44 protein-coding genes and 2 pseudogenes (2 of these 46 cut by a window edge) are annotated in these 57,671 nt (G+C 42.2%); 20 read left to right on the plus strand and 26 right to left on the minus strand.

The features are described from left to right. Nucleotides 1-1,742: the 3' portion of a YbaL family putative K(+) efflux transporter gene (ybaL, locus tag PR675_RS05245; protein WP_004922404.1), read on the plus strand. 1 nt of this gene lie to the left of the window's left edge; the window shows 1,742 of its 1,743 coding nt (coding positions 2-1,743); the start codon is cut by the window's left edge — 2 of its three bases fall inside, at nt 1-2; the stop codon is at nt 1,740-1,742. Nucleotides 1,743-2,121: 379 nt separating this feature from the next. On the opposite strand, the gene PR675_RS05250 is transcribed toward ybaL, so the two are convergent. The 9 genes from PR675_RS05250 to apt form a co-directional block, all read right to left on the minus strand. Further along, nucleotides 2,122-3,435 (minus strand): inosine/guanosine kinase, encoded by a 1,314-nt coding sequence (locus tag PR675_RS05250; protein ID WP_004922409.1) that lies wholly within the window; start codon nt 3,433-3,435, stop codon nt 2,122-2,124. Nucleotides 3,436-3,536: 101 nt separating this feature from the next. Next, the gene (gene wzz(fepE) / locus PR675_RS05255; protein ID WP_004922411.1) at nt 3,537-4,655 is read right to left on the minus strand and encodes an LPS O-antigen length regulator Wzz(fepE); all 1,119 of its coding nucleotides are present in this window, start codon (nt 4,653-4,655) and stop codon (nt 3,537-3,539) included. Between the two features lie 118 nt (nt 4,656-4,773). After that, a complete protein-coding gene (gene hemH, locus PR675_RS05260) occupies nt 4,774-5,745 on the minus strand; it encodes a ferrochelatase (RefSeq protein ID WP_004922414.1) in 972 nt (323 codons plus the stop codon). A gap of 128 nt (nt 5,746-5,873) precedes the next feature. Next, a complete protein-coding gene (gene adk, locus PR675_RS05265; protein ID WP_014656554.1) occupies nt 5,874-6,518 on the minus strand; it encodes an adenylate kinase in 645 nt (214 codons plus the stop codon). A gap of 192 nt (nt 6,519-6,710) precedes the next feature. After that, a complete protein-coding gene (gene htpG / locus PR675_RS05270) occupies nt 6,711-8,585 on the minus strand; it encodes a molecular chaperone HtpG (protein WP_004922423.1) in 1,875 nt (624 codons plus the stop codon). Nucleotides 8,586-8,853: 268 nt separating this feature from the next. Further along, nucleotides 8,854-9,453, minus strand: a complete 600-nt coding sequence (recR, locus tag PR675_RS05275; protein ID WP_004922431.1) for a recombination mediator RecR — start codon at nt 9,451-9,453, stop codon at nt 8,854-8,856. Further along, nucleotides 9,453-9,782, minus strand: a complete 330-nt coding sequence (locus PR675_RS05280; protein ID WP_004922433.1) for a YbaB/EbfC family nucleoid-associated protein — start codon at nt 9,780-9,782, stop codon at nt 9,453-9,455. The genes recR and PR675_RS05280 overlap by 1 nt, the downstream gene beginning before the upstream one ends. Before the next feature lie 49 nt (nt 9,783-9,831). Continuing rightward, nucleotides 9,832-11,763 carry a DNA polymerase III subunit gamma/tau gene (gene dnaX, locus PR675_RS05285; RefSeq protein WP_014656556.1) on the minus strand — a complete coding sequence of 644 codons (1,932 nt, stop codon included), beginning with the start codon at nt 11,761-11,763 and terminating at the stop codon, nt 9,832-9,834. 108 nt (nt 11,764-11,871) lie between these two features. Continuing rightward, the gene (gene apt, locus PR675_RS05290; RefSeq protein ID WP_004922439.1) at nt 11,872-12,423 is read right to left on the minus strand and encodes an adenine phosphoribosyltransferase; all 552 of its coding nucleotides are present in this window, start codon (nt 12,421-12,423) and stop codon (nt 11,872-11,874) included. A 146-nt stretch (nt 12,424-12,569) separates the two neighbouring features. Here apt and priC point away from each other — a divergent pair, with 146 nt between their 5' ends. After that, the gene (gene priC / locus PR675_RS05295; protein ID WP_053110366.1) at nt 12,570-13,118 is read left to right on the plus strand and encodes a primosomal replication protein PriC; all 549 of its coding nucleotides are present in this window, start codon (nt 12,570-12,572) and stop codon (nt 13,116-13,118) included. Nucleotides 13,119-13,201: 83 nt separating this feature from the next. Here priC and PR675_RS05300 read toward each other — a convergent pair whose 3' ends face one another. Continuing rightward, nucleotides 13,202-14,170: an FUSC family protein gene (locus PR675_RS05300; RefSeq protein ID WP_060560838.1), complete on the minus strand. Its 969-nt coding sequence runs from the start codon at nt 14,168-14,170 to the stop codon at nt 13,202-13,204. Nucleotides 14,171-14,568: 398 nt separating this feature from the next. On the opposite strand from PR675_RS05300, the gene PR675_RS05305 reads away from it, so the two are divergent. Further along, nucleotides 14,569-14,739: a DUF2496 domain-containing protein gene (locus PR675_RS05305; protein WP_014656559.1), complete on the plus strand. Its 171-nt coding sequence runs from the start codon at nt 14,569-14,571 to the stop codon at nt 14,737-14,739. Between the two features lie 6 nt (nt 14,740-14,745). Here PR675_RS05305 and mscK read toward each other — a convergent pair whose 3' ends face one another. The 3 genes from mscK to acrR form a co-directional block, all read right to left on the minus strand. Continuing rightward, entirely contained in the window at nt 14,746-18,123 is a 3,378-nt protein-coding gene (gene mscK / locus PR675_RS05310; protein ID WP_230089042.1) for a mechanosensitive channel MscK, read from the minus strand. 80 nt (nt 18,124-18,203) lie between these two features. Continuing rightward, the gene (locus PR675_RS05315) at nt 18,204-18,557 is read right to left on the minus strand and encodes a DsrE/DsrF/TusD sulfur relay family protein (RefSeq protein ID WP_004922455.1); all 354 of its coding nucleotides are present in this window, start codon (nt 18,555-18,557) and stop codon (nt 18,204-18,206) included. Between the two features lie 14 nt (nt 18,558-18,571). Then, entirely contained in the window at nt 18,572-19,222 is a 651-nt protein-coding gene (gene acrR, locus PR675_RS05320) for a multidrug efflux transporter transcriptional repressor AcrR (RefSeq protein WP_060560836.1), read from the minus strand. A 133-nt stretch (nt 19,223-19,355) separates the two neighbouring features. Here acrR and PR675_RS05325 point away from each other — a divergent pair, with 133 nt between their 5' ends. The 3 genes from PR675_RS05325 (at nt 19,356) to PR675_RS05335 (ending at nt 25,064) form a co-directional block, all read left to right on the plus strand. Continuing rightward, the gene (locus PR675_RS05325) at nt 19,356-20,543 is read left to right on the plus strand and encodes an efflux RND transporter periplasmic adaptor subunit (RefSeq protein WP_004922461.1); all 1,188 of its coding nucleotides are present in this window, start codon (nt 19,356-19,358) and stop codon (nt 20,541-20,543) included. A gap of 15 nt (nt 20,544-20,558) precedes the next feature. Further along, the gene (locus PR675_RS05330; protein WP_004922465.1) at nt 20,559-23,720 is read left to right on the plus strand and encodes an efflux RND transporter permease subunit; all 3,162 of its coding nucleotides are present in this window, start codon (nt 20,559-20,561) and stop codon (nt 23,718-23,720) included. 414 nt (nt 23,721-24,134) lie between these two features. Beyond that, nucleotides 24,135-25,064 (plus strand): two-partner secretion domain-containing protein, encoded by a 930-nt coding sequence (locus PR675_RS05335; RefSeq protein ID WP_004922472.1) that lies wholly within the window; start codon nt 24,135-24,137, stop codon nt 25,062-25,064. A gap of 129 nt (nt 25,065-25,193) precedes the next feature. Here the strand turns inward: PR675_RS05335 and PR675_RS05340 are convergent, their stop codons facing one another. The 8 genes and pseudogenes from PR675_RS05340 to dgt form a co-directional block, all read right to left on the minus strand. Continuing rightward, nucleotides 25,194-26,579, minus strand: coding sequence for a DASS family sodium-coupled anion symporter (locus PR675_RS05340; RefSeq protein ID WP_004922475.1), 1,386 nt, complete (start codon nt 26,577-26,579; stop codon nt 25,194-25,196). A gap of 319 nt (nt 26,580-26,898) precedes the next feature. Continuing rightward, nucleotides 26,899-28,200, minus strand: coding sequence for a phosphopyruvate hydratase (gene eno, locus PR675_RS05345; protein WP_004922479.1), 1,302 nt, complete (start codon nt 28,198-28,200; stop codon nt 26,899-26,901). A gap of 63 nt (nt 28,201-28,263) precedes the next feature. Beyond that, nucleotides 28,264-29,901, minus strand: coding sequence for a glutamine hydrolyzing CTP synthase (pyrG, locus tag PR675_RS05350; protein ID WP_004922482.1), 1,638 nt, complete (start codon nt 29,899-29,901; stop codon nt 28,264-28,266). 608 nt (nt 29,902-30,509) lie between these two features. After that, a pseudogene (locus tag PR675_RS05355) lies at nt 30,510-30,824 on the minus strand (ATP-binding cassette domain-containing protein); the annotation flags it as partial. A 38-nt stretch (nt 30,825-30,862) separates the two neighbouring features. Continuing rightward, entirely contained in the window at nt 30,863-31,657 is a 795-nt protein-coding gene (mazG, locus tag PR675_RS05360; protein WP_060560834.1) for a nucleoside triphosphate pyrophosphohydrolase, read from the minus strand. Nucleotides 31,658-31,740: 83 nt separating this feature from the next. Continuing rightward, entirely contained in the window at nt 31,741-33,978 is a 2,238-nt protein-coding gene (relA, locus tag PR675_RS05365; RefSeq protein WP_004922493.1) for a GTP diphosphokinase, read from the minus strand. 16 nt (nt 33,979-33,994) lie between these two features. Then, complete coding sequence (gene rlmD / locus PR675_RS05370; RefSeq protein WP_014656565.1) at nt 33,995-35,326, minus strand: 23S rRNA (uracil(1939)-C(5))-methyltransferase RlmD; 1,332 nt, start codon at nt 35,324-35,326, stop codon at nt 33,995-33,997. A gap of 323 nt (nt 35,327-35,649) precedes the next feature. Further along, entirely contained in the window at nt 35,650-37,173 is a 1,524-nt protein-coding gene (gene dgt / locus PR675_RS05375) for a dGTPase (RefSeq protein ID WP_060560833.1), read from the minus strand. 122 nt (nt 37,174-37,295) lie between these two features. Between dgt and mtnN the strand changes: the two genes are divergently transcribed. Together mtnN and btuF are read left to right on the plus strand one after the other, a co-directional pair. Continuing rightward, nucleotides 37,296-37,988, plus strand: coding sequence for a 5'-methylthioadenosine/S-adenosylhomocysteine nucleosidase (mtnN, locus tag PR675_RS05380; RefSeq protein ID WP_004922501.1), 693 nt, complete (start codon nt 37,296-37,298; stop codon nt 37,986-37,988). Between the two features lie 78 nt (nt 37,989-38,066). Then, nucleotides 38,067-38,894 carry a vitamin B12 ABC transporter substrate-binding protein BtuF gene (gene btuF, locus PR675_RS05385; protein WP_004922504.1) on the plus strand — a complete coding sequence of 276 codons (828 nt, stop codon included), beginning with the start codon at nt 38,067-38,069 and terminating at the stop codon, nt 38,892-38,894. 40 nt (nt 38,895-38,934) lie between these two features. Here btuF and erpA read toward each other — a convergent pair whose 3' ends face one another. After that, the gene (gene erpA / locus PR675_RS05390) at nt 38,935-39,279 is read right to left on the minus strand and encodes an iron-sulfur cluster insertion protein ErpA (protein WP_004922507.1); all 345 of its coding nucleotides are present in this window, start codon (nt 39,277-39,279) and stop codon (nt 38,935-38,937) included. Between the two features lie 334 nt (nt 39,280-39,613). On the opposite strand from erpA, the gene hemL reads away from it, so the two are divergent. Both hemL and PR675_RS05400 read left to right on the plus strand, forming a co-directional pair. Continuing rightward, nucleotides 39,614-40,903, plus strand: a complete 1,290-nt coding sequence (gene hemL / locus PR675_RS05395; RefSeq protein ID WP_060560832.1) for a glutamate-1-semialdehyde 2,1-aminomutase — start codon at nt 39,614-39,616, stop codon at nt 40,901-40,903. Between the two features lie 79 nt (nt 40,904-40,982). Beyond that, nucleotides 40,983-41,105, plus strand: a pseudogene (locus PR675_RS05400) (NadS family protein); the annotation flags it as partial. Nucleotides 41,106-41,235: 130 nt separating this feature from the next. Here PR675_RS05400 and mrcB read toward each other — a convergent pair. Further along, nucleotides 41,236-43,752: a bifunctional glycosyl transferase/transpeptidase gene (mrcB, locus tag PR675_RS05405; protein ID WP_036941313.1), complete on the minus strand. Its 2,517-nt coding sequence runs from the start codon at nt 43,750-43,752 to the stop codon at nt 41,236-41,238. Between the two features lie 730 nt (nt 43,753-44,482). Continuing rightward, on the minus strand, nt 44,483-46,975 hold the full coding sequence (gene hrpB / locus PR675_RS05410) for an ATP-dependent helicase HrpB (RefSeq protein ID WP_060560831.1): 2,493 nt from the start codon (nt 46,973-46,975) through the stop codon (nt 44,483-44,485). Between the two features lie 59 nt (nt 46,976-47,034). Here hrpB and sfsA point away from each other — a divergent pair, with 59 nt between their 5' ends. From sfsA to PR675_RS05460, 10 genes are all read left to right on the plus strand, one after another. Next, entirely contained in the window at nt 47,035-47,745 is a 711-nt protein-coding gene (gene sfsA, locus PR675_RS05415; protein ID WP_004922520.1) for a DNA/RNA nuclease SfsA, read from the plus strand. Nucleotides 47,746-47,943: 198 nt separating this feature from the next. Further along, a complete protein-coding gene (gene dksA / locus PR675_RS05420) occupies nt 47,944-48,399 on the plus strand; it encodes an RNA polymerase-binding protein DksA (protein WP_004922522.1) in 456 nt (151 codons plus the stop codon). Nucleotides 48,400-48,460: 61 nt separating this feature from the next. Then, nucleotides 48,461-49,351 (plus strand): tRNA glutamyl-Q(34) synthetase GluQRS, encoded by an 891-nt coding sequence (gene gluQRS / locus PR675_RS05425; RefSeq protein WP_004922525.1) that lies wholly within the window; start codon nt 48,461-48,463, stop codon nt 49,349-49,351. Nucleotides 49,352-49,436: 85 nt separating this feature from the next. Next, nucleotides 49,437-51,008, plus strand: a complete 1,572-nt coding sequence (gene pcnB, locus PR675_RS05430; protein ID WP_004922527.1) for a polynucleotide adenylyltransferase PcnB — start codon at nt 49,437-49,439, stop codon at nt 51,006-51,008. Nucleotide 51,009: 1 nt separating this feature from the next. Further along, a complete protein-coding gene (gene folK, locus PR675_RS05435; RefSeq protein ID WP_004922531.1) occupies nt 51,010-51,501 on the plus strand; it encodes a 2-amino-4-hydroxy-6-hydroxymethyldihydropteridine diphosphokinase in 492 nt (163 codons plus the stop codon). Nucleotides 51,502-51,560: 59 nt separating this feature from the next. Next, complete coding sequence (gene panB / locus PR675_RS05440) at nt 51,561-52,352, plus strand: 3-methyl-2-oxobutanoate hydroxymethyltransferase (protein ID WP_014656572.1); 792 nt, start codon at nt 51,561-51,563, stop codon at nt 52,350-52,352. Between the two features lie 33 nt (nt 52,353-52,385). Beyond that, nucleotides 52,386-53,249, plus strand: coding sequence for a pantoate--beta-alanine ligase (gene panC / locus PR675_RS05445; RefSeq protein WP_060560830.1), 864 nt, complete (start codon nt 52,386-52,388; stop codon nt 53,247-53,249). A gap of 48 nt (nt 53,250-53,297) precedes the next feature. Then, nucleotides 53,298-53,678 (plus strand): aspartate 1-decarboxylase, encoded by a 381-nt coding sequence (panD, locus tag PR675_RS05450; protein ID WP_060560829.1) that lies wholly within the window; start codon nt 53,298-53,300, stop codon nt 53,676-53,678. 243 nt (nt 53,679-53,921) lie between these two features. Further along, complete coding sequence (locus tag PR675_RS05455; RefSeq protein ID WP_060560828.1) at nt 53,922-55,136, plus strand: hypothetical protein; 1,215 nt, start codon at nt 53,922-53,924, stop codon at nt 55,134-55,136. 58 nt (nt 55,137-55,194) lie between these two features. Then, the gene (locus PR675_RS05460; protein ID WP_060560827.1) at nt 55,195-56,409 is read left to right on the plus strand and encodes a hypothetical protein; all 1,215 of its coding nucleotides are present in this window, start codon (nt 55,195-55,197) and stop codon (nt 56,407-56,409) included. A gap of 141 nt (nt 56,410-56,550) precedes the next feature. Here PR675_RS05460 and PR675_RS05465 read toward each other — a convergent pair whose 3' ends face one another. Continuing rightward, nucleotides 56,551-57,594, minus strand: a complete 1,044-nt coding sequence (locus tag PR675_RS05465; protein ID WP_014656575.1) for a fimbrial protein — start codon at nt 57,592-57,594, stop codon at nt 56,551-56,553. Nucleotides 57,595-57,608: 14 nt separating this feature from the next. Beyond that, nucleotides 57,609-57,671 carry the end of a fimbria/pilus outer membrane usher protein gene (locus PR675_RS05470; protein ID WP_060560826.1) on the minus strand. It continues 2,433 nt past the right edge of the window, so 63 of the gene's 2,496 nt are visible here — the last part of the coding sequence; its start codon lies beyond the right edge, outside the window; the stop codon is at nt 57,609-57,611.

Below are 57,671 nucleotides of genomic sequence, written 5' to 3' on the forward strand. Positions count from 1 at the left end.
TGGAGCATTCTACGCCCTTAATCACAACCATTGTTGGTGGTCTCGCCCTTGCATATTTGTTAGGTATGATCGCTCAGCGATTAAAAATTTCCCCTCTAGTGGGGTATCTTGCGGCTGGAGTCTTGGCCGGTCCTTTTACACCTGGTTTTGTTGCCGATACAACACTTGCACCTGAACTCGCTGAGATAGGTGTTATCCTACTGATGTTTGGCGTTGGGTTACACTTTTCGCTTAAAGATCTTATGGCGGTTAAAACCATCGCCATTCCCGGTGCTATTGCACAAATTGCGGTTGCTACACTGTTAGGTTTAGGCCTTTCCACCCTTTTTGGTTGGGGAACCTTTTCAGGGATTGTTTTCGGCCTCTGTTTATCCACAGCCAGTACCGTAGTGTTACTTCGCGCCTTAGAAGAGCGGCAACTGATTGACAGCCAACGCGGTAAAATTGCTATCGGCTGGTTGATTGTTGAAGATCTGGCAATGGTATTAACACTGGTACTACTGCCAGCCGCCGCCGCGATTATGAATTCAGAGCAAGCCAGCTTAAGTGAGTTACTCATCGGTCTTGCATGGACAATAGGTAAAGTTGTCGCCTTCATTATCCTCATGATAGTGATTGGCCGCAGAGTCATACCTTGGATTTTATCGCGCACCGCATCCACCGGCTCTCGTGAACTGTTTACATTGGCTGTATTGGCACTTGCATTAGGTATCGCCTATGCGGCTGTCGCCTTATTTGATGCCTCCTTCGCTCTTGGCGCGTTCTTTGCTGGTATGGTATTAAATGAGTCAGAACTAAGCCACCGTGCAGCACAAGACACATTACCGCTCAGAGATGCGTTTGCTGTTCTATTCTTTGTGTCTGTTGGTATGCTATTTGACCCTGTGGTCATTATTGATCACCCATTAGGTGTGATTGCTGTTCTCGCTATTATCATTGTGGGTAAATCCGCCGCAGCGTTGGTGCTTGTGCGTTTATTTGGTCACTCGCGGCGAACCGCATTAACCATCTCTGTCAGCCTTGCCCAAATCGGTGAGTTTGCCTTTATTTTAGCGGGGATGGGAATGGCGCTTGGCGTGATGGATAAAGAGGCGCAAAACCTTGTGTTAGCCGGTGCCATTGTCTCTATTATGCTTAACCCAGTGCTGTTCAGCTTATTGGATAAGTACTTAGAGAAGACCGAAACCGCCGAAGAGCAGTTACTCGAAGAGACTTTGGAAGAAGAAACTCAAATTCCTGTCGATATTTGTGGCCATGCAATTATCGTTGGTTACGGTCGTGTAGGAACTATGCTGGCAGATAAACTGCGTAGACGTGATATCCCATTAGTCGTGGTTGAAGATACTCGCGCTAAATTTGAGGAGCTAGCAGAAAACGGGTTCAGTGCTATTTTAGGTAACGGTGCTAATAGAGATATCATCAGCCTTGCTCGTATTGAGTGTGCAAAAACGCTGCTTCTTACCATTCCAAATGGTTATGAAGCAGGTGAAATCGTCGCGCATGCTAAAGAGCTAAACCCAGATATCACAGTAATTGTTCGCGCGCACTACGATGATGAAGTCAGCTTTATTAAAGAGCGTGGTGCTGAGCATATTATTATTGGTGAACATGAAATTGCTAAAGCGATGGCAACTTTTATGTGTAATGATGTCACTGAATATGGTTGCTCAATGGATGATGACCCTTCTCCCACAGCCGGTGAAGGTAAAAGTCTAGATGAATATCTAAAACCCTCTCATTAAAACACGTTTAAGGGAAGCTTCGGCTTCCCTTTGTTTATCTGGTAATTCTATTGTGTTAATCCCTGTATCAGGGATGCAGCTTACTCTTTTCAATCATGACTGGTTTACTGAGAGAGCGTGAACTGTTCGCCCCCGCCTAATATGCGATTTTTCACTATTAAAAATTCTAAAATAGAATAATTAATAATAAATAGATTCACATTTTCTCCACTTTTTAGCATAGATAAGTCGTTATACTCATCCCCGCCTAAACCATTATTGATGATATTTTTTGTGTCCTCTTCCCCCACGATGTGGGGGAATTTTTTTCTGGCATTGAGGTAAAAAAATACCCCACTGTTTTGCTCAAACAATGAGGCATTATGCAAAGGCTTGCGTATTAACGCTCCCAATAGGACTCTTCTAAGCTGTCTTCTTTTTCAGGTAGGCCACGCGTTAAACGCGGCGAATGTTGAGTCAAGACTTGATAGCTCACGCGGTTTGCATATTTGCACACTTGAGCAAGCGAAGAGTAAGTTAGATATTGGCGAGTATGCTTACTGGAATTAGGCACATTGAAGCGATGATAGGAGTTTGCGGTGATATCGTGTAGCAATGCGGATAACGCGCCATCTCCTGCACCATTAGTATTCATGATCTTTTCAGGTCCCCCCATATAAGGCTCAATATGAGAGTATATGCGCATAGGAACTTCACAATCTTGCTGGCGCATTGCGCGGCTAAATTCATAGAGGTTAAATTCAGGAATAGCGCCCGGTAATAATGGGTGTTGGGTGGTGCGTTTAAATGCTTCTTCCGTATAACCTGCCATATATAGCCCTGATGGCCCCGCCGTACACAGCACAAGATCGACCCAATTTAGAGCCATATCCGAAGCTAACAACGGGTCATTACACCCTGTTAGCTCTAGCGCCTCATCTTCATTCATCGCGACAACAGAGACATGCTCAGCCAGAAAATCACGCCAAAACTGAGGGTCTTGCGCTATCACGAACTTAGTACCGAGTGTTAGTACAACGGGAACATTATGCTTTTTAGCATAGCTAATCGCCTGCATCGTGGCTTCTGGCATGGTTTCACCGGGCTTGCAACGAACCAAATAAGCGGTCAAAACTAACGCCGAAGCGCCAGCAATAATCTCTTCTGGGATACTTTCAGGGCGTAGACGATTCATATGCCCTGGGCTAATCGCGAAGGTTCTCTCACCGTTTTCAGCAATAAGGGTAAAGCAGCGACCAATTGGCCCATCGACCCCTTGTAAATAGTTGAGATCCATGCGGCTCGATGTATGGCATAAATAGCGATAAGAGTAGCTTCCAATTTGAATGTTATTGCACATCGTTCCCAATAACACCGAGCGATCATCCGCCAGCACGGAGTAGTTATGCAGCGTATTCCCGATGGTTCCCCCGGCATACTCATGTGTGATTAATGCGTTACTGGTTAGCTCTTTATATAAAGCCTCTGCAACATCATCTTCAATCACTAAAGAGTGACCTTTACTGAGTTGATAGCGTTCAATGAATGCATCGTCGACTTTAGCTTCAATATCGACCAGTGTTTGATCGATACCAACAATATAAGATTGGCAGTTTTCGCCATCATCTAAACGCTCTTTAATAGGCTGTAACAGCGGATCTCTGAGGCTAACAGGAAAGTAGTGCTTTGATTTACGTTGACCGGGGAATTTCATAATGGATAAATTAGAGAGTATACATGGCACTATTCTAGCACGATAAATGCAAACCAGCACCTTAGACAAAGGCGCTGGCTTACATCAATAACACCTTTTAGTTAGCTATTATTCTTGTGATAGTCGCGATATAGCTCGCGCGACAGTACATAAGCACAACTCAGAATAAAGCCTAAAATAGCGCTCAGCATGATAATCAATACTGATTTAGGTGAATCTTTTTGAGTGGGTAGATCCGGCGCTAACATAAATTTAGCAGGGATAAAGTCAAGGGTATCAATATCAAGCTCTGATAGATTTTTAATGTAATGTTGGCGAATTTGTAGGTCTTCATTCAACAGAGCGATATCACGGTTTTGTAATTCAATCGCTAACTTCTTCTCAAGAGCTTCCGTACCTAATGCAATAGGGTAATCGGGGTCATCACTAATGATTGCCGAATCACTAACAATGGGCTTGCGCACACCCGCTGCTTTTGCAATATCAATAGCACGTTTTAACCTTTCAACTTTTACATCATATTCAGAACGGATCTTTGTCACTTCTTGCTTAAAAGTTTCATTAGCATAGACCAATTGCTGTGCAATCGCATTTTGAATATCTTTCTTAAACTGCTCTCTGACCTTAGTTGCCGTATAGCGAACATAACCAGACAGTAAGTCTTGGGCCTCAGAAGGTGTTGGCGCCACAAAAGTCAGTATGATGTCGCTAGAGGTACTGTTTTTCTCTTTTGACTGGTCCTTAAGGCCGATATTATTCGAAATAATAGTATTGACTAGCCGCTGCTGCTCATTTTCTTTATCTGTAGAATTCACTTGCTCTGACAACTTTTTGAAGTAATTGGTACTCCGAACATAAGCTTCTTGGTTAACTTTCGAACGATACTGGTCAATAAAGGCATTAAAGATCTGCTGTGCCGATAAATCAATCTTAACATCGAGCACACTCAACTGTGCGCTCAATGTATTGATATCTTTAATTTCCTCAGAAGAAGGTGGGATGACAACAGCCGTACTGCTCCACTTTTGAGGCAACTGAAATACCACAAATATACTGATAAGCGTGATAACAACAGTAATAACGATAATAAGAAGCTTATTCCTTAATAAAACAGCGAATAAAGCCATCAAATCGATTTCATCGCTTTGCTGTGAGTTAAATGGTGAGACTTGCTTTCCTTTTGCGGTTTTGCCATCCGGTGACTCTCTATCAGTGCTCATATCAGTTCCAATAAAATACAAATATTAACAATAAATTAACTTTTTATATTAACTAGTATAGTGAATTTTGATACTTATGATATATCGATTAACGCCATATTTAATATCAATTACAACTTTAGATTGTATTTATTGTACTAGTAATAAGTAATTTAAATAAGTTAATACTATCATCATTATCATTCAACGCAGGGATATAATGATACGATTCTCCGCCCTGACTTTTGAAAAAGTGTTGATTTTGCTCACTAATTTCTTCTAGTGTCTCTAAGCAATCCGCTGAAAATCCGGGGCAAATAACTTGTACTGACTTTACACCTTGTGAGGGTAATTGCTTCATCGTTTCATCAGTATAAGGGGTTAACCACGGCTCTCTCCCAAACCGAGATTGATAGGTCATCAATACTCTCTCTGCTGGGAAATTCAAGGCTTCTTTGACTAAACGTGTCGTTGCTTCACACTCTTGAGGGTAAATATCCCCAGTGTCTGCATAGCGTTTAGGAATACCGTGAAATGACAGTATTAATCGATCAGGCTCCCCGTGCTGCTCAAAACTTTGCTCTATGGAATTGACCAACCCTTGAATGTAGGCAGGATGCGTCGCATAGCTACGAATAAAATGTAAGGACGGTATCGTGCGCATTTGGCGGAAAATTGCCGAGATCCCATCATAAACTGCGGCGGTGGTTGAACAAGAGTATTGTGGATATAACGGTAGCACAATCAACTCTGTCACACCTTGGCTCATTAATGAATCAATTGCACTTTTCAATGATGGTGAACCATAGCTCATCCCAACTTCCATTGGGATATCAGGAAAACAAGCTGATAGCTTTGCTTTCTGACGTAGCGTGTAAGCAAGTAAGGGTGACCCCTCTTCTGTCCAAATCGATTGATAGAGTTTAGCCACTTTTGGTGAGCGAAATGGCAAGACAATACCGTATAAAATAGGCTTCCAAATCGCACGTGAAACATCAATCACTCGTACATCGCTTAAAAACTCTGCAAGGTAACGTTTCACTGCTGGGGTTGTTGGGGAATCAGGGGTTCCTAAGTTAACCAATAAAATGCCGTATTGACTTTTTGACATGGTAATTACTCCTTAATGATAATTATTCCCAACTTTATATCACAAAATATTGTCTTTTATTGTTTTCTAATGCTTGAAAAGCAAAGGCAGCGATAATCGCTGCCTTTGTTGATAACTATTGTTGAATATTAGCCAAGGATCTTCGCTAATTCTTCACTCACTTCAGTGACCTTGCGTGTACCATCGATTTTGAAGTATTTGGTGTTACCCGCATCAGCTTCTTTTTGATAGTAAGCAACCAAAGGTGCTGTTAAGTCATGGTATTCAACCAGACGCTTACGCACGGTGTCTTCTTGGTCATCTTTACGGATAGTCAGCTCTTCACCAGTGACATCATCTTTGTTTTCAACTTTAGGTGGGTTAAATGTCACATGATAAACACGACCCGATGGCGCATGCACACGGCGACCAATAATACGTTCAACAATGATTTCATCAGGCACATCGAATTCTAATACGAAATCGACATTAATGCCTGCTTCTTTCATCGCGTCTGCTTGAGGAATGGTACGTGGGAACCCATCCAACAAGAAACCATTGCGGCAGTCATCTTGTTTGATACGCTCTTTAACCAATGCAATCACTAACTCATCAGTCACTAATTTACCATTGTCCATTAGCTCTTTTGCTTTTAAACCTAGCTCACTACCTGCTTTAACTGCTGCACGTAACATATCGCCAGTTGAAATTTGTGGGATACCAAATTTCTCCATAATAAATTGAGCTTGAGTGCCCTTACCGGCGCCTGGAGCACCGAGCAAAATAATACGCATTGCGTAAACCCCTTGCTATTTAGTTTTTTATAATTTGAAAAGAAAACAAGATACCATACCATTAGCATGCCGCTTTACTCAAGAAGACACGTAAACGTTTTCGCATTTAACTTCTTTCGCAAAAGAAAAAAACCACGCTAAAGCGCCCGCTAAAACGTGGTTTTTGCTCAAAAACGAAAATCAATTATCTCATTATTTCATTAATAATTCATTGATTTTGCGGATAAATAAGTTTGGATCTTCTAAGGTACCGCGTTCAGCGAATAGCGCTTGATCAAGTAACACATTAACCCAATCTGCAAACAGCGCTTCATCCGTTATTTCAGATGCTTTTTTAACCAATGGGTGTGAAGGGTTCAGTTCAAAGTTGTATTTAACTTCTGGCGCTGTTTGACCCGCTGCAGCAAAGAGTTTCGCCATTTGAGTACTCATTTCATCCGCATTGGTCGTGACAATCGCTGGGGTATCCGTTAAACGATGCGTTAACTTAACCTCTTTGACGCGATCACCCAGCAACGTTTTTACTCGCTCAACAAATGGCTCTAACTGTTTATCAGCTTCTTCTTGCTCAGCTTTGTTTTCATCCGCCAGCTTATCTAGTGACTCATCAGCCTTACTAACAGATTGGAACTGTTTGCCATCAAACTCTGACAGATAGTTCATCATCCATTCGTCGATACGATCAGAAAGTAGCAATACTTCAATGCCTTTCTTACGGAATAGCTCTAAATGTGGGCTGCTCTTCGCGGCAGCATAGCTATCAGCAGTGATGTAATAAATTTTTTCCTGACCTTCAACCATGCGAGCAACATACTCTTCCAAAGACACATTTTGCACGCTGCTATCGTTATGGGTTGATGCAAAACGTAACAGTTTAGCGATAGCTTCACTGTTACTCATATCCTCAGCAGGCCCTTCTTTCATCACTAAACCGAACTGTTGCCAGAAAGATTGGTATTTTTCTGCGTCGTTTTTCGCCAATTTTTCTAACATTTGCAGAACACGTTTAGTGAGTGCACTACGTAGGCTACGAGTCAATGCGCTGTCTTGTAAAATTTCACGCGACACGTTGAGTGGTAGGTCGTTTGAATCCAATACACCGCGGACAAAACGTAAATAGTTTGGCATAAATTGTTCTGCATCATCCATAATAAAGACGCGCTGAACATACAATTTCAAACCATGGCGTTGCTCACGATTCCACAAATCAAACGGGGCTTGTGAAGGGATATACAGTAAACTTGTGTACTCTTGTTTACCTTCAACACGGTTATGAGACCAAGTCAGTGGGTCTGCATAGTCATGAGAGATATGCTTATAAAACTCGGTATATTCCTCATCGGAAATTTCAGACTTATTACGCGTCCACAGTGCTTTTGCTTGGTTAATTTTTTCCCAAGTGATAGTGCCATCTTCTTCGTTCTTAACTTCAATCTCAACAGGCAATGCAATATGGTCAGAGTATTTGCTGATTACCGAGCGCAAGCGCCAGCTATCTAAAAATTCTTTCTCATCTTCGCGTAAATGAAGGGTTATTTCCGTACCACGATCGGCTTTTTCGATATCAGCGATAGTGTATTCGCCTTCACCTGCTGATTCCCAAAATACCCCTTGATCTGCTGCTGCACCAGCCGCACGGCTGCGGACGGTCACTTTATCAGCCACAATAAATGCAGAATAGAAACCAACACCGAATTGACCAATCATTTGGCTATCTTTCGCTTGGTCGCTTCCCAGAGATTCTAAAAAGGCTTTTGTTCCTGATTTAGCGATAGTCCCTAAGTTCTCAATCACTTCATCACGGCTCATACCGATACCGTTATCGCTAATTGTTAGGGTGCCATCTTCTTTGTTCGCGCTGATACGAACACGTAACTCACCATCATTTTCATACAACTCAGGCTTTGAAAGTGCACGAAAACGTAATTTATCTGCCGCATCAGATGCGTTTGAAATAAGTTCACGCAAAAAGATTTCTTTGTTTGAGTAAAGAGAGTGGATCATTAACTGGAGAAGTTGCTTAACTTCGGATTGGAACCCACGAGTTTCTTGTCCTTTCATACTCATTAATGCCTCTTATATCATCAATCTAATGGGATAATTTTGACTTATCGATGGAGTTTAATTGGGGGCAAAAAATAGGAATTCAACTCATTAAGGTAAAAAATGCATTACGGCAATAAAGATAACAGCTAACGAAAAGCGAAAAAAGAATGGCGAAACGCGGGAAGTTGCGAGCTACAGCGGGCCGTAAGCGTACGCACTCCAAGTCGCATACCTAAGTATGTGACTCAGATAGTTAGGAAGCCTGTAAAGCTGTAGCTTGGAGTAAAAATTAGAGGCGCTGACGACCCGCAAGTGAATGCGATAGCGTTGTGCCGTCAACCATTTCTAATTCACCACCGACAGGTACGCCATGCGCAATGCGGCTTGCAGCCACCCCATATTGGGCACACATTTGTGCAATATAGTTTGCCGTCGCTTCACCTTCTACAGTTGGGTTTGTCGCAAGTATCACTTCGATAATGGTTTCAGAAGACAACCTTTCTTCTAGCCTATCAAGCCCAATATCCATCGGCCCAATACCATCAAGGGGTGATAAATGCCCCATCAGTACAAAGTAGCGCCCAGAAAATTGCCCTGTCTGCTCAACAGCATAGATATCTGCTGGACTTTCGACCACACAGATCAACCCGTTTTGTTGGCGACGTGGATTTTCACAAATATTGCACACCTCTTGTTCTGTAAAGGTGCGGCAATCGCGACAATGACCAATTTCAGACATGGCTCGAGTGAGCGACTGCGCAAGGCGCATGCCGCCACTACGGTCACGCTGAAGCAGATGAAATGCCATACGCTGCGCTGACTTTGGTCCTACCCCAGGGAGACAGCGCAAGGCTTCCATCAATGACTCAAGAAGCGGACTTGTTTGCATTAGAACGGCATCTTAAAGCCTGGTGGCAATTGCATTCCACTGGAAACACTTGCCATTTTTTCTTTTTGCGTTTCTTCGATACGGCGAGCCGCATCATTAAATGCTGCCGCAATTAAGTCTTCTAGCATCTCTTTGTCATCTTCAAGAAGACTCGGATCGATTTCAACACGGCGGCAGTTATGTGAACCATTGATGGTAACTTTGACTAGGCCGGCACCAGATTCGCCTGTTGCTTCTAGATTGGCGATTTCTTCCTGAACTTTCTGCATTTTTTCTTGCATTTGTTGGGCTTGTTTCATCAAATTGCCCAAACCACCTTTACCAAACATAGTTATCTCTCACTACTGAGGCTACAGCTTACTAACAGAGACTGTAGCGTTAAACGGGGCGAATACTCTCTTCATCTAGCTGCGCATCAAACATTGAGCGTAGCTTTTGAATCGTTTTATCCGCAATAATTGACTGACGGGCTTGCGCCAGTTTCTCTTCATAAATCGCCTGTCGCCATTCAAGTGGCGTTTTTACTGCCGTATTATCATCTTGAACGATTTTCAGTTCAACAGGTTGACCATAATGTTGGCTCAATGCACTTTGTAACGCTTCATGCGCTGAAGGCTTATTCAAATGACGCTGTGCTGAGCGTAAATGAAGTACAATGTGCGAGCTGTCTATTTTCTCTATATATGAATTCAAAGCTAATTGTTCAACCAGCTTAGGAATATTTAATTGTGCGATCTCGGCAGACCAGCTATCACGCGCCCGACCTTCTTCAGTAATTTTCGCGGCTAATTCCGGGGTTTTCTCATATTCCAACGCTTCTTTTATTTCTGTTGGTGTTGTAACCGCCTCTTTGGTATTAGCCTCTTCAGACTGTGGACGCCACTGATAAGGTTTTGGTTTCGCCGCTTTTTTTACGTCAGATGCGCGGCTAGCCATATTTTGTTGGTGCTGGCTAGTGACGGCGGCCAGCCTCTCAAGTGCTGACATCGCCGGCTTAGCCTTTTCAGGCGCGGCCGGTTTATTCTTTTTTGCGTCAGGTCCCTCATTTTGAGAGGAGTGTAACGCTTCCTTTGCTTTTAGTAGCTGCAATGTCGGGCTATTTTCCGATATTGCAGCATTTGCTGTTGCCGCTGTTGGCTTAGGCGGTACAGAACGAGCAGGCTCTATCGCTGTCGGTGCTGGTGCAGCCACTACCGTGGGTGTCACTGGCTCCTCAATAATGCTTTTGGGATGGAATGCCAGTGCACGTAACAGCGCCATTTCAACCCCCATGCGACGCTCAGGGGCATAGGGAAGATCTCGACGACCAACAAGCAAGGTTTGATAAAAGAGTTGCAAATCAGCAGGCGAGATCATTCGGGCAATTTGCCTGAGCCGCCCCTCTGTTGATGATGGATCCGTCTCTTTAACGGCTGGTAACAGCTGGATCATGGCAATACGATGCAACAAGGAGAGGATTTCAACCAGCAAATTCTCCCAATCCGCTCCTCGGCTCGCCGCATGCTCTACCTCTGACATGACCGCAATACCGTCAGCTCGAACCAAGGCTTCAATGATAGCGAGTGGCTGCTCATCATCGAGCGTGCCGAGCATTTGACTGACAATATCTGCCGTCACTTTTCCTTGCCCCATCGCAATCGCTTGGTCCGTTAGGCTGAGGGCATCTCGCAAACTGCCATCAGCGGCGCGAGAGATCAGTTGGCGCGCTCGAGTATCGTGTTCAATATTTTCTGCAGTGAGAATATGCTCAAGTTGCTCGCTGATTTGGCTGACATCCAACGCTTTTAAGTGGAATTGCAAGCAACGTGACAAAATAGTCACTGGCAATTTTTGCGGATCTGTCGTCGCCAAAAGAAATTTGACATGTTCAGGCGGCTCTTCAAGGGTTTTTAACAACGCATTGAAGCTATGGCGCGATAGCATATGAACTTCGTCAATCAGATAAACTTTGAAGCGTCCACGTGCAGGGGCATACTGAACGTTATCCAGTAGCTCTCGCGTATCTTCCACTTTTGTTCTGGATGCCGCATCAATTTCAATCAAATCCACAAACCGCCCTTGTTCTATCTCTTGGCAATTTGTGCATTTACCACAAGGTGTCGCAGTGATCCCCGTTTCACAGTTAAGACCTTTAGCAAACAGACGAGCAATTGTCGTCTTGCCGACACCACGAGTGCCTGAAAAAAGATAGGCGTGGTGAAGCCTCTGGTGTTCCAGACCATTTGCAAGCGCGGTCAATACATGTTGTTGACCTACGACATCTGAAAATTTTTGGGGGCGCCACTTACGGGCAAGTACCTGATAGCTCATGAATTATGCAGTTTCTAAACATGGTATATAGCACCATGCTACCACAGCCTCTGCCCTTACGGCGAGACCGTGATAAAAATAGTAAGGAAAATAGTGAGGAAACGAGAATTAGTGACCTGGGAACTCGACTAAGCTAAATGAGTGGATCCCTTCTGCGGCAAGGCGCTCCTCGCCACCTAAATCAGGTAGGCTAATAATGAAGGCAGCATCAACAATTTTAGCACCGAGTTGCTTGATCATTCTTACTGTCGCTTCAATCGTTCCCCCTGTTGCCAGCAGGTCATCAATGACTAAGACGTTATCTTCAGGCTGGATACTGTCTCGATGGATTTCAAGAGTATCTGTACCATATTCCAAGTCATAGGTCATACTTAATACTTCACGGGGCAATTTCCCTTTTTTACGTACAGGAACAAAACCAACCCCTAAACGTAATGCGACTGGTGCACCAAACAGAAAACCGCGGGCTTCAGTACCTACAATTTTAGTTACCCCTTTATCTTTGTAATGGTCAACCAACAAATCGATGGTGGCCTGATAAGCAGCAGGGTTATTTAATAGTGTGGTAATATCGCGAAATAGCACCCCTTCTTTTGGGTAATTAGGGATGGTTGCAATACTTTCTTTAATTAATTGCAGTTGTTGCTCTTTAGCAGTCATAATAAGTGCCAATCAGTATAGTAAACACGAAAAGGTAGAATCTATTTAAAGTACCATAAAAATGCAATAAGGGGCTGCTTATTTGCGGCAAGTTTTATTGTTACACATCAATTTTCCATGATTTTTCACTTTTAGCGAGAACAAAAATGAAAGTACAGCCTCTTTTAGATGCGCTAAAAACGCAAATTGACGCATTGCAAGCTCGTATTGCGCCTATTGCAGATCAGGAATTTTCACACGCTCGCTTTGATACTCAGCTTTTTAGTACAAAATCAACGCATCTAGGAGATTGCCAGAAAGAGTTAGATAAGTTGTATCAGCAACTTTGTCACAGTGTGTCACTCAACCATAAAGAACAAGTTAACTTTCTGACAGAAAAAATTGCTCACCAAATTCAAGCGCTGTCTCGTGAACTATCGACACAGGGCTTACGTAAAAAGGAGAGTCATTATCAAGAAAAGAAAGAGCAAGTCGACCTATATGAGCGTTTATCCCAACATCAAGACTATGAGCGCCGTTTATTAGCAATGGTGAGTGAACGCGAATTACAGCTAAACAGTCTAACCAATCAGGCACAACGCCACCAATGCCAAAAAGATATCGCCGCATTAGCCGGCCGTTTATACCGTTGCCGACAAGCGTTGATACGAATCGAAAAAGCAATAGAACATCAAGAAAATCAATATTTAGATTAAATAAAGCGAACCATTTTTGGATGTAGCCTCATTCCATAACAGAAAACGAAGGCTACACAATTGCTTTATATTAATAATCTTGATTACTTACCTTTCATAACCAATTTAATACAGTAGCTACTTACTATCGCAAATAGACCCCCTATCAATGTTTCCATGATCCTTTCGGACAATAAGTGATAGTCAACATTATTAAAATAAATCGACATTTCAATAAGCGATAATACAAGCCCTGTGAGACAAATTGTTCCAAATACGTTATTTTTCTTTGTATTACTAATTGGAATTAAAAACGAAAAGAGAAGAATTAATGCAAAACCAATGTATGGCATTAATACTGATGCGTTAAATGCCAAGTAAAGAACAAAAACAACAATCAATGTGCCAATCACTCTATCACGAGTTAATTTAACAATATTTGTTAACTTAAGATTTAATACAAAAATAAAGGTCAAAGGCGCCCAAAAGAAGTGATCAACGTTGATTGCTCTTGATGATAAGACACAACATAATAAACCAACTGCGTAGATCAGTGACTGGCAGATCAAATGGTAAGTGACCCTATCCCTTTTTAATGAAATATACCTTTTAATTTGAAAAAAAGTAATTTTCTTCCGTTTACTGATGCTATAACAAAAGGTTAGTGTTATGAACGTCCCGATCAGTAACCCTATCACCAGACCATCAAAACTGGATTTATTCAATGTCGCCCCTATGATGAAGAAAATCATAAAGTACTTAAATGACATCTCTAAAGAGGAGTCAACATTATAAAGTTGATAGTAGAAAAAAGGTGATAAGAATAAAACAATAAAAAATAGATAGCTAAAACCTAAATAGTAGCCAAGTGCAGTTCCTACAAAAACAAACAGCGAGCATAATAATGAATAAATTATATTTTTATAACGTGTGGCTTTATTAAAAATAGTATAACCATGAAGTGTTGATAGCGAGCTCCATAACGTCGCATCAATACCTGCAATATAATAAGTAACAATAAAACTTATCACTATACAAATTGTTAAATAAAAACTTTCTGATAATTTCACCACAAAATCACCTAGTTATACCACTAATAATAACTAGCAACATTAGCACGCATATAATTCAATAACAATAAATATACTGTCATAATGTTAATAAATAAAGAAATAACAATTTTTAGATTATCAAATCAATGCAATCTATTTTCAGTCATCAATAAAAGATGAGTTGAATTAATAATTTTCCGATATATTTAACATTAGTAGTATCATTATTCGATTTAGCAATTCATATCCTCATGATAAATATGCTCAATATCTGTTCATGTTTTACAGTGAAAATCATCACCGTTATCATTAAATAATATCAACTTGCTCACATTTCGATAAAAATTTAATATCTATCAATATATAAATAGCAAAAAATTCGTATCATAATAGCCCGCTGTCAATAATAAGGAGTCAGAATGGATTCTTTAAAAGATGCCCCAAAAGAAACACAGCTTGCTGTTGATTTAATCTACTTACTTGAAACATCAGATATTGAAACTGATATTGTTCTCAAAGCCCTTGAAATTGTAAAACATGACTATTTAGTCAAACAGGCTGCCGAAGCAACCTGTTTAACCGATGACTAAACCGTGTTAATCGTTATCCCCTTTCTTTAAATTTGGGTCACGCTTAATTTCTTGGATCACTTCACCTTGGTCATTATGAAGGTGAACTTCTAGTTGGTTAAAGGCGATATTGATATCGTTTTCACGGCATAACCTGTCGATTGCACGATGTACTTCATCGCTGGTCGTTCCTCTATCACCAATTTGGCGTACATAAAAACGCAATTCATGATCTAAGGTGCTCGCCCCAAATCCTGTGAAATATACCGCTGGTGCAGGATCTGTCATCACCTTACTATTCGATGTCGCCGCATTAAGTAGCACTTGTTTCACTTTATCGAGATCAGAGCCGTATGCCACACCAAGTGCAACCGTGATCCGCGTGACAGTATCTGAAAGCGACCAGTTAATTAGGCGTTCCGTTACAAATGCTTTATTTGGGATGATCACTTCTTTGCGATCAAAATCAATTATGGTTGTTGCTCGAATACGGATCTTACTCACCGTACCTGAGTAGGTGCCGATAGTCACGGTATCGCCAATACGGATCGGGCGCTCAAATAACAAAATGATCCCGGAAACAAAGTTAGCAAAGATTTCCTGCAAACCAAAACCTAAACCAACCGTTAATGCGGCCGCTAACCATTGCAATTTGCTCCATGTGATACCTAGCATACCTAGAGAAGTTATCGCCCCGATCCCGACAATAATGTAAGTTAAAATTGTCGTGATCGCGTAGGTTGAGCCTTGACGTAATTTTAACCGTGATAATACTAAAACCTCTAATAATCCCGGCAAGTTACGAGTCATGATCCATGCCACCACAATAATCACCATAGCCAATAATAAGTTTGCTAAGGTCACCGACTGTAAGGTGTTGCTACCTTCGGCGGTCGTTGCCGTGTAATGCCATAAATCAACACTATCTAAAAATGAGAAAATAGTAATGAAATCAGACCAAATGGCATAAAAACCTAATGCAAAGATAATAAACAAGACCATTGTGGTTAAGCGCAATGATTGTTGGCTAATAAGCTCAATCGTCATTGGTGGCTCTTTAATTGGCTCGTTCTCACTCTCCTCTTGGTTTTGTGCTTTACGACGCTCAATTGCGCGTTGATAAGCGAGTTTCCGAGCCACTAACGTTAGACCACGTAAACACGCATTGTAAGTGATATACCAAAGCAGCAATAAATACAGGCTATCTAACCAACGATTAGCAAGACGCAACGTTGTATAGTAGTACCCAGCCATCATTAAACCAATCAATACCAAAGGCGAGAACGTTAATATTGTTATCACTACTGAACGCGTTAAATGGCTGCCCTTCTCTTTCCAAATATGTTTGCAAAATGGCAATGTAAAAATAAACAGCATCAACAATGACAATAAAACAATTAATTGCCCAATCACGTCTTCAGAAACTTTTAGAGGATTAATCACCCCATACGTAGAAAAATAAATTAATGGCAATAAAGGCAGTGACAGACGCGTTACTCGACGCCGTGTTTGTGCGGCAAATTTGGGGTCAATACCAAAATGTTTTTCTGCAATTCCTTTGGGTTTTAACACACGCCAAGTTAATTCAAATAACACCCAAAAAGTGGCTAATTGCAAACAGAGCGCCCAAACAAATTCACCTTGAACATTACCTGTTTTTAAAAACCAGTAACCTAAAGCCACCAGCACTAACGCCGTCGGTAAGGTTTGCAAAAGAGTCAAGAACAGCGCGAATGGCGTATTTAATAAACTATCTTGCCTTAAGCTAGATAAGCTTTGATTTATCTGTTGTAGGCGAGCCGAAATTTTGTGGTATAACCAAACAAACACTAACGCCAATAATAGCAGTGGAACAACGACAAATAATGAGTTTGTTATTCCTTTTTTGATGCTGCCTTTTGACAGGCTAAAATCAAAATTATTGATTTGTTGTGTTGCCGCTTCTGGAAATGCACTGACCCAAGTAAGGTCGATCGGCTTATTACTGTTTACCCAGAAAATTTGTTGCGCCAACGTATGTTCCAGTGAACTCACTACACTCAATAACTGTTTTTGGTCGAGCTGCAAATTAATGGCCTGAGAAATTTGGTTACCTAATTGCAGGTTTAATTCATCTAGTAATTCACGCCTTACATCCAGCAGCTTCGTTAATGCCTCTTTATCTTCTGTGGAAAGTAATTGGCTATGACCTTGCTCAGCGCCTGATTTTTCTGCTAATTGCTTTTCTATATTCGCAATATAATTATTCACTTGGTATAAAGCGTCACGTTGTTGATTAACGTCAAACTGCTCCAGACGTAAATCAGCAATCGTATTAGGCAGATTTTTGGTTAAAATATCATCAGGAAGGTCAATTTGTTGCTGGAATAAAATACGCGATAACAATAGGCTTCCACGTAGGACATTAATTTGCTCTTTCAAGTTGCGTTCTGATTGCGTTGCTCGTTCTAGCCACGCTTTCACGCGAATGCTATTTTGTACCATGCGGTTATTTCCTTGAGTGACTTCAATCAAGCGCTCACTCAGGGCATTATTCATCGCTAATTCTTTTTGAATTAATGGGTTTTGTTTTAGTTGTAAATCGCTTTCAGTGGAGGTTTGTGCTTCTCTTGCCGTTGCTTCAGAGTCATTAAGCCGTTTATCACTGATATAGGATTGAAGCAATTCAATCCGTTTTTCAAGTTGTTCGATATAAAAAATCGTATAGTCACGTTGCTTTTGTAATACTTCTTGCAACTGAGTATTGCCTTGTAATACCCGCTTTTGATATTCGTTTTGTTGTTGCAAATAATTCTGCTCTATTTGCAGTAGCTCAATTTGCGTATCGCGTAACTTTGCCGAGTCATTAAATACATTATTTAATTCATTGCGAATTTCTTGTAACCGACGAGCATTCTCCAACATGATGGTTTGCGCCCTTTCAGGCTGAGTTTGCAAACTAATTAAATAGCTATTATAGCTAGCCAAATCATTTTGCTCTGCTTGTAGCTGCTCTAAGGTATTACTGAGCATAGTTTCCAGCTGACTTTGGGGAATGTTTTTGATGCTATTAGCAAAATTCAGTGCATCTTCTTCGCTACTCTTTTTAAGCTGCTGCAAAGCACGAACAGCATGCTTTGCATCTTCACCCGCTCTATCTAGACTTTTTTGCAGTTCATCCGACTTACTATCAAGTTTGCTTAACTCATCATAAAAACCCAGCGACTTTTCAATATCTGCAATAGCCAGTTTATCTTCAGCACTCGGATGGCTTTTTTTATTTAATGTATTCAGTTTATTTTGAATATCATTTTTATTTGGAAGAGAGCTATTTACCACCGCATGGCTATAGCCAGAAAAAAGCAACATAAAGAGTGCGCAAATCATGATGAATTGCCGAACCCATTGATATTTAGTCGTCTGCATGGATGAACCCATAAAAGGTTTTTTGTATCTTGTTGAGTCAATAATGTACTGCTAACTTTTGCTAACAGCACATTATATTTTTAAAATGTCAGAACCTTATCTGCTTCTAATGTCCAAGCTGCAAGTTCAACTAAAGTGCCAATTTCCACGCCATCGGCTAAGGGAAGTTCACTCACACCACGTGCATCTGTGCAGGTTTTGCATAATTTCACCGCCACTTGCTGTGCCGTTAGAATTTCCAACATCTGTTGAATATTATAACCTTCTTTCGGCTTTTGCCCCTTAAGACCCGCTGTAACCGCATCTGACATTAAAAACACTTTCAGTTCTGTTTGTGGGTGCTGCTCTTTGAGTGTAATCGCCAAACGTAATGAGTTAAATAAAGTTTCATTACCATAAGGGGCGCCATTAGCAATAATCAAAATTGATGACATGGTATTTTCTCCGGTTATTCAGTCTGATCCGTTTTTACGCGTAATGATGGACTGTATTTCAATGTTTCTAGCATCGTTTCCACCAATATTTCCGTACGTTTATGTATCTTAAAACTATCAGGCTGCAATAACCAGTTTTCAAGTAACCCAGCCATCATGGCGCGGATCATAATTGCCCCACACTCTAAATCGAGATTAGCTGGGAGTTGCCCTGCTTCAACACAATGGCGTAGGAGTTCAATGATACGATGATGACTAGCAACGTAATTCTCTTTTTTTAAATCAACAATGGCCGCCATATCTCCTACCAATTCACACTTGTGGAACAGAATATCCATCAAAGCGCGGTTTTTAGGGCTTTCAATAAAATCTGTCAAAATATAAACTAAAATTTCTTTTAGAATTGCCAGTGGATCATTACTATACTTCAAACGATAATAATTTTCGGCCTGTTGTATTTGACTGTCACTAAACTCACAAGCTTGGTGGAATAGGTCGACTTTATTTTTGAAATGCCAGTATATCGCTCCGCGGGTCACACCAGCGGATTTGGCAATATCGGCTAAAGATGTCGCCGATACACCTCGTTCAGAAAAGGTTTTGATGGCAGCATCTAAAATTTCCTGACGGGTTTCTTCGGCCTGTTGTTTAGTTTTTCGTGCCATTGTAACTCGTTTATCGACAAAGCTGATTTACATACATTCGTGTATGTTTGTACTATAGCATAGTGATAAATCTTATTGTTTACCATTTTTCTTATATTGTTTTTTACTCATGTTGATTAATTGAGGTTAACTTATGCGAAAAAACAGAGGGGTGTTACCTCTGGCTCTGTTGGTTCTTTCAGGTGGCTTAGCTTTATCAGGTTGTAACGATGAACAGAAAGGTGGCGGTGAACGCCCGGCGCCTGAAGTAGGAATTGTTACGCTAAAAGCCGAACCTCTGACTATCAAGACCGAATTACCTGGACGTACATCCGCATATCGTGTCGCAGAGGTCCGTCCACAGGTAAGTGGCATTATACTCAAACGTAACTACAAAGAAGGTAGCGATGTTGAGGCCGGAACGTCTTTATATCAGATAGATCCAGCGCCTTTCCAAGCCACTTATGATAGTGCGAAAGCTGAACTTGCTAAAGCGCAAGCTAATGCAAATTTGGCCGGTTTGACGGTAAAACGCTACAAGCCACTTTTAGGTACTAATTACATTAGTCAGCAAGAATACGATCAGGCAACATCAACTTATGCACAAGCTTTAGCGGCTGTGAAAGCAGCAGAAGCTGCCGTTGAAACTGCGCGTATTAATCTGAACTATACCAAAGTTACTGCGCCAATCAGTGGTCGCACGGGGAAATCAAATGTCACCGAAGGTGCTTTAGTTTCTTCTGGTCAAGCCACTGAGTTGATGCGAGTTCAACAGCTTGACCCTATCTATGTTGATGTGACGCAATCCAGTGAAGATTTCTTGCGTCTACGTAACGAGATAGAAAAAGGCGCTCTACAAAAAGAGCCGGGCAAAGCCCCTGTGAGCTTAGTCATTAATAATGGCCAAGAGTATGCCCAAAAAGGTGCTCTGGAATTCTCTGATGTCACTGTGGATGAAACAACAGGTTCAATCACAATGAGAGCAGTCTTCCCGAACCCAAATAAAGAGCTTATGCCAGGAATGTTTGTGCGCGCTATCTTAGAAGATGGTGTCATGGAAAAAGCGATTTTGGTTCCTCAACAAGGTTTGGCTCGTACTCCACAAGGTGACGCTCAAGTCATGGTGGTAGGTAAAGACGATAAAGTTGAAGTCCGAAAAGTAAAAACAGCACAAGCTGTAGGCAACAAATGGCTAGTCACTGATGGTTTGCAAGATGGCGATCGCGTTATTGTGATTGGCCTCCAAAAAATCAAACCAGGTCTTGTTGTCGTTCCTAAGGAAGCTAATTTAGAAGCGCAATCTATAGACAATCAGGCACAACCTGAACAAAAGTCTAAGTAAGGGAGCGGTTGATTAATGCCTAAGTTTTTTATAGAAAGACCAATTTTTGCATGGGTAATTGCTATTATTACTATGCTTGCTGGTCTGTTGGCAATTATCAAGTTACCTGTGGCACAGTATCCGACCATTGCACCGCCGTCTGTTTCTATCTCGGCAAACTATCCGGGCGCCGATGCATCGACGGTACAGAACACAGTGACTCAGGTTATCGAACAGAATATGAATGGTATCGATAACTTGGTGTATATGTCATCAACCAGTGATTCATCAGGTTCTGCTAATATCATGCTGACGTTTGAAGCCGGTACGGATGGCGACATTGCACAGGTTCAAGTGCAAAACAAACTTCAGCTCGCGATGCCATTACTTCCCCAAGAAGTACAGCAACAAGGTATTAGCGTTGATAAATCTACCAGCTCATTCTTAATGGTAGCCGGCTTCGTTTCTGCCGATGGCTCAATGGGACAATATGATATTGCCGACTACGTTGGCTCTAATATTAAAGACCCACTTAGTCGTGTTAATGGTGTTGGTGAAACACAGTTGTTTGGTACGCCATATGCGATGCGTATCTGGTTAAAACCAGAAATGCTCGTTAAGTACAACATGACAACAACCGATGTTATCAATGCAATTAAAGTACAAAACAACCAAGTGGCGGCAGGTCAATTAGGGGGAACACCTCCAGTTGCAGGCCAACGCTTGAACGTTTCTATCATTGCACAAACCCGTTTAAACAACCCTGAAGAATTCGCCAATATCCTCTTACGAGTCAATAAAGACGGTTCTCAAGTACGTTTAAAAGATGTAGCAACGGTTGAACTTGGCGCTGAAAACTACAGCACCATTGCGCGATTTAATGGTAAAGCCGCAGCAGGTATCGGTATTAAGCTAGCGACGGGCGCTAACGCGCTGGATACGGCGAACAATGTCCGTGCAGCACTAGCGAATATGGAACCATTCTTCCCTGAAGGGTTAGAAATTGTTTATCCATATGATACAACGCCATTCGTTAAGATTTCGATTAACGAAGTTGTTAAAACGCTCGTTGAAGCAATCATGCTGGTTGTTGTAGTAATGTATCTGTTCTTACAGAACATTCGTGCCACATTGATACCAACAATTGCGGTTCCTGTCGTCTTGTTGGGAACATTTGCCGTCTTGGCCGCATTTGGATACTCGATCAACACCTTAACCATGTTTGCGATGGTACTCGCTATCGGTCTTCTCGTGGATGACGCCATCGTTGTGGTTGAAAACGTTGAACGTGTTATGCAAGAAGAAGGTTTATCACCAAAAGAAGCAACCAAGAAGTCCATGGGGCAAATTCAAGGTGCGTTGGTGGGTATCGCCATGGTACTGTCCGCGGTATTTGTTCCAATGGCCTTCTTCGGTGGCTCAACAGGTGCAATTTACCGTCAGTTCTCCATTACCATCGTTTCAGCCATGATCTTATCGGTACTGGTTGCAATGATCTTAACCCCTGCACTTTGTGCCACTATATTAAAGCCAATTAAAAAAGGCAGTCATGGTAGCCAAAAAGGGTTCTTCGGCTGGTTTAACCGTACATTCGAAAAGCAAGCACACCACTATACTGATAGTGTTAGCCGCATGTTGAATGGTACAGGCCGTTACTTGCTCATTTATCTCGTATTAGTGGCAGGTATGGCGTTAATGTTTATCCGCCTTCCTTCTTCATTCTTACCAGAAGAAGACCAAGGGGTATTCTTAGCGATGGTTCAATTACCACCAGGATCAACGCAAGAGCAAACACAAGCTGTACTGGATGAAGTTAACACTTACTTCCATACCAAAGAAGAACGTAACGTTGAGTCTGTCTTTACCGTTGGTGGATTCAGTTTCGCGGGTCAAGGCCAAAACATGGGTCTCGCATTCGTGGTTCTGAAGAATTGGAGTGAACGTAAAGGCGATGAAAACCACGTTGAAGCGATTGTGGGTCGTGCAAACGCTGCACTATCACAAAAGCAAGAAGCATTGATTTACGCCTTTAACCTACCTGCTATTGTTGAGTTAGGTACGGCCAACGGCTTTGACTTTGAATTGGTTGACCAAGGTAACTTAGGACATGATGCCTTAATGGCGGCACGTAACCAGTTACTTGGTTTAGCGGCTCAACACCCTGAAATTTTGCAAGGTGTTCGTCCTAACGGGCAAGATGATACATCACAATACCGTATCTATATTGATCAACAAAAAGCGCAAGCACAAGGTGTCGCTATTGCAGATATCAATGCAACGCTAAGTTCAATTTTCGGTGGTACTTATGTAAACGACTTTATCGACCGTGGTCGTGTTAAGAAAGTTTACGTACAAGGTGATGCAGAAAGCCGTATGCTACCTTCGGATATTAGTTCATTGTATGTTCGAAATGCCGAAGGGAACATGGTGCCATTCTCTGCCTTCTTGGATGAATCTCAAGATCCTTGGAAATATGGTTCACCGCGTTTAGAGCGTTATAACGGTGTTCCTTCAATGAACATTCAAGGGCAAGCAGCATTTGGTCAAAGTACAGGTGATGCTATGCTGATGATGGAAAAACTGACAACTGAAAACCTACCGAAAGGGATTGGTTATGAGTGGACAGGTATGTCATATCAGGAACGTTTGTCTGGTAACCAGGCACCTGCCCTGTATGCTATCTCACTGATTGTTGTCTTCCTATGTCTGGCAGCCCTATATGAGAGCTGGTCTGTACCATTCTCTGTTATGTTGGTTGTTCCATTGGGTATTATCGGTGCATTACTGTTTACCTCCGTTCGTGGACTGTCAAACGACGTTTACTTCAAGGTGGGCCTCTTAACAACCATTGGTCTGTCGGCAAAGAACGCAATATTGATTGTTGAATTCGCCAAAGACTTGATGGAAAAAGAAGGCAAAGGATTAGTTGAAGCGACATTAGAAGCTGTGAAAATGCGTTTACGACCCATTCTGATGACATCACTGGCCTTTATGTTAGGTGTTATCCCACTGGTATTCAGTAATGGTGCAGGTTCAGCAGCACAGAACTCCGTTGGTACAGGCGTTCTGGGTGGTATGTTCGCTGCAACCTCACTGGCTATCTTCTTTGTTCCTGTGTTCTACGTGGTGATCCGTCGCCGCTTTGCAGGAAAAACAGAAGAGCTTGAGCATGCTCATCCAGTCAAAAAAGCCGAATAATTATATTCAGCTAAAATAATCGCTAAGGGCCACAACAGTGGCCCTTTTTAATGCGTTACTTGTCAGCTTAAGCGTGACATTATTCTTCCCTTCCCTATAACGCCTGACGCAGTCGATGCCATTCGATACCACAAGAGATACTAAACACCAAATAATCATTATTATTCATTTAAATTAACGCTTAATTGAAATAGGTATCTTTGCGGTTCTACTGATAGTCATTGTTTACAATCTCACCTCAAATACCCTTAAGTTAAATATCTCTTATTAAATCAAAGCAATAATTTATTTATTATATGTTCACTCTTTTTGTTTTTGATTATCTCCCCATATTTTTTGATATGGTTAACCGCTTTCTTTTACCGATATACTTTAATTAAATTTATAGGATCTTTCATCGCAAGGAGCATCACCATGCAACTACGTTATCGTTGTATTACCTCGTTATTTTTATTTACCTTTTACCACTACGCAATCGCATCCACCAACACAACTCAAGCCAAAGTCATCAATATTACCGCTCCATTAGAGAACCATATTTCATTTAACCGCTTTGAAACACTCTCTTCTAATGAACATGGTTTAGTATTTAATAATGATATCAGCGACAATAGCGCTCTCGGTGGGAAAGCCGCTAAAATGATCCTTGCCGAAGTGACCGGGAGCGAAGCTACAAATATTCAAGGGGTCATTGGTATAAAAGGCCAAACAGCCAACTTGGTCATTGCTAATCCTAATGGCATTACATGGAACAACGGCTCTGCAAGCAATATTGCTAGCCTATCATTGGTCGCAGGGAATTTTGAAAGACAGTTTATTAAAGACAAAACAGATCCCAAAAAACTGCTACCGAAACCATTAAAAGACTATAGCCAATTAAAATTTACCGTCTCTCCCGGTAGCCAAGTCACCATTAATCAACAACAAGCTAACCCTATACAGTTATCTAAAATCAATGTATTCGCTGACCGTATAAAACTACAAAATGCAGTCAACATCACCTCTGCCGTCCAAAACTATCTAAGTAGCTCAGGTAATGCTTCTCTCTCTATTCGTGAAGGTCTACTGGTTTCAGGAGCAAAATACAAAGCAACAACACTGCATAGTGAAGGGAGCCAATTCGAACTAAGTGAAAATGGTAAACTGACGGGGCGTTCTATTTTACTCGAAAGCCATCGATATCAATGTAAGGACAGCTTTATGTGTCCACAAAATAAGGTTGATATAAAAGGTCTCATTGAAGCGATGAACTTTTCTTTACAGGGGGATAGCCAGTTTGCCCTTACAGGACGATTACGCCTTGGCAGCAACCAGCAAGAGTTGGTGAGACAAACTGTCGAATAATCATTGAGTATAAAATGCCAATTTATTCCTTTACTCTTTGACTATTACCTTAAGCCAAGCGGGGCTAAATAGCTGGAGGCCTCATCAATATGAGGCCTCCAATCACTTTGCGGTTATGACTGACTCGAATTACAGCCAGAAGAACCAAGCAAATAGTGATATCACAATAATACAAGCAACGTTTAACACTGCACCAACACGCACCATCTCGATCTGCTTGATATAACCAGAACCAAAGACAATAGCATTTGGCGGTGTTGCCACTGGTAGCATAAAGGCACAAGATGCACCAATACCAATAATCATCGTCAATGCCATAACAGGCATGCCCAATGCTTCAGCTACGGTAGCAAAAATAGGTACTAACAACGCCGCACTCGCTGTATTACTTGTAAATTCCGTTAAGATAATGATAAACGTAGTGACCGCTAAGATAATGACGAACCAATGGCTTTGACCAAAAGTCATTTGCATCCAGTCAGCCATAATCTTACTTGCACCTGACGAACTTAGAATAGCGCTCAGTGTTAAACCACCACCGAACAGCATCAATACGCCCCATTCCGTGTTTTTCTGGATTTGCGCCCAGCTCGCAACACCAGTTACCCCGATAAGGATTGCTGCACTTACGGCAATAATCGTATCCAGATCTTTAACGCCACCTAATGCTTTACTGATAAATGTACTAGTGATCCAGCACAGCACCGCGATAAGAAAGATGCACATCGCTGTGATACGTTTACCATTCCATTCCACATGCTCTAGCTCTAATTCAAAGCGATGCTTCAAATTTGGACGTAGCATCATAAACATCAGCACAAACATCATTGGTAACAGCACAACCATAATTGGAATGCCATATTTCATCCATGACAAGAAATCCAAGCCAAGTGCAGAAGCTGCGATTGCGTTTGGTGGACTACCAACAATGGTACCTAAACCACCAATACTCGCACTATAAGCAACACCTAATAGAACAAACACGAAGGTGTTACGTTCATGACGCGCATCCAAATTAGAAAGGATACCTAACACAAGGGGTAGCATCATCGCGGCTGTTGCCGTGTTACTAATCCACATTGATAGCAGTGCCGTTACACCAAATAGCAACACCACGGCTACGGATAAACGCCCACGTGCTACCATTAATAAACGGTTAGCGATCAGCCGGTCTAGGCCTTGAATATGCAACGCTGTCGCCAAAGCAAAACCACCAAAAAATAGGAAAATAATTGGGTTTGCAAATGACTTCAAGGCATCGCCTGTATTCATCAAACCAAGACCAACCGCTAAGATTGGGATACATAATGCAGTGATAGTAACGTGTATCGCTTCAGTCAACCAAAGCACACCAATAAATACCATCATTGCAAGCCCAGCATTCGCTTTATCATCAAATGGTAAATATTTTAAAAGTAAAATTAGCAATACGATATCAACCGCTAAAATCACCCAACCTTTTACATTTGATGGCGTTGGCCCAACAGAAGGTTTCAGAGATTCAGAAGCATCCATATTCACTCCATTGGCTTATCAGCATCCTAGTGCCCAAGCTCTTGTTAATATTTATTTACAGTATGGGGAATATAGAGTTAATCGAATGAAATTCAAATGTAGATGATGCAAAATTGAGAGCTGTACCGCGCAATTAAACACTTTTTTCATTTGATACATAAAAAACTATCGATTTTGTGAACATCTAAAAAATGATGAGTCCGTGTAATTCCTTAGCAAAAGATAAAGAAATTTAAACAAAAAAATGGGGGGATGGGGGCTAATAAAAAACGGGAAGACAATGCTCCCCGTTTTGAGAAATAACTCAACCTAGCTTAAATTATGCTTGGCCTTTAACTTCTTTCAGACCATTGAATGGAGCACGGTCACCCAATGCTTCTTCAATGCGGATCAATTGGTTGTATTTAGCAACACGGTCAGAACGGCTCATAGAACCTGTTTTGATTTGGCCTGCCGCAGTACCAACCGCTAAGTCTGCAATGGTTGCATCTTCAGTTTCACCTGAACGGTGAGAGATAACCGCAGTGTAACCCGCATCTTTCGCCATTTTGATAGCAGCCAATGTTTCAGTCAGAGAACCGATTTGGTTGAATTTAATCAGGATAGAGTTAGCAATGCCTTTCTCAATACCTTCTTTGAGGATCTTAGTGTTTGTAACAAACAGATCGTCACCAACCAATTGGATTTTGTCACCAAGCACTTTAGTTTGGTATGCAAAACCATCCCAATCAGATTCGTTCAAGCCATCTTCGATAGAAACGATTGGATACTCTTTAGTCAGCCCTTCTAAATAATGAGTGAACTCTTCAGAAGTAAAGGTTTTACCTTCACCTTTTAGCTCATAGTTGCCAGTTTCTTTGTTATAGAACTCAGAAGCCGCACAGTCCATCGCCAGAGTGACATCTTTACCTAATACATAACCAGCTTGCTCAACAGCTTCTTTAATAGCACCTAGTGCAGCAGCGTTAGATTCTAGGTTTGGCGCATAACCACCTTCATCACCAACAGCGGTGTTCATGCCTTTAGCTTTCAGTACTTTCGCTAGGTGATGGAAAATTTCAGAACCCATGCGAACAGCGTCTTTCAGTGTTGAAGCACCAACTGGCTGGATCATGAACTCTTGAATGTCGACGTTATTGTCAGCGTGCTCACCACCATTGATGATGTTCATCATTGGCAGAGGCATTGAATATTGACCGTGAGTACCGTTTAGGTCAGAAATATGCTCATAAAGAGGCATACCTTTTGCCGCTGCTGCCGCTTTCGCGTTAGCTAATGACACAGCCAAAATCGCGTTCGCACCAAATTTAGATTTGTTATCAGTACCATCTAGATCAATCATGATCTTATCGATAGTCGCTTGGTCTTTTGCATTTTGACCAATCAGCGCTTCTGCAATTGGGCCATTAACAGCGGCAACCGCTTTCAGAACGCCTTTGCCCAGAAAACGTGATTTATCACCATCACGCAGTTCCAGTGCTTCACGAGAACCTGTAGATGCACCTGATGGCGCGGCTGCTAAACCAACAAAGCCACCTTCTAGATGAACTTCAGCTTCTACAGTTGGGTTACCACGAGAATCAATGATTTCACGACCGATCACTTTAACGATTTTGGACATTAGGTTTTCCTCAGTACAAGTTAAATTGTGGGGAGCAGGCACATCTGCCTACCCCGCCATATCTTATTTCAACTCACCTTTCTGGTAGCTACCAGCGGCTTTAACAAAACCTTCAAACAATGGGTGACCATCTCTTGGCGTTGAAGTGAATTCAGGGTGGAACTGGCATGCCACAAACCATGGGTGATTTGGATTTTCAATAATTTCAACCAGTTTGTTATCCACTGAACGACCTGCAACTTTTAGCCCCGCATCTTCAATGCGTTTTAGCAACAGATTATTCACTTCATAGCGGTGGCGGTGACGTTCAACAATCGTATCTGCACCATACATATCACGAACCAAGCTGTCTTTAACTAAGTGGCATGGTTGACCACCAACACGCATGGTTCCACCAAGATCGCTCTCTTCAGAACGCACTTCTAGGTTACCATTTTCATCACGCCATTCAGTAATTAGCGCAACGACTGGGTATTTACAGTTTGCATCAAACTCAGTTGAGTTTGCACCTTCCATATTGGCAACGTTACGTGCAAATTCAATCAAGGCAACCTGCATACCTAAACAAATGCCTAAATAAGGCACTTTATTTTCGCGTGCATATTTCGCTGTCATGATCTTACCTTCGATACCACGCTCACCGAATCCACCCGGAACAAGGATAGCATCTAAGCCTTTTAATAGATCAACACCACGAGTTTCAATATCTTGTGAATCAATCAGTTTGATATTCACAGTTAGGCGATTTTTCAATCCACCGTGTTTTAAAGCTTCAATAACTGATTTATAAGCATCGGGTAATTCAACATACTTACCAACCATACCAATGGTCACTTCACCAGTAGGGTTTGCTTCTTGATAAATCACTTGTTCCCATTCAGCAAGGTTTGCTTCGCGGCAGTCAAGATTGAAACGCTTACAGATATACTCATCTAAGCCCTGTGATTTCAACATACCAGGGATTTTGTAGATGGAATCAACGTCTTTGAGTGAAATAACCGCTTTTTCAGGAACATTACAGAACAGTGCAATTTTTGCACGCTCATTCGCAGGAATAACGCGGTCTGAACGACAGATCAGCACATCTGGCTGAATACCAATGGATAGCAGCTCTTTAACAGAATGCTGAGTTGGTTTAGTTTTCACTTCACCCGCTGCCGCCAAATAAGGAACTAAAGTCAGATGCAGATAGAGTGTGCGTTCACGCCCTACTTCTGCCGCCATTTGACGAATAGCTTCCAAGAATGGCAATGATTCGATATCACCAACTGTTCCACCAACTTCGACTAAAACAACATCATGACCTTCACCACCACGGATGATGCGGTCTTTAATTTCATTGGTAATATGAGGGATAACTTGGATAGTCGCGCCAAGATAGTCTCCGCGACGTTCTTTGCGCAATACTTCTGAATAAACGCGCCCCGTTGTAAAGTTGTTGCGACGCGTCATTTTGGTACGGATGAAACGCTCATAATGACCTAAATCCAAGTCAGTTTCAGCGCCGTCTTCTGTAACGAAAACTTCCCCGTGTTGGGTTGGGCTCATTGTCCCTGGATCAACGTTGATGTACGGATCCAGTTTCATAATGGTGACATTGAGTCCACGGGCTTCGAGTATAGCCGCCAAAGAGGCTGCGGCAATGCCTTTACCCAGAGAGGATACGACCCCGCCGGTCACAAAAATATAATTAGTTTTCATGCTGAACCTGAAAGTTTAGGTTTAAAAGATGATGGATATAACAGGACGGGAAAACAGTATACCCGAACCTTAATTTCGCTACAAATGTTCTAAGCATAATAAGGTTAATTTTCCTCTATATTCCATTAATATCAGCTAGTTAAAATAAAAAATATTTTCTAGCCCCAAACAAGGTTGATTAACATGCAAACAGCAACAGTGCTATCACTCAAGCCATTTAACCCATTAAGTGACTTTGCTTACCATAGCTTTTGAGATACGACAGCGTAGAAACTGTTTTCCCTAAAGTAAAATAGCAATGTGAGTTTACTCATCATATACCTATTTTAGGTTAGCAAATTTGCGTTATGATGCCACTCATAACACTTCACCTCTCTTTAATTCGTGTCGCTATACAGAAACACCTCCTAAGGCTAGCATATTTTTCGCAAAAAGCTAAATCCTTTCAGCAAAACTAGAGTGAACTAAGATGGTTTTATTAAATTAGGTGAAATTTTTCGTATAACTCGTAGAAAAGATCAGCAATCTAGCGTGTATTAATTGGATGTTAATGAGGTTAACTTAAGCTTGCTTTGCAGTTATGATGACTTTTTCAGCAACAATAATAGTCAACCATATTGTGACACCCAGCGATTTAATTGCAGATTAAAAATTTTATCTGCCGACTTTATCATTTCAGGGCGATGGGCAACAAAAATACGGGTAATTTGTAGTGAGGCAATCGCCTCCGTTATTTTACGCTCATTTTCTACATCCAAATCACTTGTCGCTTCATCCATTAACAAAATTTTAGGTTCTCGATAAAGTGCTCTTGCAATCGATATTCGTTGCCTTTGTCCTCCAGAAAGGAGACTTCCTATATCACCAATTATCGTTTCATATCCTCTAGGAAATGAAGATATTTCCTCGTGTATTGATGCTAACTATTTTAAAAAATAAGGTAACACATTAAAAACAAATATTATTCCGCGAGCTTAATTTGCTGCCAATGCTGTTCCATCTCCTCAAGCGTTGCGGTTTCTGTGGTTTTACCTTCTAGTGCAAGACGTGACTCTATTTGGCGAAAACGCTTTTCAAACTTCTGGCAGGCCTTGTTAAGTGCCATTTCGGGTTTATGGCCTAGATGACGTGATAAATTCACGGTCGCAAACAGTAGATCGCCAATTTCTTCTTCTAAGCGCTGCTCATCAACAACCACTTGAGTGGCCTCTTCCATTACTTCATCCAGCTCTTCGCGAACCTTGTCGACTACAGGCCCTAACGTGTCCCAATCAAAACCCACTGATGCACAACGTTTTTGGATCTTATAGGCTTTCATTAAGGCAGGTAGCGCGCTTGGAATATCATCAAGGATGGAAAATTGCGCCTTTTGTGCACGTTCAGCAGACTTACGCTTTTCCCACCCTGCCAGTGCAACACTGCTATCAGGGTGATTTTTCGCGTCAAAAATATGCGGGTGGCGTCGTTCTAGTTTATCGCTAACCGCTTGGCAAATATCATTAAAATCAAAACGTGACTGCTCTTTCGCCATTTGCGCATAAAACACGACTTGGAATAACAAATCGCCTAATTCACCTTTTAGGTCATCAAAATCTTCACGTTCAATGGCATCAATGACTTCATAAGTTTCTTCAAGCGTATAAGGAGCAATCGTTTTAAACGTTTGTTGAGTATCCCACGGGCAACCTGTTTGTGGATCACGCAATTTCGCCATAATGCCTAGTAATCGTTCAAGCTGTGATGCTGTCGTACTCATTTTTTGACCTTTTTAAACCATAAAAATCCCATGTTTCGCAAGGATAACATGGGATCGTTTATTACTGCATAACGATGTTACGATTATTTAGAATGGCGTTTCGCTTCGATCACATCTGGCAATTGATTCAGTTTGGCTAATACTCGAGCCAATACCTGTAGGTTATAAATTTCAATCGTCATATCGATGGTCGCTAACTGCTGTTTAACATCACTACGGCTGCTAACGCCAAGTACGTTAACTTTTTCGTTAGCTAAGATGGTTGTGATATCACGTAACAGCCCACTTCTATCGTTAGCAACAACACGCACCACTAGCGAATAACCACTGGAGTAGTTCTCCCCCCATACTGCATCAACTAGGCGCTCAGGTGCATGGCTTTGCAACTCAGCAAGCTGTTCACAATCAACACTATGGATAGAAATACCTCTCCCTTTCGTGATAAATCCAACAATGTCATCACCAGGAATGGGCTGGCAGCAGCGTGCGATATGGTGCATTAGGTTACCCACACCTTCGACAACTACGCGACCACTGCTATTCGTTTGGGAAGCTGGTCGTGGCGCCGCAGTTTTACTTTCCAGCGTCTTCATCGCTTCGCGATCGGCTTCTTCCGCTGACGTTTTCTTGAATTTACTTTGTAAGAAGTTGACTAATTGATTGATACGAATATCACCACCGCCAATTCCGGCCAAGACCTCATCAAGAGAATGGACGTTATAGCGTGCTATCAATAATTTTTCCGCCTCTTTGATACCTATATCAAGGTGCGCTAATTCGTTATCAAGAATTTGACGCCCCGCCAGCACGTTTTTATCCCTATCCTGCTTACGGAACCAGTTATGGATCTTAGCGCGCCCCCGGCTGGTTGTCACATAGCCTAAATTAGGGTTGAGCCAGTCACGGCTTGGATTTGGGTGTTTTTGGGTAATAATTTCAATTTGGTCACCCATCTGTAACTGATAGCTAAACGGTACAATACGACCACCAATTTTAGCGCCAATACAGCGGTGCCCAACATCACTGTGGATATGATAAGCAAAGTCGAGTGGCGTTGACCCCGCAGGTAAATCAACAACATCCCCTTTAGGTGTAAATACATATACGCGGTCATCAAAAACTTGGCTACGCACTTCATCAAGCATTTCACCTGAATCAGCCATCTCTTCTTGCCATGCTATCAATTTACGCAACCATGCAATACGGTTTTCGTAGCTGCTTCCTTTACCAACCCCTGTTGCTCCCTCTTTATATTTCCAGTGTGCAGCAACCCCCAACTCTGCATCTTCATGCATTTGGCGGGTGCGGATCTGTATTTCGAGGGTTTTACCATTTGGCCCAAGTACTACGGTATGGATAGATTGGTAGCCATTGGGTTTAGGGTTGGCGACATAATCATCAAATTCATCCGGCAAATGACGGAAATGGGTATGTACTATCCCCAGCGCTGCATAGCAGTCTTGTAGACGTTCAACGACAATACGTACCGCTCTGACATCGAATAACTCATCGAATGCTAGCGATTTTTTCTTCATTTTGCGCCAAATGCTGTAAATGTGCTTGGGACGCCCATAAATTTCAGCTTGAATATTCTCTTTCAGCATTTTTTTGCGCAATGTGGTCACAAAGTTATCGATATACTCTTCGCGATCAATACGGCGCTCATGCAATAAGCTCGCAATTTTCTTGTATTCTTCTGGGTGCAAATAACGGAAACAAAAATCTTCCAATTCCCATTTGAGTTGACCGATACCCAAGCGGTTGGCCAATGGCGCATAGATATTGGAACACTCTTTAGCGGCTAATACGCGCTCATCTTCTGTCGCATCTTTCACTTCGCGTAGATGCGCAATACGTTCGGCTAGCTTGATGACAACACAGCGGAAATCTTCAACCATCGACAGTAACATGCGACGAATATTATCCACTTGAACGGAGCTAGTTTCCCCCGACTGTGTCGCCTTTAATTGGCGGATGGCATCCATTTCAAGGACACCTTTTACCAGCTCATAAATTGATTGACCGAAATCATCAATTACCGCTTGTTCATCGAGCTGTTTCTCTTCAACTAACGGAAATAGCAGTGCGGCTTGTAAGCTACCGATATCCATGCTCAGCGTCGAGAGTATTTCGGTCATCTCGATCCCACGCCATAGCAGTAGGGGTGCCGTTTCTTGCCCTGCTAATTTTTCATGACAATACTGCCAGGTATGGATAAGTTTTTGTTCTGATTGTGGATTATTTAGGCCCAGCCCGCTTACCCATTTTTCTGGGGCAAACTCACCTGCTGGGGTAAGATGTGCACTTCTTACAGCAACCATATATTCTCCCTACCTGTTAACCCTCTGGGCTATTGATAAATAGCGCCATTGATTCCAGATGACTGGTATGCGGAAACATATCCAACATCCGCAGTTGTACTAACTGATATCCCGCTTGAAGCAAAATTTTGCTATCCCGTGCCAAAGTGGTCGGGTTACAAGAAACATAGACAATTTTTTCGGGCATCAGTTTAACTAAATGTTCCATTACGCCAGCGGCGCCCGCTCGAGCAGGGTCTAACAATACCTTATTAAACCCTTCAGCTGCCCATGGCTGAGTATGGATTTGCGCCTCTAAGTTTTCATTATAGAAGGTCGCGTTACCAATTGAATTGCGCTGCGCGTTATTTCTCGCTTGTTTGACTAAATTTTCGACACCTTCAACACCAACCACGGCTTTGACTCGCCTCGCGATAGGCAATGTAAAATTCCCCATGCCACAAAACAAATCTAAAACTCGATCATGTGGGTGCAGATCCAACCATTCAAGTGCTTGAGCAACCATTTTCTGATTGATGTCACTATTGACTTGAATAAAGTTTAATGGGCTGAACTGTAACATTTCCCCAGCAACCTGATATTCAGGTATCACGGTAGAAGCGCTTAACGGATGTAAGCTATGTTCATCCCCTGCTAACCAAACACAGACCTCATGTTGCTGTTCAAAGCTTTTAAGCAGCTGCTGATCGGAGGGAGCCAATGGTACAAGGTGGCGCAGTAAGACAATGAGGCTATTATCTGCTCGGATCAACTCCACATGGCCGAGTTTTGGTGCAGCTTTTAGCTGATTTAAGCAGTCAGATAGTGGTTGGATCAATCGTTCAAGGTCGTGATGCAGTACAGGGCACTGCTTGATATCGACCAAGGTATTCGATTGAGTTTGGCGAAACCCCATTAACAGGTGTTTGCTTTTATTTTGATACTGTAATCCAAGACGCGCTCTACGGCGGTAACCATAAGGTTCACCAAAAATAATGGGCTTGGCTTCTTTTTGAACCCCAGTTTCTCGGGCGATTAGATGCTGTAATGCATTGGCTTTACTTTCTCTTTGTAGAGAAATATCAATGTGCTGCTGCTGGCAGCCACCACACTGATTAAAATAACGGCACTGTGGCTTAACCCGTTGTGGGCTGGTACTTAAACGTTTAACCACTTTTGCTTTCGCAAAGCGGCTTTTCTCTTCAACCAATTCAATTAGCGCTTGTTCACCGGGTAGAAGCCCTTCTACGAAAATCGCTTTACCATTAGAGCGTGCAACTCCTTGACCTGCTGCATCTAGACTATCGATTGTCACCGTTATTTGACGGCGTTGGGTGGTACGGCGGTTTGGCGAGTAAAATTGGGCCATAATTTGTCACTACGAGGTGTTAAGTTTCAGAAAATAATTTTATATTCTCTTTGGTTAAAGAGATGCTCTCTCACTGGCATAAGATACGCGACAACACACTGACTTTAAGCTCTACCTACGCGTAACTATAGCGTCTACTAGTGCATATCACCTAGTCAGCAGAATATATGCTCAGTAAAAAACGCGCCTATAATAGCAGTTTTTTTGCCAAGATGAGTTATCACTTTTTCACTTAACGTATATTTTTTTATTATTTTTGTTTGTTTGAACGGCTCTTATTCAAAATAATTGACGCCTTCATCACCTTACTGCCGAATAAACAATCAGTTTGACACCATACATTTACGATATTCTTCATAGGCATAATGATCCGTCATGCCGCTGATATAATCCTGAATTAATCGTGCCCGATAATAAAACTCAAGAATAGATTTCTCTATTTCATTTGTTGCACATATGCCTTCAATTGCTTCACTGTATGACAAACGGTGCTTATTAGAGAGTTTATGGAATAACCGTGTTTCGATAAAAAATTGTTTGTGATAGTTATTTTCAACTAGCGAAATAAAGTCTTCCCTTTCTAACATCAATAATGGGCGATAAAAATCTAACAGCCCCCCAATGATGCGATAACCTTGCAACTCCAGCTCTTCTACTTCGTGATGGCTAAAGACATGCTTAAATGCAACCGTTTTCAAAACTTTAAGTAAGCGATGCTCAGGGCTTTTATCTTCCAACAATGCGCTATTGAAGCGCCCTGCATAGATTTCGGGGAGATTCTGAATAAAACGCTGAGCACTGTAACGAGCCAATTTACTGGTAATATTCACTCGTAAATACATAAAAAACTGGTCTTGTTGAATTCGTCTTGTATGGTTATCACTGATATTATTAAAAGCGCTCATAATGGTTTCATCAAATAAGTCGCCTTTTTCGACTACCCCCCATTCGTTCCGCAAATAGTTGATCAATTGTTCAACGGTAAAAATTCCTTTCTCAGCGGCATCATCTAAATCAGCAATACAATAAGAGATATCATCAGCCGCCTCCATAATATAAGAAAGTGGGAAGCGACAATGTTCACCCATCTCTAATTTTTTACATAGTTCATTCACGAAACCGAGTTCAGACCAATAGTAGCCCGGCTTTTTCATCAAATAATCAAATTTTTCAGGAATAGGTTCAAGATCATATGCTCCGCGCGTATATTTCAAGATAGAGCCGACTTGTGCATAAGTGAGATTTAGCTTCAATAGGCGATGTACCATGCGTATCCCTTGCGCATTACCTTCAAAAGAGCATAGATCCTGTTTAAGTTGACGACGGAAGAGATCAAGACGTTCATCCCCAGTTAAACGCATGGCGGCGATTTTACAAGGATCCGGATAATCGGGTGTGTATTGGTATTGAGGGGCTAGCAGTTGGCGAAACCAACTCTGAATTGCGGCTTCACCAAAATGCCCAAAAGGAGGGTTACCGATGTCGTGCATCAAACAAGACATTTCGACTAGGCTTTCAAACGCATCACAACGCTCATGTAGCCCATATTTTTCCAGTAACTTTTTCTTTTTTAATTCGTGAAGAACCGTTTTGCTAATGTAACGCCCGACTTGTTGTACTTCTAAGGAATGGGTCAATCGGCTGCGCACTGCGGCATTTTGTTCTAATGGAAATACTTGTGTTTTTTGCTGCAACCGACGGATCGCCGCTGAATTGATAATTCGGCCTCTATCACTTTCAAATTGGCGATTAACAGCATCTTCATTGTGAGCAGAGACTCGAGGACTTTTCGCGCTATTATAGTTTCGTTGATAATTTAATTTTGTTAGAAAATTAATTTCGCTCACACCAACTCCTCATCCTTTATACACGAGACAAAAATAAAAGGCAGAGAAATAATACCTTTCAATGTTACACTTTAGTCATCTCTACCTTAAGTGTCTAATTAATCAACAGTGAGTATGACATAATGAAAGTCGGTATCATAGGTGCAATGGAGCAGGAAGTTGCCATCCTGCGTGAACAAATTGAAGGCTGCCAAACTCTCAGCCGTGCTGGCTGTGAAATTTACACAGGGAAAATTAATGGCGTCGACGTTGCGCTGCTAAAATCAGGTATTGGTAAAGTGGCGGCGGCAATCGGCACCACGTTGCTACTTGAACATTGCCAACCCGATATAGTAATTAATACTGGCTCAGCGGGTGGTTTAGATCCTAACTTAAATGTTGGCGATATCGTTGTTTCAACTGAGGTACGTTATCACGATGCGGACGTAACTGCTTTTGGTTATGAACCAGGCCAAATGGCGCAATGCCCTCCCGCATTTATGGCTGACCCTAAATTGATCGCGCTCGCCGAAAAATGTATTCAACAGTTGGATATGAATGCGGTTCGTGGTCTTGTGTGCAGTGGTGATGCTTTCATCAATGGCGCAGAGCCTTTGGCTCGAATTAAAAAAACCTTCCCTCAAGTCGCTGCTGTTGAGATGGAAGCTACCGCCATCGGCCAAGTTTGCCATCAATTCGCTGTACCTTTTGTTGTCGTACGCGCTATTTCCGATGTAGCAGATAAAGAATCACACACCAGTTTTGATGAGTTTTTACCTGTTGCAGCGCGCCAATCATCACTGATGATAGCGGCAATTTTAGCTGAACTCGCATAACTTTCGTTTAAAATAAAAAGCATAGTCAATAAAACGCTATGCTTTTTATTTATTCTTTTAGTTAGAGGCAATGACTGCATGAAATGGCACCCAAGCACACTTCAAACCACACTCGCCTTACTACTATTGCTATTTTTTAATACATCGGTTGTTGCAGACACGAAACACCGCGTGATCAGCCTTTCTCCAGCGAATACTGAGTTGGCTTATGCGGCTGGATTAGGTGAAAGCCTGATTGCTGTCAGTGCATACTCCGATTATCCTGCCGAAGCGAAACAATTAGAGCAGGTTTCCGATTGGCAAGGCCTTAATGTCGAACGGATTGTGGCACTAAAACCCGATCTTATTTTAGCTTGGCGAGGTGGTAACCCTCAGCGCCCACTCGACCAACTTGCTGCTTTGGGGATCCCTATTATCTATTTCGATCCACAAAGCGTTGAAGGGGTTATTTCTGCTATCGAACAACTGGCTAAATACAGCCCGCAGCCCCAAATTGCCCAGCAGTCCGTTTTATCGATGCGTGAGCAACTTAACCAGCTAAAACAACGTTACGCTCAGCAAGAGCGCCCCAAAAAACGGGTCTTTATTCAACTAGGCACTCAACCCCTATTTAGTACAGGCAGTAACACTATTCAAAATGACATTGTTTCAATGTGTGGTGGGGAAAATATTTTCGCAAACAGTGCTGTGCCTTGGCCTCAAGTCAGCCGTGAACAGGTTATTGCTAGGCAGCCCGAGATGATTGTAATGACAGGAACCGAGACTCAAGAAACTGCCGTTCGCCAATTTTGGCAAACGCAACTTTCTATCCCGATTATTCGTTTAAATGAAGATTGGTTTCATCGTGCTGGCCCTCGCGTAGTGCTGGCGGCCCAGTCATTGTGTGAACAATTACACTCAGAATAGCAATGAATGAGAGGGGGAACGCCCCTCTCAACGATAAGACTTAAATGCTAAATGAAGAACCACAACCACAGGTGGATTTCGCATTTGGATTGGTCACAATAAAACGTGAACCTTCTAACCCTTCAGTATAATCAACACTTCCGCCAACCAAATATTGTAGGCTCATTGGGTCAACCACCAAGGCAACGCCTTGTTTTTCAATGGTCATGTCGCCATCATTAATTTGGTCATCAAAGGTAAAGCCATACTGAAAGCCGCTACAACCACCACCGGTAATGTAAACACGTAGACGCAGGTTTGGGTTGTCTTCTTCAGAAACTAAGTCTTTTACTTTAATTGCTGCCGCATCAGTAAACTGCAATGGCAGAGCTGCATCATCACTCATTTTTTACTCCAAGCCGGTCAACCGGTAATTCAGCGTAAGCAGATAGCTTACTCAGATCAATTTACTAATTATCCGCCAGCTTAGTCATTGATTCAAGTCCTGTGTCGTAATTCAACACATTGTGCATACCAATCAATGAATTTGGTTTAATTGGTTCCGTGCTTTAGAATAGGCCTATTAAATAATTCAAGTTGCATGTAGATGACCAACCAGAAGTGGCCTCACTCAGCGCTACCTTATGGCTTGAGCCACCCTATCTAGGCAACTTGAAGTATGATAAGTCTCGTTTCAACGGTATTTAGTCGATTTATTTGTCCCTATTCAGGAGCCTTGCATGAGCCAATCTTTAAACTTATATAATGAAGCGCAACAGCTAATCCCCGGAGGCGTCAACTCACCAGTACGAGCATTTAATGGTGTTGGTGGTACGCCTTTATTTATTGAACGTTCTGATGGCGCTTATATTTTTGACGTTGATGGTAAAGCTTATGTTGACTATGTAGGCTCTTGGGGGCCAATGGTGCTTGGTCATAACCACCCCGCCGTCCGTGATGCCGTAATCAAAGCTGTCAATAAAGGCTTAAGTTTCGGTGCGCCAACTGCCGCAGAAGTGGAAATGGCAAAACTGGTTTGTGAATTAGTGCCTTCTATCGATATGATCCGTATGGTGAACTCAGGTACTGAGGCAACCATGAGTGCGATCCGCTTAGCACGTGGTTACACTGGTCGCGACAAAATTATTAAATTTGAAGGTTGCTACCACGGCCATGCTGACTGTTTATTAGTCAAAGCAGGCTCAGGGGCATTGACAATGGGAGAGCCTAACTCTCCGGGTGTACCTGAAGATTTCGTTAAACATACACTCACCTGCACTTATAACGATCTAGCATCGGTTCGTCAGGCTTTTGAAAATTATCCACAAGATATTGCGTGCGTCATTGTTGAGCCTGTTGCGGGTAACATGAACTGTGTTCCACCAACCGATGAGTTTTTACCCGGCCTACGTGCACTGTGTGATGAATTTAATGCCCTATTGATCATTGATGAAGTCATGACGGGTTTCCGTGTGGCACTCGGCGGCGCGCAAGATTACTATGGTGTACAACCTGATTTAACCTGCCTAGGTAAAATCATTGGTGGTGGTATGCCTGTTGGCGCATTTGGCGGTCGTTTCGAAGTCATGGAGAAACTTGCGCCGATTGGGCCTGTATACCAAGCAGGAACGCTATCCGGTAACCCAGTTGCAATGGCAGCAGGCCTTGCTTGTCTTAATGAGGTTGCACAGCCAGGTGTTCACGCGAGACTGACCGAGCTAACTGAAAAATTAGCCCGCGGTTTAAAACGCGTATCACAAGAGCAAGGCATTCCAATGGTGATCAACCATGTCGGCGGCATGTTTGGTATTTTCTTCACTGACGCAAAAAGTGTGACTTGCTACCAAGACGTCATGAAGTGTGATGTTGAGCGTTTTAAAACCTTCTTCCACCTTATGTTAGAGCAAGGTATTTATTTAGCGCCTTCCGCATTCGAAGCGGGTTTTATGTCTATTGCTCACAGCGATGAAGATATTGAGAAAACCATCGAAGCAGCAGAAGTTGCATTTGCAAAAATGAAAACTGCTTAACCTTTCTTTCACTCGGAGGCGATATCTTCGCCTCCTTATTTACGCCTTTACTCCCTCATTTTGTCGCGACTAGCGTTTCCTCATTAATGTTAAAGCGATTAGAGCACAACTTACAATTTCACAAGTTGAACCCGTCAAAGCATTGGGAACAAGTGCTGAAACAATAAAAAGTGGGGAATTAAAACGGCATATCCCACTTGGATAAGTGGTGAAAATATTTATAGCGATGCAAACAGTCTGTTGTTATTTCAAGTGTTGATCGTATAAGCTCCGCCTATAAAAAATGCCCCGCGAGTTGATACTCACGGGGCATTTTCATTTTACGGTACTAATTAATTATTACCGAACATTTCCTTCACCCAATCTGGTGCGTCTTCTTGGGCCGGTTGAGCGTTGTTATTTAAATCCCAAACTGGCTCTTGCTGTGCGGATGATTGGCATAATGCGTCTGGCGCCTCAGTCCAAATCGGCAATACGCGTCCGCCACCAAAGTCTGAACAGTTAAATTGACCATCAGGCATCACTTTCATATCCACAATCCCTTCAGGCTGACGATTAATCAACGCCAATGGTGTTTGATTATCCAAATAACGCTGATACACACGCAATGCACCGGTAGAGCCCGTTAACTGTGTTGGCCCATTATTATCACGACCAATCCAGACAATGGCGATTTCTTTACCATCAATACCTGCATACCAGCTATCACGCAAGTCATTGGTTGTTCCCGTTTTACCCGCTAAATTATATTTGCCATATTTCTTCAGCAGTACTCGCCCAGTACCTTGTTGCACCACTTGCTGCATACCATAGAGCGTTAAATAAGCCGCTTGTGACGGTATTGCACGCTCAGCGGATGGATAGCTTTGATAAATTTCAGTGCCATCGCCATCAATAACAGAGCGTAATGCAGAAAGTTTAGCGCGGTTACCATTACCACCAATGGTTTGGTAGATTTGCGCCACTTCAGCCGGTGTTAAGTTAACCGCACCAAGTAGCATTGCGGGAACTTTTTCCATCGCACTCGCTGGCGCACCTAGGCGCACAAAGATATTAACTATCTGATCCAGCCCAACTTCTAGCCCTAAGTTTACCGTTGGGATATTCTGTGATTTCGCTAATGCATCAACCAACATCATTCCCCCTGTAAAATTGCGGCTATAGTTTCTTGGCCTCCAGACTTGATTCCCCACCTTAACGGATAATGGTTCATCTTTTAGCCATGTATTCAGGCGGAAACGATCAGGCTCATTCAATGCCGCTAAATAAACCGGTGGCTTCGCCAATGAACCAATATTACGACGCGCATTGAGCGCACGGTTGAAACCGGAATATTGTGGCTGTGAGCCACCTACCATCGCTCTAACTTCACCGTTAATGCGGTCAACCACGACCATCGCCCCTTCAATATCATTCAGTTTGCGATCTGCTCGTAGCTGAGCCACACCTGATTCCACCGCATTTTCAGCCGCAGTTTGTGCTACGGGGTCAAGAGTCGTAAAGATTTTTGCGCCAGAAAGCTCTTTAACTTTATCGCCCAGTTTTTCATTTAATTCCTGACGAACCATCTGCATAAAAGCAGGCTGAGAGGCGACAAGCCCTTCTCTTGGTTTTACTCCTAAAGGACGCGCGCTAAGCACTTGATACATTTCATTATCGATAACATTGCGTGTTTCTAGTATTTTCAACACGATGTTACGACGTTTAATCGCATTTTCTGGCTGCGTCCACGGGTTATTCTTTGTGGCACCTTGAACCATTCCAACTAATAACGCTTGTTGGTCTAGGCTTAATTCATTAATAGGGCGACCAAAATAATAGAGGCTCGCTAATGGGAAGCCACGAATTTCATCGTTCCCGTTTTGCCCTAAGAACACTTCATTGAGGTACAATTCAAGGATACGGTCTTTGCTATAGTTGTAATCTAGCAAGAGCGCCATAATGGCTTCATTCGCTTTGCGCCTGAATGTCTTCTCATTCGTTAAAAATAAGTTTTTAACTAACTGTTGCGTCAGGGTACTTCCCCCTTGCACAGATTTGCCCGCCGATAAGTTAGCGACAACCGCTCGACCAATAGAGTAAAGACTCACCCCATCATGTTCATAGAAGTTACGGTCTTCGGTCTCTATCAAAATTTTTACTAGCGATTCAGGGAAGTCTGACAACGGTAAAACTAAGCGCTGTTCATTATTCGCCGACTGCATCATGGTGATCAGTTTAGGATCTAACCGGAAGAAGCCAAATGAACGACCATTTTCCATGTTTTCAATTTTAGTTAAGATCCCTTGGTCAAACACCATGCGCGCCAATATTTTCCCTTCTTTCTGATCAGGGAAATTAAATGGACGCCGTAATATTTCAATCGTGTTGCCTTTAACGGAAAACTCACCTGAGCTAGTAATTTTCGTCACTTTACGGTATTGCATACCTTCCAGTAAGCGGATCATTTCAGCTTGGCTATAATCCATTCCCGGTTCAAGGTTAACCATCCGGCCATACACTGCCGCAGGTAAATCCCAAACCTTGCCATCAAGGCGTTCTTTGATTTGCTGGTTTAAATAAAAAGCATAGGCTCCAAGCAATACAGCAAAGACAATAAAAATTTTGACCAATAACCAAAACCAGCGCCATCGGCTTTTTGGCTTACGATTTTTGTTACCTTTGTTATTTTTGTTCTTCGCCATTAGCTCGTCCTCTTCATCATCGAGGTCTTGCTCATCAATATCATCGTCATCAAATAATTTTTCATCATAATCATAGTCATCACGGCGGCGGCGTGAATGAGACTGCTTTTTTTTCGTCGACGTATTCTTACGTCTACCAATAGGTTCAAAATCTTTACCGGACATGGTCGCTCCATATCACCTACATTCTTAACGTACTATCCTTGATTCTGACTTAAAATGTCAAAGCGTTCACAGAAGAAAGCTCTTAATTACATTTCATTACCTTACGCAGCAAATAATATCACTCCATCACCACGGACATCTATTAGAGCATAAAATAGCCTTGTTACGCACTTATCTTTGTCTGCACATCATTTGCATCGGTAAATTTTATCTCAAAAACTGCCAATGACATACCAACACGGCAAAAAAACAAAATAAACCCTATAAGCAATTAATAAAATAGAATATTTTTATCCGTGATACTTTACTTTCCAACTAAAAACACGCATACACGTAACACTCAATTAACCAATTAATATTTAAAGTAATTTTTACAGTTTACTCTATTATTCCATATCAAATAAAGCGTGTAGGATCCATATCAATTTTGTCGCGCAATGAGTGGATAAAAAATGCCTGAAGCTAGCTATAACTTTTTTCTGTTACGTTATGCAGATATTTACATCGATTTACTGACAGACAGTGAAACTCATGCCATGTCTGAGACATAGCACAACAACGCAAGATAAAAACGCTCTCAGTTAGACCGTCTATCACGACCCATATCTGGATTGAGTTGCTAGCGCACCTTATCCATACCAACAAAAAATTAGAAGGCTCAAATTGACTGATGATGCTTTTTCACGGCGTGTTTCGTGTATATCTCGCCTGTTTTTTCATTCGCTTCTATTTAACGCCCCTCGGTATTCATCGCTTTTTTAGTTTTATTGGTAGGTTGCGTATTAGCAGGATCATCTGGCCATAAATGTTTTGGGTAGCGACCTTTCATCTCTTTTTGTATTTCTCGATAGCTGCCCTGCCAAAAAGCCCCTAAGTCTTGGGTGATCTGTAATGGGCGCATCGCAGGTGATAACAAAGCAACCGCCACAACGACTTTGCCATGAGCAACCGTTGGGTTCGATGTCTGCCCATACATCTCCTGCATGCGGATCTCTATCATCGGGGGCTTATCTAAAGAGTAGTGAATGCTTACACGACTCCCCGAACCCGCTAAATAGTCCGTCGGTAAAGCCTCTTTTAACCATTTTTGTTGCTCCCAATCTAAACGATGCATCAGCAGCTCCCCGACATTGATTTCTTGAAGTTGCTTACGGTGAGTTATTCCATCTAAGTAAGGCGCAAGCCAAGCTTCTAAGGAAGCCAACAAAGCCTCATCAGCCACATCTGGTAAAGTGGTATCAGCAAACCAACGTTGAGCCAATTGGCAACGGATCCGAAACTGCTGTGCAAACGGGCTCCAATTTAAACTTTCTAATCCATTTTGCCTTAGCCAATGTAACAATGCCTGTTTAATTTGTTGTCTATCAGGATGGGTTAATCTTTCAGAGCGAACAACCAATTGCCCACATTGCAACCGTCGCCAAGCAATTAAAGTGCCTTTTTGTTCATCCCACTCGACGGTTTCCTGCTGATAAAACAAATCAGGACAAGCCGCCTGCAAGCTAGCGATCTCAATAGGGGTTGCTAGACTTATTTTGGCATCTGCTGAGGTTTCAGGTTGCCAAAGTGTTGGAGCGATTAGCCACTCATTTCCTAACAACGCGTCATTTTCATCTAACGATGCCCCTAATCCACTTGCTAACTGATAGCGGCTTTGATGATCTCGACTTTTCGCGATACGGTCTGGAAAACCGCTCGCTAATAAAGTAGGTAACCACTCACTTATTAGCGAGACGTTTCTGCCAACTGCTGCTGTGACCGGATAACCACATAATAAAGTGGCACGTTTGCACCAACTCTCTGTAGGCTTATCCAAATAATAATAAATATCACTGTGAGCTTGGCGTGGAGGCTCTTCTAATATTGCCACTAATAACGCCGCTAATTTAATCACTTCATTATTTTGACTTTGCAAGGCCTTGTACAACACGGCGGCAGTGCGCACTGAACTTCCGAGTTCTGCGACTCCTCTTCCAAGCGGAGTTAGCTTACCGTGTTGATCAATCGCCCCAAGTCGACTCAGCAACTCTTTCGCTGCGGCTATTGCGGGTTGTGGTGGCAGGTTTAACCATTGAAGCTGCTCCACCGCTTGGCATCCCCACTGCAACAGAGATAACCATAACGAACTTAAATCACTGTGTAATATTTCAGCTTCACTAAATTGTGCGGCTCTTTCCGCTTGCTCTTGACTGAATAAATGCCAACAAATACCGGCTTCTAACCGTCCTGCTCGCCCAGCCCGCTGCTGCATGGACGCTTGGCTAATACGCTGTTTAACCAGTTTTGTTAGTCCAGTGCGAGGATTAAATAAGCCTACTCGTTCAAAACCGCTGTCAACAACTAAGCGAATGCCTTCAATCGTTAAGCTAGTTTCTGCAATATTGGTCGCTAAAACGACTTTACGTTTGCCTTCAGGGGCAGGCTGAATGGCTTGCTGCTGCTCTTTTATTGATAGTGCCCCATACATTGGGCATAAAAGTATGTCCTCACTAACCATAGAAGCTAGCTCTGAGCGAGTTCGCTCGATTTCCCCCGCACCGGGTAGAAAAAGCAATAGCGAGCCACTTTCTTGTTGAAGTAATCGCCAAACCGCATTTGCCACCTCTTTGTGGAATAATTTATTCGCATTGATGGGGTAAAAATGCCTTTCGACAGGATAGGCACGCCCTTCGGATACGATCACGGGGGCATCAGGGAATAGAGCCACCAGCCCTTGATCATCCAATGTGGCCGACATCAACAAGATTTTTAAATCCTCACGCAGTGCCTGCTGAGTATCAAGCAGTAGCGCCAAACCTAAATCCGCTTGTAAACTGCGTTCATGAAACTCATCAAGAATGACTAAACCGACCCCTTCTAACATCGGATCATCTTGCAACATGCGAGTCAAAACCCCTTCAGTCACCACTTCGATACGTGTGTTTACACTAACTCGGCTTTCAGAGCGCATGCGCAACCCTACCGTGTTACCGATATCTTCGCCTAGCTGCTCGGCTAACCGTTTAGCGACGCTACGAGCCGCAATTCGTCTCGGCTCCAACATGATAATACGTCCGTCAATCACCCCACTTTCTAATATTAGCCGAGGTAAAACGGTTGATTTACCCGCCCCTGTAGGGGCATGTAATAACACTTGCGGAGATTGCTGTAAGGCCGTAAGTAAGGAATCACTAACGTCATAAATCGGTAACACGCGGCTGATAACTCCAATGGTATTTAACATTTTCAGGCAAAGATTGTAGCATTGCTGCTTATTTCCTGAATACTGATTGCGGAGACAATATGGAGTTTATTCCCCCGTTACAACCAGCCACACTGATCAAACGCTACAAGCGCTTTTTAGCGGATGTCGTTACACCTGACGGTGAAGTCATGACTATCCACTGTGCCAATACGGGGGCGATGACTGGCTGTGCAACGCCCGGAGATAAAATTTGGTATTCAACATCGAATAACTCAAAACGCAAGTACCCACACAGTTGGGAAGTGACACAAACGTCACAAAATCATCTAATTTGTATCAATACATTACGAGCTAATCAGATCATTGCCGAGGCGTTGGCGCAAAAAACCATTCCAGAATTATCCGAATATAGTGTAATAAAGCCTGAGATGAAATACGGTTCTGAAAATAGCCGGATTGATTTCTTTTTATCTGGAGATGGGCTACCCGATTGTTTTATCGAAGTAAAATCTGTCACGTTATTGGAAAATAACCATGGCTATTTTCCCGATGCTGTGACTGAACGCGGACAAAAGCATTTACGAGAGCTAACAACAATTGCTAAAGAAGGAAAAAAAGCCATACTGTTGTTTGCAGTTTTGCATACGGGGATCTACGAGGTCTCGGCAGCAGCCCATATTGATAAGCAATATGCCACACTTTTGAAAGAAGCTATCGAAAATGGTGTTGAAGTACTGTGTTATCAAGTAGATATCAATACGCAAAAAATGCTATTGGGTAAAAAAATTAAGTTTACACCTATCAAATAATGATAGTTTATTCGCTGCTCAAAGCGAAGACGCATGGGTTCTGGAGGCTTAAAAAGGAATAAACACGCGCGCCTTCACAGCATTACAAAACTCATTGCATGAACGATTGCCAAGAGGGCACTCTTCTGCTATTTATAGCGACCTTAATTTTTCCCCCCTTTGGGGTTTTGTGAAATTTGCGTGTGTAGGAGAAGCATTATGCAAGAAGGGCAAAAACGTAAGACATCGTCCTTAAGCATTCTCGCCATTGCTGGGGTTGAACCCTATCATGAAAAAGCTGGCGAAGAGTACATGAACGAAGCCCAGTTGGCGCATTTTAAGCTCATTCTCGAAGCATGGCGCAATCAACTCAGGGATGAAGTAGACCGGACAGTTACTCATATGCAAGATGAGGCAGCTAACTTTCCAGATCCTGTTGATCGGGCAGCCCAGGAAGAGGAATTCAGCCTTGAATTACGCAACCGGGACCGTGAACGTAAGTTGATTAAGAAAATCGAGAAAACACTGAAGAAAGTCGAAGAAGACGATTTTGGCTTCTGCGAATCTTGTGGTGTGGAAATCGGCATCCGTCGTTTGGAAGCCCGCCCTACCGCTGATTTGTGTATCGACTGTAAAACATTAGCAGAAATTCGCGAAAAGCAAATGGCTGGCTAATCACTGATTATGGAGTCCTTAACGGCGCACTAACCTTGCGCCGTTATAAGGAAATCTAGTAATGAGCACCTCCACTTCACCCTATATTGGTCGCTTTGCACCATCTCCATCAGGTAACCTTCACTTTGGTTCACTCGTCACCGCCCTAGGTAGCTATTTGCAAGCACGCTCGCAAAAAGGTAAATGGCTGGTGCGTATTGATGATATTGATCCCCCAAGGGAAGTTCCCGGCGCGGCTGATAATATTCTAAAAACGTTAGCGCATTACGGCTTATATTGGGATGATCAGGTACTGTACCAATCAAAACGTCATGATGCCTACCGTGCTGCATTAGATGACCTTCGCCAACAAGGCAAAAGTTACTACTGCACTTGCTCACGGCAACGTATCAAAGCGTTGCAAGGGCATTACGATGGTCATTGTCGCAACCTCCATCTTCCAGACCATCAAGCGGCTATTCGATTAAAACAAACTCACCCCGTTTATCAATTTACAGATAGGCTCAGAGGCGAAATTGTGACACCAGCCAATGTCGCTGAAGAAGATATTATTATTCATCGTAAAGATGGTTTGTTTGCTTATAATTTAGTCGCTGTTGTTGATGATCATTATCAAAATGTCACTGAAGTGATGAGAGGCGCAGACCTAATCCCTACCACCTCACAGCAAATTTCGTTATATCACCACCTTTCATTGCCTGTTCCTGATTATGCCCATTTACCGCTGATCCTAAATCATGATAATAATAAGCTATCAAAGCAAAATCATGCCACAGCACTGCCGATGACGGATCCTCGCCCAGTAATATGCCATGCACTAACATTACTGAATCAACCGCCAATCCAGCACTGGCGTGATTTGAGTACCGATGAGATTTTAAAAACCGCAACGGATAAATGGCAGCTAGCGGCGATCCCATCTCATGATATTATTGACAATGCTTATGACTGAATATGACTTTTATGCGTTTAAGCATTCTCAAAGAAAGGCCAGTAAGCTATGATTAGCCGCTTATTTTGTTTAATGAATATTCGTAATGATATCGAGGTGTACTATTTTTAACCGAGTAGCAAATTTCTGCCGTAATATTTTATCGCGAAATGACAAGGACACGCGTGACGCACAGGCAGCCGGTGAAAGGCCAGTCACTTATTCTGACACTGCGACAGCTCAGTCCGTAGAACAGAACGCTAAACAAACAAAAACCACGGTTCGTCAGTCCAAACGTGCCGGTATTCAGGCAGAGAAATCAGAGACAATGACGACTGAAACAGATGAAAATATCACTGTAATTCCTCGTTCAGAGCATACTATTTCACGTAGTGATATTAGTGATAATGCACTGAAGGTACTTTATCGCTTAAATAAAAATGGCTATGAGGCCTACCTCGTTGGCGGTGGTGTACGTGACTTACTCCTTGGTAAAAAACCCAAAGATTTTGATATTACAACTAATGCAACGCCTGAGCAGATCCGCAAACTATTTCGTAACTGCCGGCTAGTCGGTCGTCGATTCCGTCTCGCCCACATTATGTTCGGGCCAGAGGTCATTGAAGTTGCCACTTTCCGCGGTCACCATGACCAAATTGAGTCGGAAGATAAAAACCGCTCCCAGCAAGCCAAAAATGGCATGTTGCTACGGGATAATATTTTCGGCTCTATCGAAGAAGACGCAATCCGCCGTGACTTTACCGTCAATAGCCTTTACTACAACATTGATGACTTCTCTGTTCGTGACTATGTGGGCGGCTTAAACGATCTTAAAGCGGGGATTATTCGCCTTATTGGTGACCCAGAGACTCGTTATCGCGAAGATCCTGTTCGCATGCTACGTGCGGTGCGTTTCGCCTGTAAATTGGATATGCGTATTGAGCCAAATACGGCGCAACCAATCCAACGTCTGGCACCGCTATTGCGCGAAATTCCTTCAGCAAGGTTATTTGAAGAGTCACTGAAACTGCTACAAGCGGGTCAAGGTTATGCAACCTATAACATGCTAAAAGAGTACCACTTATTTGAGCAACTGTTTCCGGTTATCAGTAGTCGCTTTACCAATAACAATGATTCGCCAATGGAAAAAATCATTGATCAGGTACTCAAAAATACTGACTTTAGGCTCAAAAATGATAAACGGGTTAATCCTGCATTTTTATTTGCAGTCATGTTATGGTATCCCGTTACGGAGCATGCAGAAAAGCTGTCTCAAGAAGGTGGGCTTGCCTACTATGATGCTTTCGCACTGGCGATGAATGACATACTTGATGAGCAGTGCCGTTCGATTGCGATACCTAAACGTATCACCACCACCATGCGTGATATTTGGCAATTGCAATTACGCCTTCCTCGCCGCCAAGGGCGCCGAGCGAATAAATTAATGGAGCATCCAAAGTTCCGTGCTGCATTTGATTTATTAGAATTAAGGGCCAATGTTGAACGGAGAAATGAGCTTCAAGAGCTTGCTGTCTGGTGGGATGAGTATCAGCGTTCCAATAATACTAAGCAGCGTGAGATGATAGCTGAGCTAGGTAGTGCGCCAGTGCGTAAACGCCATCGCCCACGCAAGTCATCATCAAGCGCCCATAAACCAAATAAAAATCAGGGGTCATAGAATGGAGTTGGTCTATATTGTTATTGGCAGTAACCTTGGCGAGCCATTGAAACAGGCTCAACAGGCTATTGATGCGTTAAATGCGCTCCCAAACAGCCGTATAGTCAACACCTCTTCGATCTATCGTAGTAAACCGCTGGGGCCACAAGATCAAAACGATTTTCTTAATATGGCGGTTGCACTTGAAACTGAGCTTGAGCCAGAAGCGTTGCTTGATCATACACAACGCATTGAGCTGGAGCTTGGTCGAGTTCGCAAAGCTGAGCGTTGGGGCCCTAGAACGCTCGATCTCGACATTATGCTTTTCGGCAATCATATTATTAATACCCCACGATTGACCGTACCTCATTATGGGCTAAAAGAGCGGGAATTTATGTTATACCCGCTCAATGACATTGCCCCTGATCTGATTTTTCCTGATGGCGAACCGCTATCAGAAAGGCTCACACTCGTCCCTCGTAATGGCCTCACCCTTTGGGATATTACAACCTAAACAGTGAACCTCCTAAACAGGAGGGGTCGTCAGTGGGATCTTTTCCGGAGGTTATTATAATGAAACCAATTTCTCTGGCTACTCTGGGTCAGTTTAAAAAAGACAAACACAAATTTGCTACCATGACGGCTTACGATGCCAGCTTCGCTCAGCTATTTGCAGAGCAAGGTATCCAAGTCATGCTCGTCGGTGACTCCCTTGGTATGACCATACAAGGCGAATCTAGCACCCTCCCTGTTACCGTAGAGCAAATCGCTTATCACACTCGCTGTGTACGCAAAGGTGCACCAGACGCATTCATTATCGCTGACATGCCTTTTATGAGTTATGCCACCCCTGAACAAGCTTGTGCTAATGCCGCTATTCTGATGCAGGCTGGTGCAAACATGGTAAAACTTGAAGGGGGTTGCTGGCTATGCGATACCGTCAAAATGCTGTGTGAACGTTCCGTTCCCGTATGTGGGCATTTAGGGCTAACGCCACAAGCCGTCAACGTTCTTGGTGGCTATAAAGTACAAGGTCGCGATGAGGTTACCGCCAACCAACTCATGAAAGATGCCATTGCGCTAGAAAATGCGGGAATACAGCTTTTGGTTCTTGAGTGTGTTCCTACCTCACTAGCCAATAATATTACAGAAGAACTACTCCTTCCGGTTATTGGTATCGGTGCAGGCAATGGTACTGATGGGCAAATTCTCGTCATGCATGATGCATTAGGCATTACGGCCCGCCCTCCTAAGTTTGCCAAGAACTTCCTTGCACAAGCAGGCAATATTCAAGATGCAGTTAAACTGTATATTCAAGAAGTTGAAGCAGGGATCTACCCTAGTGAAGATCATTCTTTTGAATAATTTTATTACGGCTCAATAATAAGGAATTCACCTATGCTTATCGTCGAAACATCTCCCATTCTTCGCCGTGAGATCCGCCGCTGGAAGCTAGAAGGTAAACGTATCGCTCTTGTACCAACCATGGGCAACCTGCATGATGGACATTTAGCTTTAATTGATGAAGCGAAACAACAAGCTGATATTGTAATTGTCAGCATTTTCGTTAACCCTATGCAGTTTGATCGCCAATCCGATTTAGCCAATTACCCTCGAACCTTGCAAGAGGATTGTGAAAAGCTGAAACGTCGCGATATCAATCTCGTTTTTGCCCCTTCTGTGAAAGATGTTTACCCTGAAGGAATGGCGCAACAAACTTTTGTTGAAGTGCCTGAATTGTCATCAATACTTGAAGGTGCGAGTCGCCCTGGGCATTTTCGCGGTGTATCAACAGTCGTTACCAAACTGTTTAATTTAGTCCAACCTGATTTAGCGTTTTTCGGTGAAAAAGATTTCCAGCAATTACAGCTAATTCGCAAAATGGTGAGTGACCTTTCTTTTGATATACAAATTGTCTCTGTGCCTACCGTCAGAGCGAAAAATGGGCTTGCATTGAGTTCAAGAAATAACAATCTATCAGCAAGTGAACTCAAACTAGCACCACAACTATATAGCATTATGCAACAGGCGGCAGAGAAGCTAATTGCAGCCCCTGACAACGTTGAAGCAATTATCCAAGAAATCGATGATTCGCTTCGCCAAGCAGGTTTTACCCCTGATGAGCTATTTATTCGTGATGCCGAAACCCTTGCTCCATTGAGCAATATAAGTCAAAAAGCGGTCATCTTAATGGCAGCTTGGTTAGGGCAAACCCGTTTGATTGATAATTTACAGGTTGACCTACCCACAGTTTCAGCTTAAAAAAACAAGCAAACACAGCATGACGATTAAAAATGGTAGACAATAATTATGTTTAGAAAAATGTTACAAGGTAAATTACATCGGGTTAAGGTCACACAAGCCGACCTTCATTACGAAGGCTCTTGTGCTATTGATCAGGATTTTATGGATGCCGCTGGGATCCTCGAATACGAAGCCATTGATATTTACAACGTCGATAATGGAGAACGTTTTTCTACTTATGCAATTGCAGGTGAAAGAGGTTCTAAAATTATTTCAGTCAATGGTGCCGCTGCACGTCGTGCTGCTGTTGGCGATAGATTGATTATCTGCTCATACGTTGATATCAAAGATGAAGATGCTCGTCACCATAAACCCAAAGTCGCTTACTTTGACGGTGACAATGTTATGAGCCGTGTTGCCAAAGCAGTTCCTGTACAAGTCGCTTAACGCTATATCCCCCAACGGCAGTTAGCTTGTTGGGGGTTACTTAGCTTCCTTTTTTAGCCAAGCAAGAAAATACAGCTTTCATTTCGTTATTTGATCTTTTTCTATAACATTAAAAATTATTATATTAATCTCATTAATACCTCTAGAAAATATCATTTAAATCACTATAGCTAATAAAAAAGATAATTATTTAACATCCCAATTTATATTAGATTGAAAAAAACATCACATAAAGGGGATGCTATGAATGATAATAGAAACAAGAAGACGTTTGGACTGTTATATACTCTAAAGATCCAATTTCAAAATATGCCTTCGTTTTCCAGTGGCTTTATTTATGCAAATAAAAAAAATCAAATCGAAATATTGATTACTGTTGATGCTATTAGTGAAGATGGAGAGCCTTATTTTAATAATGAACGAGAAGTGCAAGATGCCACTTATCTGTGTTCATTTTTTGATGGTAAACCCTTAAATCAAAATTGGCAAATTTCGAATGAAAAAGGGCCATTTTGTAAAGCAGTTAAGTATGACACAACTCTATCAAGGCGGGAGCCACCAACCCTACGAACGATAACCCGCTCGACATTTCAAATATCCAAGTTTATTTCATCCGACATTGTTAACCCCGCCTTAGAAATCGCAGTAGGAATTAATATTCCTGGTATAGGCAATTTTGACACCTCAATGAATGGAACGCCTACTTTAAATTCAGGCTCTGTCTTTAAATCACCTAGCCGAATTTCAGTAAGCAGGATATCCCCTATCGATTATACAGATAATAGAAATGTTATGGTGATTGATAAAGGTTGGAAATATATCATGACCGATGCATTATTCCGCAATGGTAGCAATCGACACTCCAGTTCTTATCGGAATTATGCAGCCATTATTCGCTATAAAAAAATATCTATTATTACAGCCAACAAATATAACATTATCGAAAAAAGGGTCTCGCCTACATTGCCTTATAGTGCTCCTTATAAAGATTGGTTTTATGGTACGACCATGCCCCATGCAATGAATTATGCCACCGATGATCAGGCGCTCGGTGCATACTTAACGAGTTGGTTTATTGAGACTCGAGATAGAGTCGGCTATTTTCACGCAATTAACGAAGGTTGGACAGAGCTAACCCACAAGAAAAAGCCTCCACTCTATTTTACAAGCATGAGAAATGGTGAATTTAATAAAAAAAATACGTTTTCTGTGTGGCCACAATTTAGCAACGATATGCCTAAACTTGCCCGCTTTTCAAATAATAATCAAAATAGTATCACCCTTGTTTGCCATCAAATCAATTTAGTGGATCACATTCCTCTCTATCTCGGTGCTGAATGCCGTGCTCAATCAAACACATCCTTAGCAAGCCATGTTAAAATTGTTGATGAGTTTGGCAATGAAGGCATCATGACTATTGAGTATCGCCATAATATTGATGGGGAAATTACTGTTTAAATCCGTTTTGTTAAAAGTGGCACTATTGATCTTTTAGCTTAAAATATTTGGAGCCAAAATGCTTAACTCACCCCCAGCTAAAAAATTCAAACAAATCAACCATCTTAGCATTCATTTTAAAGATAATCCGACTAATATTCATTCGGTTATTTATGCAAATGGATATAATCAAGTTGAGGTTATTGTTACTGCTGAAATCTTAGATGAAAATAATGACGCTTTTTTTGAAAATGAAAAAGAATTTAGAGACTGTATCTATTTTTGTTCCTTTTCAGATCAACAACTACTCGGTGATGAATGGATAATCTCTGAACATCGGGGAGACTATTGTAAAGCCGTACAGAATGAGATTACTCACATAAAAAATGCATCTATAGAGGCCATAAAAAGCACAAAAAGGATCAGTGCCTCATATTACTTCTCACTGAAAGAGATCAATCCCGGACATGAAATTGCAGTCGGGGTGAGAATCGATGGTGAAGGTTTATTCAATACCTCACAAAATGGCACTTTAAATCATAAAGGAGAAATTATTTTTATTGCGCCTAAGCGGGTTATCATTCAAGGAATTAAAAAAATTGATTATGATAATAATGAAAACATCACTATAACAGATAACGATTGGCAGGAAATCTCAAAAAATATTTCATTTCATATCAGTAAAGGGGCGATACTGGGGAATTATGAGCATAATTACGGGGTCATAAGACGTAAAACATTTAAAATTACAACGCATAATAAATATAAATTAAAGTATAAATCTCCTGTATATAGCTTACAACATATCCCTAAAATTAAAGATTGGTACCATAATCACGTGATGCCCCATGCAATAAAGATCGTTGGAGGGCCTTATTATAGCGGAATTTATGTTAATAGCTGGTTTATAGAGCCTAATAATATAGAGATTGGCTATTCCAATATATTAAATAAAGGGCTAAATAGGATTATAAAAGATATCCGCCAATCTCTTTATTGTACTGAGGAAAAAGATGGCCGATTTGTAGGCGATACAACTTATGCGATTTGGCCTCGGCAGGAAGGAAATCTCGGTCCTCTTTGGTCAAAAAACACCTTAGATAAACACGCCATCACTATCGTCTGTCATCAAATGTATCTTAGAGATAAGAAACTCTATTATTGGGGATATTATTGCCCTGCCCCCTATCATGTGGCCGACCCTCTGCAAATTTTTATTATCGATGAGTATGGTAATAGAGGGAATATTAATATTGTATTTGAAGAGGATATGTATGGTACTGTCAGCGTTTAAATAACCACTTTAAGAAAAACGAGTCTTTATTATTTTCGTACAACCAATTTTTATCATGACATTATAGCCAACAAATAGGCGGGGTATTTTGTTTATTCATCATTGTAGGGGATGATCTGCTCATCCCCCTTTTGCTATCGTTTAGTTAAATTGCAAAACAAATTGTGCCGTCGCTTCTGCTTTCCCTGCTTTGACAGAATTACCATAACGGTAATATTCCGCTTTCAGGGGAACACGCGTTTCACCTTTTTCTAAATCAGCTAATTTAACAAACTCCTGATTAACTAATACGTTATCATTGTTTAATGGTGATTTTACAACAAACCCAATACCACTGGCATTATTACCTTGCCCTTCATTATCGATTTTAATCACTGCATCTTTGCCATTATAACTCGCTGTATTGTTTGCAATGAGCTTGATCTTCGCTGAAACATTCCCCGTACAGACGATATTAATATGTTCCTCAACAGATGACGGCGTTGTCGGGAACCCTACGGATGGGAATGCCGTGGTCGGTACCCGAGGTAACGTAAATGACAAATCGGTATTTTTAGCTTCACAAGATGTCGGCGCGCTTGTCACTTTTCCTTTTAGTCGATAAGTATAACCAACTTTTGTCGAGCCACCACCTGGGTCAAACCGTTTAATGAGTATCGCCCCAATCACCGAATTATCAAAGGATGTTGCCGTCGGGTTATCTTTACCGGCATAAAAAATAACCGTTGCATCTATAGGCATAAGTGCACCTTCAGGAACAGGCAACACTTGTCCTGGACGATTTGTAAAAGGCAATCCTGATTTACTTTCAATTAAGACATAGACGATATTTACGGGGCCACCAGCATGCACATGGTAAGCGGGCTTCCCATCAATTTCGCCATAATATCTCGCTATAATGCCGCTGCCTTCACCGTATGTTGCATAAGCATAGACTTGTGAGTCAGGCCCACACTGCGCGACACCACCTCGTCCACTCTCTCGCACAAATGTATAACGAGCAATCTCGTCGTTCTTTTTGATCGCACCACTTAATTTAATGTCCACCATTGCGCGCATTGCAGAGTGATTTTGACCATCCCCTCCTTCAACACAATTCTGAGCCGCAATACTGCTATTTATCCCAGAGAACATTAACACCACGCTGAACGCTGCTGCATAGCCCCAATTAATCTGTTTTCTCATTATTCTTACTCCTTTCAGCGGCATTCTGAATTCAGGATATAAAGCCCATTTGTTGGCATGGTATTTTCGATGTTGTA

It is taken from the genome of Providencia sp. PROV261 (assembly GCF_028477945.1).
Taxonomy (GTDB): Bacteria; Pseudomonadota; Gammaproteobacteria; order Enterobacterales; family Enterobacteriaceae; genus Providencia; species Providencia stuartii.

Bases quoted from the DNA above. Each gene is read 5' to 3' on its own strand.
- panB (WP_014656572.1), top strand. From the start codon at position 51,561: ATGAAACCAATTTCTCTGGCTACTCTGGGTCAGTTTAAAAAAGACAAA.
- erpA (WP_004922507.1), bottom strand. From the start codon at position 39,279: ATGAGTGATGATGCAGCTCTGCCATTGCAGTTTACTGATGCGGCAGCA.
- gluQRS (WP_004922525.1), top strand. From the start codon at position 48,461: ATGAGCACCTCCACTTCACCCTATATTGGTCGCTTTGCACCATCTCCA.
- hemH (WP_004922414.1), bottom strand. From the start codon at position 5,745: ATGTCAAAAAGTCAATACGGCATTTTATTGGTTAACTTAGGAACCCCT.
- eno (WP_004922479.1), bottom strand. From the start codon at position 28,200: ATGTCCAAAATCGTTAAAGTGATCGGTCGTGAAATCATTGATTCTCGT.
- PR675_RS05330 (WP_004922465.1), top strand. From the start codon at position 20,559: ATGCCTAAGTTTTTTATAGAAAGACCAATTTTTGCATGGGTAATTGCT.
- PR675_RS05305 (WP_014656559.1), top strand. From the start codon at position 14,569: ATGGATTCTTTAAAAGATGCCCCAAAAGAAACACAGCTTGCTGTTGAT.
- acrR (WP_060560836.1), bottom strand. From the start codon at position 19,222: ATGGCACGAAAAACTAAACAACAGGCCGAAGAAACCCGTCAGGAAATT.
- mrcB (WP_036941313.1), bottom strand. From the start codon at position 43,752: ATGTCCGGTAAAGATTTTGAACCTATTGGTAGACGTAAGAATACGTCG.
- btuF (WP_004922504.1), top strand. From the start codon at position 38,067: ATGAAATGGCACCCAAGCACACTTCAAACCACACTCGCCTTACTACTA.
- dksA (WP_004922522.1), top strand. From the start codon at position 47,944: ATGCAAGAAGGGCAAAAACGTAAGACATCGTCCTTAAGCATTCTCGCC.
- PR675_RS05315 (WP_004922455.1), bottom strand. From the start codon at position 18,557: ATGTCATCAATTTTGATTATTGCTAATGGCGCCCCTTATGGTAATGAA.
- panD (WP_060560829.1), top strand. From the start codon at position 53,298: ATGTTTAGAAAAATGTTACAAGGTAAATTACATCGGGTTAAGGTCACA.
- PR675_RS05465 (WP_014656575.1), bottom strand. From the start codon at position 57,594: ATGAGAAAACAGATTAATTGGGGCTATGCAGCAGCGTTCAGCGTGGTG.
- folK (WP_004922531.1), top strand. From the start codon at position 51,010: ATGGAGTTGGTCTATATTGTTATTGGCAGTAACCTTGGCGAGCCATTG.
- PR675_RS05335 (WP_004922472.1), top strand. From the start codon at position 24,135: ATGCAACTACGTTATCGTTGTATTACCTCGTTATTTTTATTTACCTTT.
- hemL (WP_060560832.1), top strand. From the start codon at position 39,614: ATGAGCCAATCTTTAAACTTATATAATGAAGCGCAACAGCTAATCCCC.
- PR675_RS05280 (WP_004922433.1), bottom strand. From the start codon at position 9,782: ATGTTTGGTAAAGGTGGTTTGGGCAATTTGATGAAACAAGCCCAACAA.
- priC (WP_053110366.1), top strand. From the start codon at position 12,570: ATGAAAGTACAGCCTCTTTTAGATGCGCTAAAAACGCAAATTGACGCA.
- pcnB (WP_004922527.1), top strand. From the start codon at position 49,437: ATGATATCGAGGTGTACTATTTTTAACCGAGTAGCAAATTTCTGCCGT.
- hrpB (WP_060560831.1), bottom strand. From the start codon at position 46,975: ATGTTAAATACCATTGGAGTTATCAGCCGCGTGTTACCGATTTATGAC.
- mazG (WP_060560834.1), bottom strand. From the start codon at position 31,657: ATGAGTACGACAGCATCACAGCTTGAACGATTACTAGGCATTATGGCG.
- relA (WP_004922493.1), bottom strand. From the start codon at position 33,978: ATGGTTGCTGTAAGAAGTGCACATCTTACCCCAGCAGGTGAGTTTGCC.
- sfsA (WP_004922520.1), top strand. From the start codon at position 47,035: ATGGAGTTTATTCCCCCGTTACAACCAGCCACACTGATCAAACGCTAC.
- PR675_RS05455 (WP_060560828.1), top strand. From the start codon at position 53,922: ATGAATGATAATAGAAACAAGAAGACGTTTGGACTGTTATATACTCTA.
- rlmD (WP_014656565.1), bottom strand. From the start codon at position 35,326: ATGGCCCAATTTTACTCGCCAAACCGCCGTACCACCCAACGCCGTCAA.
- pyrG (WP_004922482.1), bottom strand. From the start codon at position 29,901: ATGAAAACTAATTATATTTTTGTGACCGGCGGGGTCGTATCCTCTCTG.
- mtnN (WP_004922501.1), top strand. From the start codon at position 37,296: ATGAAAGTCGGTATCATAGGTGCAATGGAGCAGGAAGTTGCCATCCTG.
- mscK (WP_230089042.1), bottom strand. From the start codon at position 18,123: ATGCAGACGACTAAATATCAATGGGTTCGGCAATTCATCATGATTTGC.
- panC (WP_060560830.1), top strand. From the start codon at position 52,386: ATGCTTATCGTCGAAACATCTCCCATTCTTCGCCGTGAGATCCGCCGC.
- dnaX (WP_014656556.1), bottom strand. From the start codon at position 11,763: ATGAGCTATCAGGTACTTGCCCGTAAGTGGCGCCCCCAAAAATTTTCA.
- PR675_RS05250 (WP_004922409.1), bottom strand. From the start codon at position 3,435: ATGAAATTCCCCGGTCAACGTAAATCAAAGCACTACTTTCCTGTTAGC.
- PR675_RS05340 (WP_004922475.1), bottom strand. From the start codon at position 26,579: ATGGATGCTTCTGAATCTCTGAAACCTTCTGTTGGGCCAACGCCATCA.
- htpG (WP_004922423.1), bottom strand. From the start codon at position 8,585: ATGAGTATGAAAGGACAAGAAACTCGTGGGTTCCAATCCGAAGTTAAG.
- recR (WP_004922431.1), bottom strand. From the start codon at position 9,453: ATGCAAACAAGTCCGCTTCTTGAGTCATTGATGGAAGCCTTGCGCTGT.
- PR675_RS05325 (WP_004922461.1), top strand. From the start codon at position 19,356: ATGCGAAAAAACAGAGGGGTGTTACCTCTGGCTCTGTTGGTTCTTTCA.
- PR675_RS05460 (WP_060560827.1), top strand. From the start codon at position 55,195: ATGCTTAACTCACCCCCAGCTAAAAAATTCAAACAAATCAACCATCTT.
- adk (WP_014656554.1), bottom strand. From the start codon at position 6,518: ATGCGTATTATTTTGCTCGGTGCTCCAGGCGCCGGTAAGGGCACTCAA.
- apt (WP_004922439.1), bottom strand. From the start codon at position 12,423: ATGACTGCTAAAGAGCAACAACTGCAATTAATTAAAGAAAGTATTGCA.